General features: G+C 69.0%; 47 protein-coding genes and 2 riboswitches (2 of these 49 cut by a window edge). Of the genes, 23 read left to right on the top strand and 24 right to left on the bottom strand.

Translation table 11 applies throughout. The features are described 5' to 3' along the window. The 3 genes from nagA to ACZ50Z_RS25325 form a co-directional block, all read left to right on the top strand. Window positions 1-335, top strand: the 3' end of a protein-coding gene (gene nagA, locus ACZ50Z_RS25335; RefSeq protein ID WP_464486403.1) for an N-acetylglucosamine-6-phosphate deacetylase. The gene continues 778 nt to the left of window position 1, outside the view; only the last 335 of its 1,113 coding nucleotides appear in the window; its start codon lies off the left edge, out of view; its stop codon occupies window positions 333-335. Window positions 336-413: 78 nt separating this feature from the next. Continuing rightward, window positions 414-782, top strand: coding sequence for a DoxX family protein (locus ACZ50Z_RS25330; RefSeq protein WP_464485988.1), 369 nt, complete (start codon window positions 414-416; stop codon window positions 780-782). A 37-nt stretch (window positions 783-819) separates the two neighbouring features. Next, window positions 820-883, top strand: a riboswitch (guanidine-III (ykkC-III) riboswitch). Window positions 884-894: 11 nt separating this feature from the next. Further along, window positions 895-1,209, top strand: a complete 315-nt coding sequence (locus tag ACZ50Z_RS25325; protein ID WP_464485987.1) for a DMT family transporter — start codon at window positions 895-897, stop codon at window positions 1,207-1,209. Here the strand turns inward: ACZ50Z_RS25325 and yhjD are convergent. Together yhjD and trpS are read right to left on the bottom strand one after the other, a co-directional pair. Beyond that, on the bottom strand, window positions 1,206-2,243 hold the full coding sequence (gene yhjD / locus ACZ50Z_RS25320) for an inner membrane protein YhjD (protein WP_464485986.1): 1,038 nt from the start codon (window positions 2,241-2,243) through the stop codon (window positions 1,206-1,208). The two genes, ACZ50Z_RS25325 and yhjD, sit on opposite strands and share 4 nt — an antisense overlap. Window positions 2,244-2,254: 11 nt before the next feature. Further along, window positions 2,255-3,286, bottom strand: coding sequence for a tryptophan--tRNA ligase (gene trpS / locus ACZ50Z_RS25315; RefSeq protein ID WP_464485985.1), 1,032 nt, complete (start codon window positions 3,284-3,286; stop codon window positions 2,255-2,257). Between the two features lie 184 nt (window positions 3,287-3,470). On the opposite strand from trpS, the gene ACZ50Z_RS25310 reads away from it, so the two are divergent. Further along, window positions 3,471-4,283 (top strand): alpha/beta fold hydrolase, encoded by an 813-nt coding sequence (locus ACZ50Z_RS25310; RefSeq protein WP_464486402.1) that lies wholly within the window; start codon window positions 3,471-3,473, stop codon window positions 4,281-4,283. Here ACZ50Z_RS25310 and ACZ50Z_RS25305 read toward each other — a convergent pair. After that, window positions 4,276-5,517, bottom strand: coding sequence for an NADP-dependent isocitrate dehydrogenase (locus tag ACZ50Z_RS25305; RefSeq protein WP_464485984.1), 1,242 nt, complete (start codon window positions 5,515-5,517; stop codon window positions 4,276-4,278). The two genes, ACZ50Z_RS25310 and ACZ50Z_RS25305, sit on opposite strands and share 8 nt — an antisense overlap. 18 nt (window positions 5,518-5,535) lie before the next feature. Beyond that, window positions 5,536-7,773, bottom strand: a complete 2,238-nt coding sequence (locus ACZ50Z_RS25300) for an NADP-dependent isocitrate dehydrogenase (RefSeq protein ID WP_464485983.1) — start codon at window positions 7,771-7,773, stop codon at window positions 5,536-5,538. 149 nt (window positions 7,774-7,922) lie between these two features. Beyond that, window positions 7,923-8,039, top strand: a riboswitch (SAM riboswitch). Between the two features lie 197 nt (window positions 8,040-8,236). On the opposite strand from ACZ50Z_RS25300, the gene ACZ50Z_RS25295 reads away from it, so the two are divergent. From ACZ50Z_RS25295 to ACZ50Z_RS25285, 3 genes are read left to right on the top strand one after another with little or no spacing between them, the layout of a single operon-like run. Then, the gene (locus tag ACZ50Z_RS25295; RefSeq protein WP_464485982.1) at window positions 8,237-9,613 is read left to right on the top strand and encodes a bifunctional o-acetylhomoserine/o-acetylserine sulfhydrylase; all 1,377 of its coding nucleotides are present in this window, start codon (window positions 8,237-8,239) and stop codon (window positions 9,611-9,613) included. A 13-nt stretch (window positions 9,614-9,626) separates the two neighbouring features. Continuing rightward, window positions 9,627-10,775, top strand: coding sequence for a homoserine O-acetyltransferase MetX (gene metX, locus ACZ50Z_RS25290; RefSeq protein ID WP_464485981.1), 1,149 nt, complete (start codon window positions 9,627-9,629; stop codon window positions 10,773-10,775). Next, window positions 10,772-11,506 (top strand): class I SAM-dependent methyltransferase, encoded by a 735-nt coding sequence (locus ACZ50Z_RS25285; RefSeq protein WP_464485980.1) that lies wholly within the window; start codon window positions 10,772-10,774, stop codon window positions 11,504-11,506. The genes metX and ACZ50Z_RS25285 overlap by 4 nt, the downstream gene beginning before the upstream one ends. Before the next feature lie 8 nt (window positions 11,507-11,514). Here the strand turns inward: ACZ50Z_RS25285 and ACZ50Z_RS25280 are convergent, their stop codons facing one another. Beyond that, window positions 11,515-12,885, bottom strand: a complete 1,371-nt coding sequence (locus ACZ50Z_RS25280; protein WP_464485979.1) for an HNH endonuclease signature motif containing protein — start codon at window positions 12,883-12,885, stop codon at window positions 11,515-11,517. A gap of 437 nt (window positions 12,886-13,322) precedes the next feature. Here ACZ50Z_RS25280 and ACZ50Z_RS25275 point away from each other — a divergent pair, with 437 nt between their 5' ends. After that, window positions 13,323-13,838, top strand: coding sequence for a DUF732 domain-containing protein (locus ACZ50Z_RS25275; RefSeq protein WP_464485978.1), 516 nt, complete (start codon window positions 13,323-13,325; stop codon window positions 13,836-13,838). Here the strand turns inward: ACZ50Z_RS25275 and ACZ50Z_RS25270 are convergent. Both ACZ50Z_RS25270 and ACZ50Z_RS25265 read right to left on the bottom strand, forming a co-directional pair. Then, window positions 13,835-14,116: a DUF3017 domain-containing protein gene (locus ACZ50Z_RS25270; RefSeq protein WP_464485977.1), complete on the bottom strand. Its 282-nt coding sequence runs from the start codon at window positions 14,114-14,116 to the stop codon at window positions 13,835-13,837. The two genes, ACZ50Z_RS25275 and ACZ50Z_RS25270, sit on opposite strands and share 4 nt — an antisense overlap. After that, window positions 14,113-14,958 (bottom strand): bifunctional methylenetetrahydrofolate dehydrogenase/methenyltetrahydrofolate cyclohydrolase, encoded by an 846-nt coding sequence (locus ACZ50Z_RS25265; RefSeq protein ID WP_464485976.1) that lies wholly within the window; start codon window positions 14,956-14,958, stop codon window positions 14,113-14,115. The genes ACZ50Z_RS25270 and ACZ50Z_RS25265 overlap by 4 nt, the downstream gene beginning before the upstream one ends. 25 nt (window positions 14,959-14,983) lie before the next feature. On the opposite strand from ACZ50Z_RS25265, the gene ACZ50Z_RS25260 reads away from it, so the two are divergent. The 3 genes from ACZ50Z_RS25260 to ACZ50Z_RS25250 are packed head-to-tail and all read left to right on the top strand — an operon-like array spanning window position 14,984 to window position 21,293. Beyond that, window positions 14,984-16,198, top strand: a complete 1,215-nt coding sequence (locus ACZ50Z_RS25260) for an NADH:flavin oxidoreductase (protein ID WP_464485975.1) — start codon at window positions 14,984-14,986, stop codon at window positions 16,196-16,198. A 30-nt stretch (window positions 16,199-16,228) separates the two neighbouring features. Then, window positions 16,229-18,889, top strand: a complete 2,661-nt coding sequence (locus ACZ50Z_RS25255; RefSeq protein WP_464485974.1) for an FHA domain-containing protein — start codon at window positions 16,229-16,231, stop codon at window positions 18,887-18,889. A 37-nt stretch (window positions 18,890-18,926) separates the two neighbouring features. After that, on the top strand, window positions 18,927-21,293 hold the full coding sequence (locus ACZ50Z_RS25250) for an ATP-binding cassette domain-containing protein (RefSeq protein WP_464485973.1): 2,367 nt from the start codon (window positions 18,927-18,929) through the stop codon (window positions 21,291-21,293). A 21-nt stretch (window positions 21,294-21,314) separates the two neighbouring features. Here the strand turns inward: ACZ50Z_RS25250 and ACZ50Z_RS25245 are convergent, their stop codons facing one another. From ACZ50Z_RS25245 to ACZ50Z_RS25220, 6 genes are all read right to left on the bottom strand, one after another. Next, window positions 21,315-21,869, bottom strand: a complete 555-nt coding sequence (locus ACZ50Z_RS25245; protein WP_464485972.1) for a pentapeptide repeat-containing protein — start codon at window positions 21,867-21,869, stop codon at window positions 21,315-21,317. Beyond that, window positions 21,866-22,453, bottom strand: a complete 588-nt coding sequence (locus ACZ50Z_RS25240) for a GTP-binding protein (protein ID WP_464485971.1) — start codon at window positions 22,451-22,453, stop codon at window positions 21,866-21,868. The genes ACZ50Z_RS25245 and ACZ50Z_RS25240 overlap by 4 nt, the downstream gene beginning before the upstream one ends. Further along, the gene (locus ACZ50Z_RS25235) at window positions 22,434-22,817 is read right to left on the bottom strand and encodes a DUF742 domain-containing protein (RefSeq protein ID WP_464485970.1); all 384 of its coding nucleotides are present in this window, start codon (window positions 22,815-22,817) and stop codon (window positions 22,434-22,436) included. Before ACZ50Z_RS25235 ends, ACZ50Z_RS25240 begins: the two co-directional genes overlap by 20 nt. Window positions 22,818-22,823: 6 nt before the next feature. Beyond that, window positions 22,824-23,231 (bottom strand): serine protease inhibitor, encoded by a 408-nt coding sequence (locus ACZ50Z_RS25230; RefSeq protein WP_464485969.1) that lies wholly within the window; start codon window positions 23,229-23,231, stop codon window positions 22,824-22,826. Beyond that, on the bottom strand, window positions 23,228-26,014 hold the full coding sequence (locus ACZ50Z_RS25225; protein ID WP_464486401.1) for a sensor histidine kinase: 2,787 nt from the start codon (window positions 26,012-26,014) through the stop codon (window positions 23,228-23,230). The genes ACZ50Z_RS25230 and ACZ50Z_RS25225 overlap by 4 nt, the downstream gene beginning before the upstream one ends. Before the next feature lie 250 nt (window positions 26,015-26,264). Further along, window positions 26,265-26,870, bottom strand: coding sequence for a class I SAM-dependent methyltransferase (locus tag ACZ50Z_RS25220; RefSeq protein WP_464485968.1), 606 nt, complete (start codon window positions 26,868-26,870; stop codon window positions 26,265-26,267). A gap of 17 nt (window positions 26,871-26,887) precedes the next feature. On the opposite strand from ACZ50Z_RS25220, the gene ACZ50Z_RS25215 reads away from it, so the two are divergent. Further along, the gene (locus ACZ50Z_RS25215; RefSeq protein WP_464485967.1) at window positions 26,888-27,352 is read left to right on the top strand and encodes a tRNA (cytidine(34)-2'-O)-methyltransferase; all 465 of its coding nucleotides are present in this window, start codon (window positions 26,888-26,890) and stop codon (window positions 27,350-27,352) included. Between the two features lie 9 nt (window positions 27,353-27,361). Here the strand turns inward: ACZ50Z_RS25215 and ACZ50Z_RS25210 are convergent, their stop codons facing one another. Then, on the bottom strand, window positions 27,362-28,009 hold the full coding sequence (locus tag ACZ50Z_RS25210; protein WP_464485966.1) for a nitroreductase family protein: 648 nt from the start codon (window positions 28,007-28,009) through the stop codon (window positions 27,362-27,364). A gap of 88 nt (window positions 28,010-28,097) precedes the next feature. Further along, window positions 28,098-31,391, bottom strand: coding sequence for an error-prone DNA polymerase (locus ACZ50Z_RS25205; RefSeq protein WP_464485965.1), 3,294 nt, complete (start codon window positions 31,389-31,391; stop codon window positions 28,098-28,100). A gap of 65 nt (window positions 31,392-31,456) precedes the next feature. Here ACZ50Z_RS25205 and otsB point away from each other — a divergent pair, with 65 nt between their 5' ends. After that, on the top strand, window positions 31,457-32,608 hold the full coding sequence (otsB, locus tag ACZ50Z_RS25200; protein ID WP_464485964.1) for a trehalose-phosphatase: 1,152 nt from the start codon (window positions 31,457-31,459) through the stop codon (window positions 32,606-32,608). Here otsB and ACZ50Z_RS25195 read toward each other — a convergent pair. Beyond that, complete coding sequence (locus ACZ50Z_RS25195) at window positions 32,605-33,471, bottom strand: MaoC family dehydratase (RefSeq protein WP_464485963.1); 867 nt, start codon at window positions 33,469-33,471, stop codon at window positions 32,605-32,607. The genes otsB and ACZ50Z_RS25195 overlap by 4 nt on opposite strands. Before the next feature lie 93 nt (window positions 33,472-33,564). Here ACZ50Z_RS25195 and ACZ50Z_RS25190 point away from each other — a divergent pair, with 93 nt between their 5' ends. Continuing rightward, window positions 33,565-34,278: a histidine phosphatase family protein gene (locus tag ACZ50Z_RS25190; RefSeq protein WP_464485962.1), complete on the top strand. Its 714-nt coding sequence runs from the start codon at window positions 33,565-33,567 to the stop codon at window positions 34,276-34,278. Between the two features lie 63 nt (window positions 34,279-34,341). Then, complete coding sequence (locus ACZ50Z_RS25185) at window positions 34,342-36,360, top strand: SDR family oxidoreductase (RefSeq protein ID WP_464485961.1); 2,019 nt, start codon at window positions 34,342-34,344, stop codon at window positions 36,358-36,360. On the opposite strand, the gene cmaA1 is transcribed toward ACZ50Z_RS25185, so the two are convergent. Beyond that, window positions 36,361-37,248, bottom strand: coding sequence for a cyclopropane mycolic acid synthase CmaA1 (gene cmaA1 / locus ACZ50Z_RS25180; RefSeq protein WP_464485960.1), 888 nt, complete (start codon window positions 37,246-37,248; stop codon window positions 36,361-36,363). Between the two features lie 39 nt (window positions 37,249-37,287). Here cmaA1 and ACZ50Z_RS25175 point away from each other — a divergent pair, with 39 nt between their 5' ends. The 5 genes from ACZ50Z_RS25175 (at window position 37,288) to ACZ50Z_RS25155 (ending at window position 44,770) form a co-directional block, all read left to right on the top strand. Beyond that, window positions 37,288-38,322, top strand: a complete 1,035-nt coding sequence (locus ACZ50Z_RS25175; protein ID WP_464485959.1) for a nucleoside hydrolase — start codon at window positions 37,288-37,290, stop codon at window positions 38,320-38,322. Next, a complete protein-coding gene (locus tag ACZ50Z_RS25170) occupies window positions 38,319-38,771 on the top strand; it encodes a hypothetical protein (RefSeq protein ID WP_464485958.1) in 453 nt (150 codons plus the stop codon). Before ACZ50Z_RS25175 ends, ACZ50Z_RS25170 begins: the two co-directional genes overlap by 4 nt. Before the next feature lie 115 nt (window positions 38,772-38,886). Continuing rightward, window positions 38,887-40,146 (top strand): 3-oxoacyl-ACP synthase KasB, encoded by a 1,260-nt coding sequence (kasB, locus tag ACZ50Z_RS25165; RefSeq protein ID WP_464485957.1) that lies wholly within the window; start codon window positions 38,887-38,889, stop codon window positions 40,144-40,146. Between the two features lie 271 nt (window positions 40,147-40,417). Then, entirely contained in the window at window positions 40,418-43,573 is a 3,156-nt protein-coding gene (locus tag ACZ50Z_RS25160; protein WP_464485956.1) for an FAD-binding and (Fe-S)-binding domain-containing protein, read from the top strand. A gap of 39 nt (window positions 43,574-43,612) precedes the next feature. Then, entirely contained in the window at window positions 43,613-44,770 is a 1,158-nt protein-coding gene (locus tag ACZ50Z_RS25155; protein WP_464485955.1) for an alpha-hydroxy-acid oxidizing protein, read from the top strand. Here ACZ50Z_RS25155 and ACZ50Z_RS25150 read toward each other — a convergent pair. From ACZ50Z_RS25150 to guaA, 6 genes are all read right to left on the bottom strand, one after another. Then, a complete protein-coding gene (locus ACZ50Z_RS25150) occupies window positions 44,761-46,302 on the bottom strand; it encodes a DNA polymerase Y family protein (protein ID WP_464485954.1) in 1,542 nt (513 codons plus the stop codon). The two genes, ACZ50Z_RS25155 and ACZ50Z_RS25150, sit on opposite strands and share 10 nt — an antisense overlap. A 48-nt stretch (window positions 46,303-46,350) precedes the next feature. Next, entirely contained in the window at window positions 46,351-47,040 is a 690-nt protein-coding gene (locus ACZ50Z_RS25145) for a hypothetical protein (protein WP_464485953.1), read from the bottom strand. Between the two features lie 230 nt (window positions 47,041-47,270). Next, window positions 47,271-47,933, bottom strand: a complete 663-nt coding sequence (locus ACZ50Z_RS25140) for a TetR/AcrR family transcriptional regulator (RefSeq protein ID WP_464485952.1) — start codon at window positions 47,931-47,933, stop codon at window positions 47,271-47,273. After that, on the bottom strand, window positions 47,920-49,065 hold the full coding sequence (locus ACZ50Z_RS25135) for a sulfotransferase family protein (RefSeq protein WP_464485951.1): 1,146 nt from the start codon (window positions 49,063-49,065) through the stop codon (window positions 47,920-47,922). The genes ACZ50Z_RS25140 and ACZ50Z_RS25135 overlap by 14 nt, the downstream gene beginning before the upstream one ends. Next, window positions 49,062-50,267, bottom strand: a complete 1,206-nt coding sequence (locus tag ACZ50Z_RS25130; RefSeq protein ID WP_464486400.1) for a DUF1214 domain-containing protein — start codon at window positions 50,265-50,267, stop codon at window positions 49,062-49,064. The genes ACZ50Z_RS25135 and ACZ50Z_RS25130 overlap by 4 nt, the downstream gene beginning before the upstream one ends. A 180-nt stretch (window positions 50,268-50,447) precedes the next feature. Next, window positions 50,448-52,067 (bottom strand): glutamine-hydrolyzing GMP synthase, encoded by a 1,620-nt coding sequence (gene guaA, locus ACZ50Z_RS25125; protein ID WP_464485950.1) that lies wholly within the window; start codon window positions 52,065-52,067, stop codon window positions 50,448-50,450. Window positions 52,068-52,319: 252 nt separating this feature from the next. Between guaA and ACZ50Z_RS25120 the strand changes: the two genes are divergently transcribed. The 3 genes from ACZ50Z_RS25120 (at window position 52,320) to ACZ50Z_RS25110 (ending at window position 57,183) form a co-directional block, all read left to right on the top strand. Continuing rightward, entirely contained in the window at window positions 52,320-53,933 is a 1,614-nt protein-coding gene (locus ACZ50Z_RS25120) for a PPE domain-containing protein (protein WP_464485949.1), read from the top strand. Window positions 53,934-54,007: 74 nt separating this feature from the next. Beyond that, complete coding sequence (locus ACZ50Z_RS25115) at window positions 54,008-54,820, top strand: beta-phosphoglucomutase family hydrolase (protein WP_464485948.1); 813 nt, start codon at window positions 54,008-54,010, stop codon at window positions 54,818-54,820. Then, entirely contained in the window at window positions 54,817-57,183 is a 2,367-nt protein-coding gene (locus tag ACZ50Z_RS25110) for a glycoside hydrolase family 65 protein (protein ID WP_464485947.1), read from the top strand. The genes ACZ50Z_RS25115 and ACZ50Z_RS25110 overlap by 4 nt, the downstream gene beginning before the upstream one ends. On the opposite strand, the gene ACZ50Z_RS25105 is transcribed toward ACZ50Z_RS25110, so the two are convergent. Beyond that, on the bottom strand, window positions 57,177-57,671 hold the 3' portion of the coding sequence (locus ACZ50Z_RS25105; protein WP_464485946.1) for a TetR/AcrR family transcriptional regulator. 81 nt of this gene lie beyond the right edge of the window; the window shows 495 of its 576 coding nt (coding positions 82-576); the start codon falls outside the window, past its right edge; its stop codon occupies window positions 57,177-57,179. The genes ACZ50Z_RS25110 and ACZ50Z_RS25105 overlap by 7 nt on opposite strands.

The raw sequence follows: 57,671 nt of genomic DNA, 5'->3' as shown, positions 1-57,671 counted from the left end.
TCGCCGCGGCGGGCCGCGCCGACGGCGAGTATCGGCTCGGCGCGGTGCGCATCGAGGTGGTCTCCGGCGTCGCGCGGGTGCAGGGGACGTCGACGATCGCGGGCAGCACGGCCACCATGGATCAGCTCTTTCACACCGTGGCCGGGTTCGGTGAGGACCGCGACGCCGGGCTGCTCGCCGCGGTTCAGGTGACGTCGGCGACGCCGGCACGCACGTTGGGGCTCGATCGGGTGGGCAGCCTGCGGCCCGGCTATGACGCCGATCTCGTGGTGCTCGACCGTGAGCTGCGGGTGACCGCCGTCATGTCCCACGGCGACTGGCTGGTCGACGGGTAGCCGATCTACCTGGTGTTTGTCACACGTTGCGCCGCGACCTCGTCATAGGTGTGACACGTCATCGACTAGGAGGTCACCATGAATGCGCTGCTGTGGACGCTGCAGGGATTGCTTGCCGCCATCTTCCTTCTCTCGGGGCTGGCGAAGATCAGCATGCCACGGGAGCGGCTTCTCGCGACGGGACAAACCGGTATCGCGCCATTCCCCATGCCCGTGGTGCGCGTCACCGCCTTTTGTGAACTGCTGGCGGCCGTAGGCCTTGTCCTGCCCCCGCTGGTCGGAATCGCGGAGTTCCTCATCCCGGCCGCCGCCGGCGGGCTCGCGGTCGTCATGGTCGGCGCCATGGCCTCGCATACCTATCTGCGCGAACCCCGCAGCGTCGCGGTGAATGTGGCGATCTTCGTCGCCGCCGTCACGGTGCTCGTGGGCCGGGTGGCCGGGCTGTGAACGCTCATCCGTTCGGGCGCCGACCTTGTTAGCATCGGAGCGGTCAGCACCTGACACCGGACGAGGGGCCCCGTACCCGGCCAGCGAAAAGACGGCGCCGTGGAGGTGCGCAATGGCATGGCTCGTCTTGATCGCGTCGGGGGTGTTGGAGGCGGTGTGGGCGACCGCGCTGAACAAGTCCGACGGCTTCACCCGGCTCGGCCCTGTGCTGGTCTTCGTTGTCGCGCTTACGCTTTCGATGGCCGGACTGGCGACCGCAATGCGCAGCCTGCCGGTCGGAACCAGCTATGCGGTATGGGTCGGCGTCGGGGCCGTGCTCACGGTCGGCTACGCGGCGGTGATCGGCGACGAGCCGGCATCGCCCACCAAGCTGTTGCTGATCGCCGGGATCGTGGCCTGCATCGCCGGTTTGAAGCTGGTCAGCTAGCGGCCGCGGCGCGCGAACCCGGCGATCCGGGAAAGCGCCAGCGCCCCAACGGCTCCCAACGCCATCGCGGTCAGCGTCTGGCGGGTGCCCAGACCTTCGTCCATGTGCACCCGCGGCGCGATGATCGCCGGGGCCGGCGGCTCGACGTGCTGGTCGCGCGGATCGGTGGACGCCGTCGCCGCCCAGGCGGTGCAGAACAGCACGAGATAGGCCGTGATGTAAGCGAACACCATCAACCCCAGCACCGGCCCGAACGCGGCGCCCGCCGGGCTGCGCAACACGGTCTTCAGATAGATCGACCCCACCTGTTTGAACACTTCGAACCCGACGGCCGCGATCAGCCCGGCCCGCATCGAATCGACGAAACTGACCTTTTCCCGGGGCAGCCGCGCGATCATCCACGTGAACAGGAGCCACGACACCAGCGTCGCGATCAGGATCGAGAACAGCCAGAAGAGCCAGTCGAACACCGCAAACTGCGGTATGCCAAGCCATTTCAGCAAGGTGGCCATGGGTGCGGCGTGACCGACGGTGGTCAGCGCGACGGTGGCCACTATCACCGCGAACGTCCCCATCATCGCCAGCAGATCGGAGAACTTGCCGCGCACGAAGCTCGCTGACTCGATCTGGGAGTCCCACCACATCTCGGTCAGCGCTTGCCGCAGGTGCGAGATCCAGCCCAGGCCCGCCCACACCGCGGTGACCAGACCGATGACCCCGACCGAAGTCCGGGCGTCGATGGCCGAATTCATCAACTCCTGCAGCTGATTTCCCAGCGTGCCCGACACCTGCGAGCGAATGTGGTCGTCGATCGTGCTCAGCAGGTGCGGCCGCCGGGCCAGCACGAAACCGAACACCGCGAAACCGACCATGAGCAAGGGAAACAACGCGAAAATCGTGTAATAGGTGAGACCTGCGGCAAAGAACCCGCCATTGCGCTCGTCGAAACGCTGGTAGGCGCGGATGACATGGTCGAGCCAGCCGTACCGGGCCCGCAGCCGATCAAGAAAGCCCTCCTCGGCCGGCTCGCTCATCGTGGAACTTCTTACCTCCGTTGCGGAAGGAACCCAAGCCGATCGTAAACCCGTTGGACCGTTTTCCCGGCGACATCCTGGGCCCGTTCGGCGCCGGCCGCCAAAATGGCCTCCAATTCGGCCAAGTCGGCCGTCAGTTCGTCGACCCGGGCCTTGATCGGGGCGACGAACTCGACCACCGCCTCCGCGGTGTCCTTCTTCAAATCGCCGTAACCCCTTCCGCCATAGCTCTCGACGAGCTTGTCCACGCCGACGCCGCTGACCGCAGCCTGGATGGTCAACAGGTTGGACACGCCAGGCTTGGCGTCGGTGTCGAAGCGGATCTCGCGCTCGCTGTCGGTCACCGCCGATCGAATCTTCTTGGCCGACAACGCCGGATCGTCGAGCAGGTTGATCAACCCCGCGTCGGTGGCCGCGGATTTGCTCATCTTCGACGTCGGGTCGGACAGGTCGTAGATCTTCGCGGTCGCCTTGGGGATGAGCATGTCGGGCACCACGAACGTATCCGGGAATCGGGCGTTGAACCGCTGCGCCACGTCGCGGGCCAGCTCGAGATGCTGACGCTGGTCTTCGCCCACCGGCACCAGGTCGGTGTCGTAGGCCAGCACGTCGGCGGCCTGCAGCACCGGGTAGGTGAACAGACCCACGGTGGTGGAGTCGGCGCCCTGGCGCAGCGACTTGTCCTTGAACTGCGTCATCCGCGACGCCTGGCCGAAACCGGTGAAGCAGCCCAGCACCCAGGCCAGCTGCGTGTGGGCGGGCACGTGGCTTTGCACGAAGACCGTGCTGCGGGCCGGGTTGATGCCCAGGGCCAGGTATTGGGCGGCCGTGACCAAGGTCCGCCGCCGCAGCGCCTCGGGATCCTGGGCGATGGTGATGGCGTGCAGGTCGACCACGCAGAAGAACGCGTCCCAGTCATCCCCCCAGTCGTCCTGCAGCTCGACCCACTGGGTGACGGCGCCCAGCGCGTTACCCAGGTGAAGCGAATCGGACGTGGGCTGCACGCCGGAAAAAATGCGGCTGGATCCGGTAGCGGTGCTCATGATGCACCGATCTTTTCACGCGCGGCGCCGCCGCCGAGTGTGCGGCCGGCTTCCCCCTCGGTGCCGAGCGTGCGGCCTGCCGCGTGCTCGCGATCACCCCGCCTTGCAGTACCGGCGGTACCGCCTTTAATGTCGGGTTATGACGACTCGTTCGCCTATCCAGCTGGGTTCCGGGGAGCCGGTCCTGCTGTTGCACCCGTTCATGCTGTCCCAGATGGTGTGGGAGCCAGTCGCCCAGCGATTGGCCGACACCGGCCGCTACGAGGTGTTCGCCCCGACCATGGCAGGCCACAACGGCGGGCCCTATGCGGGCACCTGGCTGCTGAGCTCGTCGGTGCTGGCCGACCGTGTCGAGGCCGAACTCGACAAACGGGGATGGCAGACCGCGCACATCGTCGGCAACTCGTTGGGCGGCTGGGTCGCGTTCGAGCTCGAGCGGCGCGGCCGGGCCCGCAGCGTCACCGGTGTCGCCCCGGCGGGCGGATGGACGCGCTTCAACCTCGGAAAATTCCAGGTCATCTTCAAGTTCATCGCGCTCATGCCGTTCATCGGGGCGGCCCGGTTGCTGGGCCGTCGGGCGTTACAGCTGCCGTACAGCCGCCGCCTGGCGACCCTGCCGCTGAGCGCGTCGCCGGACGGGATCAGCGACCGCCAGCTGGCCGACATCGCCGACGACGCCGCGCACTGCCCGGCCTACTTCCAGTTGTTGGCCAAGTCGCTGCTGCAGCCCGGGCTGCTGGAGCTGGCGCAGACGGCCGTGCCCACCCACCTGGTGCTGTGCGAAAAGGATCGGATTTTCCCGCCGCGCAGGTACAGCCGGCATTTCACCGACTTTCTGCCCGAGGGGACGCGGGTGACCACCCTCGACGGTGTCGGGCACGTGCCGATGCTGGAGGCGCCCGACCGGGTGGCCGACGTGATCATCGATTTCCTCGACGAATGCACCAAGCCGGGCCCCGATCGGCTTCCCGGCCGCCACCGGCCGCCGGCTAGCTAGCCAGTTCCTTTTCCAGGTTCTCGGCGATCGAGTCGAGGAATTCCTCGCTCTGCTGCCACTTCTGGTCGGGCCCGATCAGGATGGCGAGGTCCTTGGTCATCTTCCCGCTCTCGACGGTGGAGACGATGACGTTTTCCAGCGTCTGCGCGAACTCGACCACCTCGGGGGTGTCGTCCAGCTTGCCGCGGTGCGCCAGCCCGCGCGTCCAGGCGAAGATCGAGGCGATCGGGTTGGTCGAGGTCGGCTTGCCGGCCTGATACTGGCGAAAATGCCGGGTGACGGTGCCGTGCGCGGCCTCCGCCTCGACCGTCTTGCCGTCGGCCGTCATCAGCACCGAGGTCATCAGCCCCAGCGAGCCGTAGCCCTGGGCGATGGCGTCGGACTGCACGTCGCCGTCATAGTTCTTGCACGCCCACACGTAGCCGCCCTCCCACTTGAGGCAGGCGGCCACCATGTCGTCGATCAGCCGGTGCTCGTAGGTCAGGCCCTCGGCCTCGAACTGCTCCTTGAACTCCTCGTCGTAGATGCGCTGGAACTCGTCTTTGAACATGCCGTCGTAGGCCTTGAGGATGGTGTTCTTGGTGGACAGGTACACCGGCCACTTGGCGTTCAGGCCGTACTTGAACGACGCGCGCGCGAAGTCGCGCACGGAGTCCTTGAAGTTGTACATCCCCATCACGACGCCGCCGTCGGAGGGGAGGGACACCATCTCGTGCACCATCGGCTGGCTGCCATCGGCGGGGGTGAAGGTGATGGCGACGGTGCCGGGCTTGTCGACCTTGAAATTGGTCGCCCGGTACTGGTCGCCGAATGCGTGGCGGCCGATGACGATCGGCTTGGTCCAGCCCGGCACCAGGCGCGGCACGTTAGAGATGACGATCGGTTCGCGGAAGATGGTGCCGCCCAAGATGTTCCGGATCGTCCCGTTGGGCGAGAGCCACATCTTCTTGAGGTTGAACTCCTGGACACGGGCCTCGTCGGGTGTGATGGTCGCGCATTTGACGCCCACGCCATGCTTCTTGATGGCGTAGGCCGCGTCGATCGTCACCTGGTCGTCGGTGCGGTCGCGGTGCTCGATGCCCAGGTCGTAGTAGTCCAGATCGATGTCGAGGTGCGGAAGGATCAGCATGTCCTTGATCAGCTTCCAGATGACGCGGGTCATCTCGTCGCCGTCGAGCTCGACGACGCGGCCTTTGACCTTGATCTTGGCTTCTTTGGAACCCGGGTTGGACATCGGCGCCTCCCTGCGGCGTCAGCTCTGCGCGGCCGCCAGCACCTCGTTGAACGTCTTGCTCGGCCGCATCACTGCCGTCGTCTTCTCGCTGTCCGGGTAGTAGTACCCGCCGATGTCGACCGCCTCACCCTGCACCTCGGCGAGTTCGGCGACGATCGTGTCCTCGTTCTCGCCCAACGACTCGGCCAGCGCGGCGAAGCGCTCGCGCAACTCCTCGTCGTCGTTCTGCGCGGCGAGTTCGGCCGCCCAGTACAGGGCCAGGTAGTACTGGCTGCCGCGGTTGTCGAGTTCACCGGTCTTGCGCGACGGACTCTTGTTGTGGTCCAACAGCTTTCCGATCGCGGAATCCAGCGTCTTACCCAGCAGCTTGGCACGCTCGTTGTCGTTCTTGATGCCGATGTCCTCGAAACACGCTCCCAGGGCGAGGAATTCACCGAGCGAATCCCAGCGCAGGTGATTCTCCTCGACGAGTTGGTGGACGTGCTTGGGCGCCGAACCGCCCGCCCCGGTCTCGTACATGCCGCCGCCGGCCATCAAGGGCACGATGGACAGCATCTTGGCGCTGGTGCCCAGCTCCAGGATCGGGAACAGGTCGGTGAGGTAGTCGCGCAGGATGTTTCCGGTGGCGGCGATGGTGTCCTGGCCGCGCATCGCGCGCTCCAGCGTGTACCTCATGGCCCACACCTGCGGCATGATGTTGATGTCCAGGCCCTCGGTGTCGTGTTCCTTGAGGTACTCCTTGACCTTCTTGCGCAGCTCGACCTCGTGCGGGCGTTCGGTGTCGAGCCAGAACACCACGGTCATGCCCGAGTTGCGCGCCCGGGTGACGGCCAGCTTGACCCAGTCGCGGATCGCTTCGTCGCGCACGATGGGCATGCGCCAGATGTCGCCGGCCTCCACGTTCTGGGTCAGCAGGACTTCCCCGGTGTCGAGGTCGACGATGTTGGCGACGCCGCCCTCGGGGATTTCGAAGGTCTTGTCGTGCGAGCCGTACTCCTCGGCCTGCTGTGCCATCAGCCCGACGTTGGGAACGGTGCCCATCGTCGTCGGATCGAACTGCCCGTGGGTCTTACAGAAGTTGATGATCTCCTGGTAGATCCGGGAAAAGGTGGACTCGGGGTTGACGGCCTTGGTGTCCTTCTGCCGCCCGTCGGCGCCCCACATCTTGCCGCCCGCGCGGATCATCGCCGGCATCGACGCGTCGACGATCACGTCGCTGGGCGAATGAAAGTTGGTGATGCCCTTGGCCGAATCGACCATCGCCAGCTCGGGCCGGTGCTCGTGGCACGCGTGCAGATCGCGGATGATCTCCTCGTGCAGCGATGCCGGGAGCGACTCGATCTTGCTGTACAGGTCGACCAGTCCGTTGTTGACGTCGACGCCCAGTTCGTCGAAGAGCTCCTGGTGCTTGGCGAAGGCCTCCTTGTAGAAGATCTTCACGGCGTGGCCGAAGACGATGGGGTGGGAGACCTTCATCATCGTCGCCTTGACGTGCAACGAGAACATCACGCCGGTCTCGTAGGCGTCCTGCATCTGTTGTTCGTAGAACTCGATGAGCGCCTTTTTGCTCATGAACATGGAGTCGATGACGTCGGCGTTGCGCAGCGACACCATCGGTTTGAGCACGACCGTCTTGCCGCTTTCGGTCTCCAGCTCCATCTTCACGTTGCGCGCGCGGTCCAGCGTCATCGACTTCTCGCCGTGGTAGAAGTCGCCGCCCTTCATCGTCGCCACGTGTGTGCGCGACGCCGGCGACCAGTCCGCCATGCTGTGCGGGTGCTTGCGGGCGTATTCCTTGACGGCCTTGGGCGCACGCCGGTCCGAGTTACCTTGCCGCAGCACGGGGTTCACCGCGCTGCCCAGGCACTTGGCGTAGCGGTCGCGAATTTCCTTGTCCTCGTCGGTCTTCGGGCTCTGCGGAAAGTCCGGAATCTTGAATCCCTTGCCCTGCAGTTCCTTGACGGCGGCGATCAGCTGGGGTACCGAGGCGCTGATGTTCGGCAACTTGATGATGTTGGTGTCGGCCAACTTCGTCAGCCGACCCAGCTCCGCCAGGTTGTCGGGGACCCGCTGCTCTTCGGTCAGGTGTTCGGGGAACTCGGCGAGGATCCGGGCCGCGACCGAGATGTCGCTGGTCTGGATCTCGATGCCCGCGGGTTCGGCGAAGGCACGCACGATCGGCAGGAACGCGTAGGTCGCCAGCAATGGCGCCTCGTCGGTCAGCGTGTAGATGACGGTCGGCTGTTCGGCGCTCACGGTCCCTCTCCCGGCGGCAATGATGGGTTCGAATTCTGGGGGCTCGGCAATCTAACTGCCACGTTATCAAGGGTGTTTGGACAGGTGTCGACCTGCGTGCGCACCGCACGGTTGGCAGCAGGTCGGCACAGTAAGATAGTCTTCGTATTGGTCATGAGCGCCAGCGTCAAGCCCCGGCTTGCTGGCCGGCAACCCTCCAACCGCGGTGGGGTGCCCCGGGTGATGACCAGGTCTAGTAGCCACAGGCTGCGCGGCAAGCGCGGGTCCGCCATAACGGACCCCTGACTAGAGGGGACACGTGATGTGCTTCTGTCCAGCTCCGTGCGATCGGCCCACCCTTGTGGATCCGCCGACGTGCGCCACCGTGCGCCGCTGCTAGCCGACCGGCCACCCCGGCCGCGCTGAGGCCCCGCTAAGGCCCCGCTGAGACCCGAGCCCATATCCCAGGAGAAAGCCAACCCACGTGAGTTCCGAGAACGGTACTACCAGCGACAACACCGATCCGACCGCGCACTGGTCGTTCGAGACCAAACAGGTGCACGCCGGCCAGCAGCCCGACGCAGCCACCAACGCCCGCGCCCTGCCGATCTACCAAACCACCTCGTACGTCTTCGACGACACCACGCACGCCGCCGCCCTGTTCGGGCTGGAGGTTCCGGGCAACATCTACACCCGGATCGGCAACCCGACCACCGACGTCGTCGAGCAGCGCATCGCCGCGCTCGAGGGCGGTGTGGCGGCGCTGTTCCTGAGCTCCGGTCAGGCGGCGGCCACGTTCGCCATCTTGAACCTCGCGTGTGCCGGAGATCACATCGTCTCGAGCCCGAGGCTCTACGGCGGAACCTACAACCTGCTCCACTACTCACTGGCCAAGCTCGGCATCGAGGTCAGCTTCGTGGAGGATCCCGACGATCTGGATTCGTGGCGGGCCGCGGCGCGGCCTAACACCAAAGCGTTCTTCGCCGAGACCATCTCCAACCCGCAGATCGACATCCTGGACATCCCCGGCGTCGCCGGGGTGGCCCACGACAACGGCGTCCCGCTGATCGTGGACAACACGATCGCCACGCCCTACCTGATCCAGCCGCTGCAGCACGGCGCGGACATCGTCGTGCACTCGGCCACCAAGTACCTCGGCGGGCACGGTTCGGCGATCGCCGGGGTCATCATCGACGGCGGCACCTTCGACTGGACGCAGGGCCGTTTCCCGGGATTCACCACCCCCGACCCGAGCTACCACGGCGTGGTGTTCGCCGAGCTCGGCCCGCCGGCCTACGCGCTCAAGGCGCGCGTGCAGCTGCTGCGCGACCTCGGTTCAGCCGCCGCGCCGTTCAACGCGTTCCTGGTCGCCCAGGGCATCGAGACGCTGAGCCTGCGCATCGAGCGTCACGTCGCCAACGCGCAGCGGGTGGCCGAGTTTTTGGCCGGCCACGAGGGCGTGCTCTCGGTGAACTACGCCGGACTGCCCAGCTCGCCCTGGCACGAGCGGGCAAAGAAGCTGGCGCCCAAGGGAACCGGCGCGGTGCTGTCGTTCGAGTTGGCCGGCGGCATCGAGGCGGGCAAGGCCTTCGTGAACGCACTGAAGCTGCACAGCCACGTCGCCAACATCGGCGACGTGCGTTCCCTGGTGATCCACCCGGCGTCCACGACGCACGCCCAGCTGTCCCCGCAGGAGCAGCTGAGCACCGGGGTCAGCCCGGGGCTGGTGCGGCTGGCCGTGGGCATCGAGGGAATCGACGACATCCTGGCCGATCTGGAGCTCGGCTTCGCCGCGGCAGCCAAATTCGGCGCGACGGCGGGGGCGTCCGGCACCGATCCGCAGGCCGTGGCGGCGTTCTAAAGGATTCCGGCCCATGACGATCTCCGACGTGCCCACCCAAACGCTGCCCGACGAAGGCGAAATCGGCTTTGTCCACATCGGCGCGCTGACCACCGAGAGCGGCGCGGTGATCGACGACGTGCACATCGCCGTCCAGCGCTGGGGCGAATTGTCGCCGACGCGCGACAACGTGGTGATGGTGCTGCACGCCCTGACCGGTGACTCGCACATCACCGGGCCGGCTGGGCCCGGGCATCCCACCGGCGGCTGGTGGGAGGGAATGGTCGGGCCGGGCGCGCCGATCGACACCGACCGCTGGTGCGCGGTGGCCACGAACGTGCTCGGCGGTTGCCGCGGCTCCACCGGCCCCAGCTCGCGGACCCGGGACGGAAAGCCCTGGGGCTCGAGGTTCCCGCGGATTTCGATCCGCGACCAGGTGCAGGCCGACATCGCCGCGCTGGCCGCGCTGGGGATCGACCAGGTCGCCGCCGTGGTCGGTGGATCCATGGGCGGCGCAAGGGCTTTGGAGTGGATCGTCGGTCACCCGGACCGGGTGCGGGCCGGGCTGCTGTTGGCCGTGGGCGCGCGCGCCACCGCCGATCAGATCGGCACCCAGTGCACGCAGGTCGCGGCCATCAAGGCGGACCCCAACTGGCGCGGCGGCGACTATCACGACACCGGGGTGGCGCCGGAAACCGGGCTGGCGATCGCGCGGCGCTTCGCCCACCTGACCTACCGCGGTGAAGTCGACCTGGACACCCGCTTCGCCAATGACGGTCAGAGCGATGAGGATCCGGCCGACGGCGGTCGCTATGCGGTGCAGAGCTACCTGGAGTACCAGGGCGACAAGCTGGTGGAGCGCTTCGACGCGGGCAGCTACGTGGTGTTGACCGAAGCGCTGAACAGTCACGACGTCGGCCGCGGCCGCGGCGGGGTGACCAAGGCGCTGGGTGGCTGCCCGGTTCCGGTGGTGGTGGGCGGCATCACCTCCGACCGCCTGTACCCGCTGCGACTGCAGGAGGAGCTGGCCGAACACCTGCCGGGCTGCACCGCCCTGCAGGTGGTCGACTCCGTCTGCGGGCACGACGGCTTCTTGGTGGAATCCGGCGCGGTCGGCGAATTGATCCGCAAGACACTGGTATTGGCCGATGCGGACAGCAGCGAAGGCACGTCGCAACGGTGACCGACTCGCCGCACGACCGCTCCTTGTCATTCGGCTCGGCGGCCGCGGCCTACGAGCGTGGCCGCCCCTCCTATCCCCCGGAAGCGATCGACTGGCTGTTGCCGGTCGGCGCGCGCCAGGTGCTCGACCTGGGTGCCGGCACCGGCAAGCTGACGACCCGGTTGGTGGAGCGCGGCCTGGACGTGGTGGCCGTCGACCCGATCCCGGACATGCTCGAAGTGCTGCGGACCTCGCTGCCCGAGACCCGGGCCCTGTTGGGCACGGCGGAAGAGATTCCGTTGGAAGACAACAGCGTTGACGTCGTGCTGGTGGCGCAGGCCTGGCATTGGGTGGACCCCGAGCGCGCGATACCCGAGGTGGCCCGCGTGCTGCGGCCGGGCGGGCGGCTGGGCCTGGTGTGGAACACCCGCGACGAGCGGCTCGGCTGGGTCCGCGAACTGGGCCGGATCATCGGCAGCGACGGCGACGGCGGCCGCACCCAGGTGAAGCTGCCCGAGCCGTTCACCGAACTCGCGCAGCATCAGGTCGAGTGGACGAGTTACCTTACGCCGCAAGCATTGATCGACCTCGTCGCGTCGCGCAGCTACTGCATCACCTCGCCGACCGAGGTCCGCTCCAGAACGCTCGACGAGGTGCGCGAGTTGCTCGCCACCCATCCGGCGCTGGCGAATGCGACCGGCCTGGCGCTGCCCTACGTCACCAGGTGCACCCGGGCGACGCTGGCCGGCTGAGCGCCCGGTCAATCCGCCTCGTCGTCGTCATCTCCGTTGCGTAGCAGTTTTTCGGGGTGGTGGTAGGTGTTGGTGTGGGGTTGGCCGCGGTCGAATTGTGGGGGTGGTTTCCATTCGGTGTTGCCTTTGGTGTTTTTGCGGGTGCTCCAGCCGCCGGGTTGCAGCAGGCGGTGGTGGGGGCCGCAGGCAAAGGTCAGGTCGTTGACGTCGGTGGTGTGGCAGGTGGCGTAGTCGGTGACGTGGTGGACTTCGGATAAGTAGCCCGAGACGGTGCAGCCGGGTGCGGTGCAGCCGCGGTCCTTGGCGTACAACACGATTCGCTGTCCGGGGGAGGCCAGCCGTTTGGTGTGATAGAGCGCCAGGGCCTTGCCTTTGTCGAAGATGGCCAGGTAGTGATGGGCGTGGCGGCTTAGGCGGATCACATCGCTCATCGGCACGATGGTGCCCCCGCCGGTCAGCCCGTGCCCGGCGGCGGCTTCGAGCTCGGCCAGGGTGGTGGTGACGATGATGGAGGCGGGCAGCCCGTTGTGTTGGCCTAACTCGCCGGAGGCCAGCAGCGCGCGCAGCGCGGCCAATAGGGCGTCGTGGGTGCGTTGGGCGGCTGAGCGCGGGTCGCGCTCGATGGCCTCTTGGCTAGGTGAACCCTGCACACACGGGGCCTCGTCGAGCGGATTGCACATGCCCGGGGCGCCCAGCTTGGCCACCACCGCTTCGAAAGTGGCCCGCAACTCGGGAGTGATCAGCCCGCGCAATGCCGACATGCCATCGGGTTGCTGGTCACCCAGGGTCACCCCCCGTTGGCGGGCACGGTCCTCGTCGGTGAAGGTGCCATCGGGGTTCAGGGCGTTGGTCATCGTGCGCGCCAACTCGCGCAGGTGCTCGGGGGGAAACTGGGTGCCCAGCCCGGCCAGCAGACCCTCGGCCTCGGCGCGCGCGGCGGCATCGATCCAGCCCGGCAGCTGGTGGTAAAAGCTGCGGATCACCGCCACCTGACCGGCACCCAGCCGGCCGGCGCGTTGGGCAGCCGCGGTCGCGGCCAGCACCGGGGGGATCGGTTCGCCGGTCAGGCCGTGGCGCGGGCCCAGGTCTTGGGCTTCTTTGAGGCGCCGGGATGCCTCGCGGTGGCGGATCAGGAGACGGTCGGAAAGCGCCTGGGGCAGCGCGGCGCCGAGTTCTTGGGTGGGGGCTTGACGCGCCAACGAATTGAGCACCGGATGCTCGATCGCCGGCAGCCGCCGGCGCACCCGTTCGCAGCGCCCCAACACCGCCAGCTGCTGCTGAATGCTCAACGCGTCCAACGACAACGCACACGCACGGTCCACGACGGCATCGAGCGCATCAAACACCGCGTCGACCTCAGCCTGACTACGTGGACTCACACCGCCAAACTATCGGCACCCACCGACAACAATCGCCGCTTTGTGACCACTGAAACCACAGTGACACAAGGGATTTCGTTATTTGTTTCCGATATCCGAAAATACATCCGCGGGAGGCGGAACCATGACGCGCCCAAAGCATAGTCGGCCTGCCCGCCCATCGAGAACTGTTGCACCGCTTGGCATGCGGTGCCCAGCCAGGAGTTCGCAGCGTGGTTGCGCCACGACAACGCGGTGTCGGCGGGGCCGCAGCGGCCACCGATCCGCCGGCCCGATGGCGCCACTTAATAAGCGACATCGCGAGCACAGCGACCTCACGAAACGCATATTGTGCGAACCTTTACCCCACCGTTTCGCAAACGTGACAGTGATGGCTCAGAGTTCGTAGGCGTGATTCGAGTGCCATCCGTGCACTCCACGGCGGACGGGGAGGCTGCGTGAAGGCACTTGCAGGAACTCATCGATGGATGGGGGTTTTGCGCCATCAGCCGCTCGCCATTCGCGTGCTCGCCGCGGCGGCAGGCCTGCTCACCGTGGCTTCGGCGTTCGCCGCGCCGGCCGAAGCGGAGGGCAACGGCGACGACTTCATCGATGCGCTCAATCACGCCGGCATCGACTTCGGCGAGCCCGGGAACGCGATGGCCGTCGGCGAGTCGATCTGCCCGATGCTGTCGCAGCCGGGCGGCAGCTTCGCCGCGGCCGCGTCCAGCATCTCCGGCCGGGGCATGTCCCCGCAGATGGCCAGCATGTTCACCACCATCGCGATCCAAACGTACTGCCCCGAGGCGATGGCGAATGTGGCCAGCGGCAACCTGTCCGGCGCCATGCCGCAGGTTCCGGGAATGCCCGGACAGATTCCGGGGATGGCGGGCCAGATCCCCGGAATGACCGGCCAGATACCGGGCATGGCCGGCCAGATGCCGGGTCAGGTCCCGGCGCTGCCGAGTTTCTAGACGGTGCCCAGCGGGTCGATCGTCCACGCGATGTAGACCATCGCCGCCCCGACCGCCGCGGTGGTGATGAAGTCGATTCCCTTGCCGCGCACCACGAGTAGTCCGGCCCGATCCTCGGACAGCAGCAAGCGCAGCAGCGCGGCCACTCCCACACCGATGCCGATCAACAGCGAACCGCGGCGCCAGAAGTTGGCCCCCACCAGGGCCAGAGCCGCGGCAAAGATCAAGCCCACCAACATAATCGGCCACTGAGCCCGCAGCACGGTCCGGGCGGTCATCCCCGTTCGGCCAGCTCGACGACGTTGGTCAGTAGGAAGGCGCGGGTCAGCGGGCCCACGCCGCCGGGGTTGGGCGACACGTGGCCGGCCACATCCCACACGTCGGGGTGCACGTCGCCGACGAGTCCGTCGTCCGTCCGGCTGACCCCCACGTCGAGCACCGCGGCGCCGGGACGCACCATGTCGGCGGTCAGCAGGTGCGGGACCCCGACGGCGGCGACGATGATGTCGGCCTGCCTGGTCAACGCCGGCAGGTCGCGAGTTGCGGTGTGGCACAACGTCACCGTGGCGTTCTCGGAACGACGGGTCAGCAGCAGCCCCAGCGGGCGACCGACCGTAACGCCCCGGCCGATGACGACCACGTGCGCCCCGGCGATCTCGACGTCGTAACGACGCAGCAGGTGCACGATGCCGCGCGGCGTGCACGGCAGCGGGGCCGGGTTGTTGAGCACCAGCCGGCCCAGGTTGGTCGGGTGCAGCCCGTCGGCGTCCTTTTTCGGGTCGACCCGCTCCAGCGCGGCGTTCTCGTCCAGGTGCTTGGGCAGCGGCAACTGCACGATGTAACCGGTGCACTCGGGGTTCGCGTTCAGCTCGTCGATGGTGTCGTTGAGCGCGGCGGCGCTGATGTCGGCGGGCAGGTCGCGCCGGATCGAGGTGATCCCGACCTTGGCGCAATCGGCGTGCTTGCCCCGCACGTACGCCTGCGAACCCGGGTCGTCGCCCACCAGGATGGTGCCCAAACCGGGGGTGCGTCCCGATGCGGTCAATTTGGCCACGCGTTCTTTGAGGTCGACGAAGATCTCGTCGCGGGTGGCCTTGCCGTCCAGCGTGATTGCTCCCACGCTGACAGTCTGGCACGCTCCCGGTATGTCTACCCCTCCGGACGTCTTCAGCCCCGCGAAGCTCGGTCCGATCACGCTGCGTAACCGCACCATCAAGTCCGCCACGTTCGAGGCGCGCACGCCCGACGCGCTGGTGACCGACGACCTCATCGAATACCACCGGCTGCCGGCCGCCGGCGGGGTCGGCATGACGACCGTCGCCTACTGCGCCGTCTCCCCCGGCGGGCGCACCGAAGGCAACGGGATCTGGATGCGGCCCGAGGCCGTGCCCGGGTTCCGTCGGCTCACCGACGCGATCCACGCCGAGGGCGCGGCGGTCAGCGCGCAGATCGGCCACGCCGGCCCGGTGGCCAACGCCAAGTCGAACAAGGCGAAAGCGCTGGCGCCGGTCCGGTTCTTCAATCCGATCGGGATGCGCTTCGCCAAGAAGGCCACCCGCGACGACATCGACGAGGTCATCGCCGGGCACGCCAACGCCGCGCGGCTGGCGATCGAAGCCGGCTTCGACGCCGTCGAGATCCACCTGGGCCACAACTACCTGGCGAGTTCGTTCCTGTCCCCGCTGATCAACCGCCGCGACGACGAATTCGGCGGCTCGCTGGAAAACCGCGCCAAGGTCGCCCGCGGCATGGTGATGGCCGTCCGGCGCGCGGTGGAAAAGGAAGGCACGCCGATCGCGGTGACCGCCAAGCTGAACATGGCCGACGGCGTGCGCGGCGGCATCAGCACGGAGGAATCGCTGAGGACCGCCAAGTGGCTGGAGGAAGACGGCGGGCTCGACGCGATCGAACTGACCGCGGGCAGCTCGCTGGTCAATCCGATGTACCTGTTCCGCGGCGACGCGCCGCTCAAGCAGTTCGCCGGCGCGTTCAAGCCACCGCTGCGCTGGGGCATGCGCATGACCGGCAAGAAGTTCCTGCGCGAATACCCCTACCGCGAGGCCTATCTCTTGCGCGACGCCAAGCTGTTCCGCGCCGAGTTGACGATGCCGTTGATCCTGCTCGGTGGCATCACCAACCGGGAGACGATGGACCTGGCGATGGCGGAGGGATTCGAGTTCGTCGCGATGGCCCGCGCGCTGCTGGCCGAGCCTGACCTGATCAACCGGATCGCCGCCGAGGACGCCCAGCACCGCGTGCACTCCGCGTGCACGCACTGCAATCAGTGCATGCCGACGATCTACAGCCGAACCCACTGCGTCGTCACGGGCGCACCCGACGCCGTCGGCGCTCCAGGCTGATCCACAGCGCCGCAAGCTACAGTTGTGGCGATGTCAGCACCAGCCCCGCCAGCGCTAACCGTCCACCACGAAGGATCCGAACGTACCTTCGCAGCGGGCCACGACGTGGTCGTCGGGCGCGATCTGCGGGCCGACATGCGCATCACGCACCCCCTGATTTCGCGCGCCCACCTGTTGCTGCGATTCGACCAGGGCAAGTGGCTGGCCATCGACAACGGTTCGCTCAACGGAACTTTCGTCAACGGTCGGCGAGTGCCGGTCGTCGAGATCCACGACGGGCAGACCCTCAACATCGGAAACCCGGACGGCCCGTTGCTGACGTTCGACGTCGGCCGTCACCAAGGCATGGCCGGGCGTCCCCCCAAGACCGAATCGATTGGCATCCCGATGGCGGCGCAGTCCCAGGCGCCGGCGTGGTCGGCGGCACCGGCTCCGCCCGTCGCCGCTCCACCCGGACCGCCGCCGCCACCGCCCGGGCGCACGCCCAACTGGGCGGCGCCGCCGCGGCGGCCGCAGCCCGCGCACCGGCCCGGCCCGGCGGGACAAACCATGTACGGCGGCGGCGGTGGGCGACCACCCGCGTACCCGCCCGCGGCGCCGCCCCCGCCGCACAACGCGCCTCTGCACAGCCCCCCGCCGGCGCAGCACATCCCCGCGCCGACCCCGCACACCCGGTCGGCGCCCGCCTCCGCCAAGCCGCCCGAGGTGGCGAACCTGGCGACCAAGATGTTCCAGGCGCTGATGCCGTCGCGGACCGGCTCGATCCAGAAGCCGGCCGGGTCGCAGACCATCGGCCGGGCCACCGACAACGACATCGTCATCCAGGACGTGCTCGCCTCACGGCATCACGCGTTCTTGATCCAGACGCCGCTGGGCACCGAGATCCGCGACGCGCACAGCGTGAACGGCACCTTCGTCAACGGCGTCCGCGTCGGCTCGGCGGTGCTGACCGACGGCGACGTGGTCACCATCGGCAACGTCGACCTGGTGTTCACCGGCGACAGCCTCGTCCGGCGCACCGAGGCTGCGACGCGGACGGGCGGCCTGGAGGTCAACTCCGTCTGCTACACCGTCGACCACGGCAAGCAGTTGCTGGACCACATCTCGGTGACCGCGCGGCCGGGGACGCTCACGGCCATCATCGGCGGTTCGGGCGCCGGGAAGACCACGCTGTCGCGGCTGATCGTCGGCTACACCAGCCCGACGTCGGGCACGGTGACCTTCGAGGGCCACAACATCCACACCGAGTACGCGTCCATGCGCAGCAGGATCGGGATGGTCCCGCAGGACGACGTGGTGCACCGCCAGCTCACGGTGAACCAGGCCCTCAACTACGCCGCTGAGTTGCGGCTGCCCCCCGACACCAGCAAAGAGGAACGGGCCCGCGTCGTCGCGCAGGTGCTCGAGGAACTCGACATGACCCAGCACGCCGAGACGCGGGTCGACAAGCTCTCGGGCGGGCAGCGCAAGCGCGCCTCGGTCGCGCTCGAGCTGCTCACCCAGCCGTCGCTGCTGCTGCTCGACGAGCCGACGTCCGGCCTGGACCCGGCGCTGGACCGGCAGGTCATGCTGATGCTGCGCCAGCTTGCCGACGCGGGGCGCGTGGTGCTGGTGGTCACCCACTCGGTGTCCTACCTGGACGTATGCGATCAGATCCTGCTGGTCGCGCCCGGCGGTAAGACCGCCTTCTGCGGGCCGCCCGACCAGGTCGAGGGGGCCCTGGGCACCCGTAACTGGGCCGACATCTTCGCCAAGGTGGGCGCCGACCCGGACGAGGCCAACCGCCGCTTCAAGGAGCGCAATCAGCGATCGGAGCAGCCACCGAGTCCGCAGAGTCCGGCGGACCTGGGCGAACCACCCCAAACCAACCTGTGGCAACAGCTGTCAACGATCGCCCGCCGCCAGGTTCGCCTGGTCGTGTCCGACCGCGGGTACACGATCTTCCTAGCGGTCCTGCCGTTCCTCATCGGCGCGTTGTCGCTGACGGTGAAAGGTCCGCACCCGGGCCTCGGGCCGGCCGACCCGATGGGCCCCGCGCCCACGCAGCCGCAGTACATCATGGTGCTGTTGAACATCGGTGCCGTCTTCATGGGCACCGCGCTGACCATCCGGGATCTGATCGGCGAGCGCGCCATCTTCAAGCGGGAGCAGGCCGTCGGCCTGTCCACCACCGCCTATCTGCTGGCCAAGATCGCGGTGTTCTGCGTCTTCGCGACCGGCCAGGCGGCCATCGCCACCATCATCGTGCGGCTGGGTAAGGGCGCGCCGACGGCAAATCCCCCGTTCTTCGGCAACTCCACGTTCTCGCTGTTCGTCACCGTGGCGGGCACCTGTGTGGCGTCGGCGATGCTCGGCCTGCTGCTCTCGGCGCTGGCGCAGTCCAACGAGCAGATCATGCCGCTGCTCGTGGTGTCGATCATGTCGCAGCTGGTGTTCTCCAGCGGGATGATTCCGGTCTACCAGCGGATCGGTCTCGAGCAGATGGCGTGGCTGACGCCCGCGCGGTGGGGGTACGCCGCGGGCGCGTCCTCGATCGACTTCCCGTCGCTGGTGAAGGTCAAGCAGATCCCGCTGAACGACCCGATTTGGCAGCACTCGAAACACATCTTCGTCTTCGACATGGCCATGCTCGCGCTGCTGTCGATCGCCTATACCGGCATCGTGCGCTGGCACATCCGCCTGAAACGCTGAGGCGGTTCTCAGGCGGCGACCCCTAATCTGGGATGCGATGACCCGACCTGCCCAGCCCCTGCTGACGGCGCGATCCGAGCGCTCCGAGGGCAGCTTCGCCGCCGGCCGCGACGTGGTCGTCGGCAGTGACCTGCGCGCCGACCTGCGAGTGGCGCACCCGCTGATCGCCCGCGCGCACCTGCTGCTGCGCTTCGATCGGGGCCGGTGGCTGGCGGTCGACAACAACACGCTGAACGGGGTCTACCTCGAGGGCAGGCGGGTGCCGGTCATCGACATCCGCGACGGCCAGACCATCAACATCGGCAAGCCCGACGGTCCGCGGATCACCTTCGAAGTGGGCCGGCCACCGACGCGCTCGTTCCGGCATCGAGATCCCGAGCGCACCGCGGCCCAGCCGCCGGCCGACGCCAGGGAATTCCCCACCGCGCGGGTCGCCGTCGCGGGACCCGAAGCCGATCGCCGGCCGATCACCGGGCGGGGCGCGTCGATCGGCCGCGCGCTGAGCAACGACATCGTCATCCACGACGTGCTGGTCTCGCGCCACCACGCCTACGTGACCCCGACGCCGGCCGGCCCGGAGATCCGCGACGCGAACAGCAGCAACGGCACCTTCGTCAACGGCGTGCGGGTCGGGTCGGCGGCGCTGTCCGAGGGCGACGTTGTCACGATCGGCAACGTCGACCTGGTGTTGCGCGGCGGCGCGCTGGTTCGCCGCCAGGAGGCGGCGACCCGCGCCGGCGGCCTCGAGGTGCGCGAGGTCGACTTCGGCATCGGCGGCAAGCCCCTGCTCGAACAGATCTCGCTGACCGCCCGCCCCGGCACGCTGACGGCGCTCATCGGCGGGTCCGGCGCGGGCAAGACCACGCTGTCGCGGCTGATCGCCGGGTACGCCACCCCGACGTCGGGCTCGGTCACCTTCGAGGGCCACGACATCCACACCGAGTACGCCTCGCTGCGCACCCGGATCGGGATGGTCCCCCAAGACGACGTCGTGCACCGGCAGCTCACGGTCAGCCAGGCGCTCGGCTACGCCGCCGAGCTGCGCCTGCCGCCGGACACCAGCAAGGCCGACCGGGCCCGGGTCGTCGCCGAGGTGCTCGACGAACTCGGCCTGACCGAGCACGCGAACACCCGGGTCGACAGGCTGTCCGGGGGGCAGCGCAAGCGCGCGTCGGTCGCGCTCGAGTTGCTCACCGGGCCGTCGCTGCTGATCCTCGACGAACCGACGTCGGGCCTGGACCCGGCGCTGGACCTGCAGGTCATGACCATGCTGCGGCAACTCGCCGACGCGGGCCGTGTGGTGCTGGTGGTGACCCACTCGCTGACCTATCTCGACGTCTGCGACCAGGTGCTGCTGATGGCGCCGGGCGGCAAGACGGCGTTCCTGGGGCCGCCCGGCCAGATCGGCCAGACCATGGGAACCACCAATTGGGCGCACATCTTCGCCAAAGTGGGCGCCGACCCGGACGAGGCCAACCGCCGCTTCAGGGCCCGGACGGAAGCGCAGAACAGACCGCCGCCGCCGCCGCCGCGCGCCCAGGCCCCCGCCGAGCTGGGCGCGCCGGCGCACACCAGCAAGCGCCACCAGTTCTCCACGATCGCCCGCCGCCAGGTCCGGCTGGTGGTGTCCGACCGCGCCTACTTCGTGTTCCTGGCCGTGCTGCCGTTCGTCATGGGCGCGCTGTCGCTGACCGTCCCCGGCAGCGCCGGCTTCGGCTACGCCGATCCGGCGAGCGAATCGGCGGGCGAGGCCGGGATGATCCTGACCCTGCTCACCATGGCCGCCGCGTTCATGGGCACCGCGCTGACCATCCGCGACCTCATCGGCGAGCGGCCGATCTTCCGGCGGGAACAGGCGGTCGGCCTGTCAACGACGGCCTACCTGCTGGCCAAGGTCGCGGTGTTCTGCGGGTTCGCCGTCCTGCAGGCGGCCATCGCTACCGCCATCGTGGTGCTGGGCAAGGGGCCGCCGACGCGGCCCGCGGTGCTGCTGGGGCCCTCTAGTTCGGCGGCCACCGTCGAGCTGTTCGTGGCCGTGGCGGCGACGTGCGTGGCCGCGGCGATGCTCGGTCTGCTGCTCTCGGCGCTGGCGCGCACGGGCGAGCAGGTCATGCCGCTGCTGGTGGTGTCGCTGATGCTGCAGATGGTGCTCTGCGGCGGAATGGTGCCGGTCACCGACCGGATTTTTCTGGACCAGGTGTCCTGGCTGGTGCCGTCGCGGTGGGGGTACGCGGCGCAGGGGTCAACCGTCGACCTGTGGGCGGTGTCGCCCGGCCCGCAGAGCCCGCGGGACGCCCATTTCCAGCACGCGCCGGCGGCCTGGCTGCTCGACATGGGCATGCTCGCGGTGCTCTCGGTCGGCTACGTGGCGCTGGTGCGCTGGCGCATCCGCCTCGCGCGCTGAGCGACATCAAGCCCCCTGCGCTCAGTCGTCGTGCAGGCGTAGCCCGTGCGCCAGCGCGAAGGCGACCGCCTGATCGACGTCGACGCGGGCGCCGGCCAGCGACGCGGTCGTCCACAGCCCGGGGTCGGCCGTGGTGCCGCGCAGGTCGGCGTCGTCGAGCCGGGCGCCGGCGGTCCGCGCCCCACGCAGGTCCGCGCCGCGCAGCACGGCCTTGCGCAGGTCGGCCTCCACCAGGCTGGCCTCCCGCAGCCGGCAGCCGCTGAAGTCGACGCCGCGAAGGTCGATGCCGGCGAGCACGGCCAGCGTGAAATCCACCTCGTCGAACGTGATCGGCCGCAGCCGACACTGCACGAACACCGACCCCAGCATCGAGCACTGGGCAAAAGAACTGTGCCACAACGACGTCCGGTGGAACGTGCAGTTGCGGAAGGCCGAACCGCGGTGCTGCGACTCGGCCAGGTTGGCGCCGCTGAAATTGCATTCGGTGAACACGACCCGCTCGGTTCGCAGGCGGCTCAGGTCTTCATCGGTGAAGTCGTGGCCGTCAAACTCGCGGTCGACCCACTCGGCGGTCAATTAGGCGTCAGGGTGGCCAGCGCGTATTCGCTGACCGCGATCAGGGCGTCGGTCGCCGACCGGCGATCGCGGGCGTCGACCGTGATCACCGGGATGTGCGCGGGCAGGGTCAGCGCCTCGCGCACCTCGGCGACCGGGTAGCGCGGCGCCCCGTCGAACTCGTTGACCGCGACCAGGAACGGCAGCTTGCGGTGCTCGAAGAAGTCGACGGCGGCGAAGCTGTCCTGCAGGCGCCGGCAGTCGACCAGCACGACCGCGCCGATCGCGCCGCGGACCAGGTCGTCCCACATGAACCAGAAGCGGCGCTGGCCCGGCGTGCCGAACAGGTAGAGCACCAGGTCTTCGGCCAGGGTGATCCGGCCGAAGTCCATCGCGACGGTGGTGGTGCGCTTGTCCGGGGTGGCCTCGAGCGCGTCGACGCCGGTCGAGGCGTCGGTGAGCATCGCCTCGGTGCGCAGCGGCATGATCTCCGACACCGCCCCGACGAACGTGGTCTTGCCGGCCCCGAATCCGCCGGCGATCACGATCTTCGTCGACGCGTGGGCGCCGGAATCGGGCTGCACCTCAGAGTGCGCGTAAGCCACGCAGGGTCCTTCCTATGAGTTCGTGGCGCTCATCGCGGGTCGAACGCTCGGACAACGTCCTGTGCACTCGAAGGTAGCCGGACAGCACCAGATCCCCGACCAGGACGCGCGCGACGCCGAGCGGCAGGTCCAGCCGGGCCGAGATTTCGGCGACCGACGGGCTCGGTGGGCCCTGGCCGCACAGGTGGATGATTCTGCCCCGCGCATCGTTGGGCGGCCACCGGTGGGGTGCGCCAGGCTGCAGCGTCTGAAGCGGGGCTTCCAGCGGCAGCTCGACATTCGTGTCGGTCCGCCCGGACGTCAGCGTGTACGGGCGGACCAGGTTGCCCTTACGGTGTGCGGGCCAGGTCTCGGGGGTGTCCATCGCAGCTCACGAGTGGTGCTGCACGGCCGACCGGCGAGTCGACTGCACCACACCCCCGACCCGTTCGACGAGGACGGCCATCTCGTAGCCGATCTGGCCGATGTCGCACGACGTCACGGCCAGCGTCGCCAGGTGCGAGCCGTCCCCGACGCGCATCAACAGCAGGTAGCCGTTGGCCATCTCGACCACCGACTGAAGCACCTGTCCGCCCTCGAACAGCTGCGCGGCGCCGGTCGCCAGGCTCGCCAGCCCGGAGGCCACGGCCGCCAGCTGGTCGGCGCGTTCGCGGGGCAGGTGCTCGCTGGCGGCGATGGGCAGCCCGTCGACGGAGACCAGCAGCGCGTGCGCGACGCCGGGCACCTCGCGGGCGAACCTGGTCACCAGCCAGTCCAGTGAGTTGTCGGGTGACGTCATTGTTGGTCGGGTCCTTGCTCCGTCTCACGGGCGTGCGAGCGTCCGGTCCGCACGCCGCCGAAATGGTTGCTGAACGAGGCGCGCACCGCCTCGGGGTCCCGGGTGACGGCCGCGTGCTGCGGCTCCCGGTGCGACGGCGACCCGCCGCCGCGGCCGTGCTCGGGCTCGTCGCGTTCGGCCAGGCCGGTTGCGTTGGCGCCGCCGGGCACCAGGCGGGCGCCGGGTGTGCGGACCGGCAGGCCGTGGTCGGTGGTGTGCGACTCGACGGGCTTGTCCTCGGCGGCAGCGGCCAGCGTCCAGCCGCGGTCCCACACCGTCTGCCAATCCAGGTCGGGGCTGTTGACCAGGTCATGCGGGTCGCCCAGCATCTCCGAGATCATCCGCCGGTAGATGACGTCGTCGTCGGTCGTCGGGTCGGCCGGCTTGTCTTCCCGGGGTTCGCGGGGCCGGGCGGCGAAGAATGCCGAGGTGTCCGATGCGGCCCGGACCGGTGGGGCCGGCGCGGGTGCCGGGGTGGGCTTGGGCTCCGCGGCCGGCGTGGGCTCGGGGGGCCTGGCCGCCGGCGCGGCCTGGCGCGCGCTTTCCCACCACGGGGTGGCGAGCTCGCGGCGCTGCGGCGGGGTCGGTTGTTCGACGGGCGGGGCCGGGACGTCGGTGATGCCGCTGGAACCGGGGTTGCGCCGCGGCAACAGGGTGACCGACGGCTCAGGCGCGGGCGGGGCGCTGCGGGCCGCCGGCTCGCGCGTGCCGTCGCGGCGGCCGGCGTCGTCGGCGGGCGGTGCGGCGATCGCGCTGGCGAGTTTGGCGCTCGGGGACGACACCGCCCGAATATGCCGGGGCGCAGGGGATTCCGCGGGTGCCAGGCCGGTGAGCACCGTGGGCGGCAGGTAGATCTCGGCGGTGGTGCCCGAGCCCGCCTCGTTAGCCGCGGGGCCGCGCAGCCCCACCCGGATGCCGTGCCGGGCCGCGATCCGGCCGACCACGAAAAGCCCCATGTGGCGCGCGTTGTCGGGGCTGACGTCGCCGCCGGCCTGCAGCCGCATGTTGGCGATGCGCCGGTCGGCGTCGTTCATCCCCAGCCCGGAGTCGGCGATCCGCACCACGACTCCCCCTTGCGGATCCGATCCGCTGCGGGACGCCGAGATCCGCGCGGACGTCGTCGGCGGCGAGTAGCGCAGGGCGTTGTCGATCAGCTCGGCGAACAGGTGGATGGCGCCGCCCGCGGCCGCGCCGACCAGCGCGCACTCGGGCAGCCCGGCGATCTCGACGCGGCGGTAGTCCTCGACCTCGGAGACCGCGGCGCTGATCACCGTCGCCAGCGGCACCGGGTCGCGCTGGTCGCGCGCGAGCTGCGCGCCGGCCAGCACCAGCAGGTTGGCGCTGTTGCGGCGCAGCCGGGCCGCCAGGTGGTCCAGCCGGAACAGGCTGTCGAGGCGTTCGGGATTCTCCTCGTTGCGCTCGAGACGGTCGATGAGCGCCAGCTGCTGGTCGACCAGCGAGCGGCTGCGCCGCGACATGGTCTCGAACATGTCGTTGACCAGCAGCCGCAGCCGCGCCTCGTCGCCGGCCAGCAGCAGGGCCTGGGTGTGCAGTTCGTCGACGGCGTGGGCGACCTGGCCGATCTCCTCGGTGGTGTACACCGGCAGTGGCGTCGGAATCGGTTCGGCCCCACCGGCTTTCACGTGGGCGATCTCCTCCACGAGATCGGTGTGAGCGACCTTGAGCGCGCCGTCGCGCAGGATCCGCAGCGGCCGCACCAGCGCGCGCGCCACCAGCAGCACCACGACCAGCGCGATGACGATCGCGGCCAGCACCGCCACGGTGTCGCCGATCGCGGCGTTGCGCCGGTCGGCGGCCTGGGCGTGCACCGACTTGGTCACCGACGCGGTGACGTTCTTGATGACCTGTTCGGCGATGTCGTCGGTGGCCTGGATGGAGCGCAGCAGGTCGGCGTTGTCGACGAGCACGCTGGCCGGATCGGACATGATCGCCATCCGGGCCACCATCTGCTGTTGCAGCGTCTTGGCCTCGGGCGACCCGGCCCCGAGCACTTCGCTCATGCCGAACAGCGTCGACGGTTCGGTGCCGGCCAGGGTGGCCATCGAGGTGCGCAGCTGCGGTTCGGGCAGTTCGGCGCCGCGGGTGATGAGGATCTTCTGCATCGTCATCTGCCCGCGCGCGCCGACCGCCCGGCTCAATCCCTGTGCCTGGGCGCGGATGTGCTCGTCGTCGACGCGCACCGAGGCGTTGATGACGTCTTCGGCCGTCAACAGGATCGGCGCGTAGAGGGTCACCCGCTCCCGCAGGCCGAGGCCGTTGTCGGAGGCCTTGTTGACCAGCATCTGGCCGCCGTCGAGCAAGGTGTTGACGCCGGATTGGACGTCGTCGGTGACGTCGGTGTCGGCCAGCCTGCCCTGTAGTTCGCCTTTGCGGGCCTCGTAGTTCTTCTTGGCGCCCTCGACGTCGCGCCCGGCGGAGCCGGCCTGCAGCGCGACGTCGAGAGCCGACATGTATTTGGTGATCACCGGCACCACGTCGGCGCGGGTGGCGGCCAGTTTCAGATCCGCCGAGCTGGCCATCGCGCCGTGGATGCGAAGCACGCCGAACACCGTCGCGAGAACCAGCGGCACCAGCACGATCGCCAGCACCTTCCAGCCGACGGGCCAGTTGCCCAGCGACCAGGCGGGCGGGCGTTTTGCCGCCGGCGCGTCCGCGCCGCGAGTCGGTGCGGGCGGGGAGGCGTCCGCCTCGGCCGCGGCGGCCGGGCGGGTGAACATGGTCACGTCATCGCGGCCGCACGACCGGCCGCTGCGCTGACCCTGAGCGCTGAACAAAACGAGAGGCTCATGAAACTTCCTGCTTTATTTCCACCCGCCCCGCGCCAGAGAGACGCGCGCGCGTAAGTGTGGCAATCCGACGAGTATGACAGCCCGCGGCCCAGCCCACCAGAATCGTTACTGAGCAGACAGGTCCCTCCAAGGTGGCGCCGCGCGCCCGCGGCCGCCCCTGGCAAACACCGGATCCGCGAAAACTCTAGGCGGGCCGAAGGATTGCGACCAGGAAGTCGGAGTCGTCGGTGAACGGCCGCAGATCCCAGGTGGACAGCAGCACATCGATCGCGAATCCCGCGTCGACCGCGTCGCCCAGAAACACCTCGAAGTCGTAGTCGCGGCCGGCGCCGAAACCGATCGCGGCGCGACCGTCGCCGGCGACGTGGGCGCGCAGCCGGGTCAGCACCTGGACCCGGGTGCTGGGGGCCAGAAACGTCATGACGTTGCCGGCGGAGACGATGACGTCGAACGGTTCGGCGATGCCGCGCGCGGGCAGGTCGAGCTCCGCGAGGTCGCCGACCAGCCACCGCGGGCCGGGATGGTCCTGTTCGGCCGCGGCGATGAGGGCGGGGTCGACGTCCACGCCGACCACCTGGTGGCCGGCCTCGGCCAGGTAGCCGCCCAACCGGCCGGGTCCGCAGCCGGCGTCGAGGATGCGGGCGCCGCGCGGCGCCATGGCGTCCACGAAGCGGGCCTCGCCGGCCAGGTCGTCACCCGCGCGGGCCATCGCACGGAAACGCTCGATGTACCAATCCGAATGCCCGGGATCGGCAGCGACCTTCTGCATCCAAATGCTCGGCTCGACCATGCGACCATTATCGCGTTGTGTTCAAGCTGATGTTCCACTCCCCGCGCATTGCCCCGAACACGGGCAACGCCATCCGGACGGCGGCGGCGACGGGCTGCGAATTGCATCTGGTCGAGCCGATGGGGTTCGACCTGTCCGAACCCAAGCTGCGGCGGGCCGGGCTGGACTACCACGACCTGGCCTCGGTCACCGTGCACGCCTCGCTGGCGGCGGCCTGGGACGCGCTCTCACCCGAGCGGGTGTTCGCGTTCACCTCGCACGCGCCGACCTCGTTCGCCGACGTGCGCTACCGCGCCGGCGACGTGCTGATGTTCGGTCCCGAGCCCACCGGGCTGGACGCGGCGACGCTGGCCGACGCGCACATCACCGCGCAGGTCCGCATCCCCATGCTGGCGGGCCGGCGCTCGCTCAACCTGTCCAACGCCGCGGCGATCGCCGTCTACGAGGCCTGGCGGCAGCACGAGTACGCCGGGGCGATCTGACTCAGCAGCTCACCAAGTGTTCCAGTGCGTGACCTGCTCGGCGGGCAGCCGCTTGGCCGGGCGGAAGTCGGTGCCCTTGGTGTAGGCGATCGGGAACAGGCCGCCCTGGCTGTAGCGGTCGTGCGGGATGCCGAGCACCTCGGCGGCCTGCCGGTCGCCGTCGTTGATCAGGTGCAGCGTGGTCCAGCAGGTGCCCAGCCCGCGGGAGCGCAGCGCCAGGCAGAAGCTCCACGCGGCCGGGAACAGCGACGCCCAGAACGACGCGCTCAGTCCCAGCGGCGCCTTGTCCGGCCGCCCCTCTAGGCACGGGATCATCAGCACCGGCGCCTCATGCATGTGCTCGGCCAGATAAAGCGCGGAGTCCTTGACCTTAGGCATCCGCTCGCCGCGGGTGTCGCCCTCGGGGTACTCGGCGGACGGCAGGCTGAGGTAGTCGCGGGCGTTGGCCAGATAGATGTCGGCGATCGCCTTCTTCTTCTCGGCGTCCTCGACGAAGATCCATTGCCAGCCTTGCGCGTTGGAGCCGGTGGGCGCCTGCAGCGCGAGCTCGAGGCATTGCATCAGCACGTCGCGGCTCACCGGCTTGTCGAAGTCGAGGCGCTTGCGGACCGAGCGTGTGGTGGCCAGTACTTCGTCGGCGGACAGGTTGAGGGTCATGGGTGGAGATTACCTTCGGCCGCGAAACTGTATTCCACGACGCGTTTCTCGAGTGAACCCGTCGCTGGTTGCAGCCTCACGGCGCACGTCACCGGAAGTCACGCGAGCGCGAGCCGACCGCCAGGGTGATGCGGCCCAACCGTTCGGCGACGACGGTGATCGCGCCGGTGGCGTTTTGGACCTGCCCGCGTACCAGCAGCGCCGGCGCCGAGTTCGCCAGCTTGCGATGCCGCGCCCACACCCCCGGCGCGCAGAGCACATTGACCATCCCGGTCTCGTCCTCCAGGTTGATAAACGTCACCCCCTGGGCCGTCCCGGGGCGCTGCCGGTGGGTCACCGCACCGGCGATCAGCACGCGGTCGCCGTCGGGCACCGATCCCAGCCGTTCGGCGGGCACCACCCCCATCGCGTCCAGGTCTTCGCGCAGGAACTGCGTCGGGTAGCTGTCCGGGGAGATGCCGGTGGCCCACACGTCGGCGGCGGCCAGCTCCAGTTCACTCATCCCGGGCAACGTCGGGACGTGCGAGGACGAACCCACCCCGGGCAAGCGGCCCGGCCGCTGGGTGGCCGCCGCCCCGGCCGCCCACAGCCCCTCGCGCCGGGACATGGAAAAGCAGGTGAAAGCCCCGGCGGTGGCCAGCGCCTCGGTCTGCGGCACGCTCAATTGCAGCCGGGTGGTCAGGTCCAGCAGAGAGCCGAACGGGCCGTGGGCTTTTCGTTCCTCGACCAGTTGCTCGGCCAGATCGTCGCCGATATGGCGGACCGCACCCAGCCCGAGGCGTACCTCGGTTCCGGCGTTTTCCAGGGTGGCGTGCGCCAGGCTGGCGTTGACGTCCGGGCCGTGCACCGCCACGCCGTGCCGGCGCGCATCGGCCACCAGCGACTGGGGCGAGTAGAAACCCATCGGCTGGGCGCGCAGCAACGCGGCGCAGAACGCCGCCGGGTGGTGCAGCTTGAACCACGACGAGTAGAACACCAGCGACGCGAAGCTCAGCGCGTGGCTTTCCGGGAAACCGAAATTCGCGAAGGCTTCCAGCTTTTCGTAGGTGCGCTCGATCACCTCGTCGGGGGCGCCGTGCAGCGCGCGCATGCCGTCGTAGAACCGACCGCGCAGCCGGCGCATGCGTTCGGTGGAGCGCTTGGATCCCATGGCGCGGCGCAGTTGATCGGCCTCGGCGGCGGAAAACCCGGCGCAGTCGACCGCGAGCTGCATCAGCTGCTCCTGAAAGAGCGGTACCCCCAACGTCTTTCGCAACGCCGGTTCCATGGACGGGTGGTCGTAGACCACCGGGTCCAGGCCGTTACGCCGCCGGATGTAGGGGTGCACCGACCCGCCCTGGATGGGACCGGGGCGGATCAGCGCGACCTCCACCACCAGGTCGTAGAACACCCGCGGCTTCAGCCGCGGCAAGGTGGCCATCTGCGCGCGTGACTCCACCTGGAACACGCCGACGGAATCGGCGCGGGCCAGCATCTCGTACACCGCCGGCTCAGAGAGGTCCAGGCGCGCCAGGTCCACCTCGATGCCCTTGTGCTCGGCCAGCAGGTCGATGGCGTAGTGCAGCGCCGAGAGCATGCCCAGCCCGAGCAGGTCGAATTTCACCAAACCGATTGCCGCGCAGTCGTCTTTGTCCCATTGCAGGACGCTGCGGTTCTCCATGCGCGCCCACTCCACCGGGCACACGTCGGCGATGGGGCGATCGCAGATCACCATGCCGCCGGAGTGAATCCCCATGTGCCGCGGCAGGTTCCGGATCTGGTTCGCCAGGTCGATCACCGGCTCGGGGATGCCCTCGACATCGGGCGAGTCCGCCAGCCCGCTCCAGTGGCTGATCTGCTTGCTCCACGCGTCCTGCTGGCCCTGCGAGAAGCCCAGGGCGCGGGCCATGTCGCGCACCGCGATCTTTCCCCGGTAGGTGATGACGTTGGCGACCTGGGCGGCGTAGTCGCGGCCGTATTTGTCGTAGACGTACTGGATGACCTTTTCGCGCTGGTCGGACTCGATGTCCATGTCGATGTCCGGCGGCCCGTCGCGGGCCGGCGACAAGAAGCGCTCGAACAGCAGCTCGTTGACCACCGGGTCGACGGCGGTGACGCCGAGGGCGTAGCAGACCGCGGAGTTGGCCGCCGACCCCCTGCCCTGACACAGGATGTTGTTGTCCCGGCAGAACCGGGCGATGTCGTGGACCACCAGGAAATAGCCCGGAAATGTCAGGTGCGCAATGACTTTCAGTTCGTGTTCGATCTGGGCGTAGGCGCGCGGCGCTGATTCCGGGAGACCGTAGCGTTCTCGCGCGCCCGCCATCGTGAGGTGCCGCAGCCAGCTGTCCTCGGTGTGCCCGTCGGGCACGTCGAACGGCGGCAGCTGGGGCGCGATGAGCGCCAGCCCGAACGCGCACTGATCGCCGAGCTCGGCGGCCGCGGTCACCGCGTCGGGGCCCCCAAAAGGCACATGCGCGAACAGCCGGGCCATCTCCTCCCCGGAACGCAGGTGCGACCCCCCCAGCGGGGCCAGCCACCCGGCGGCGCAGTCCAGGGATTCCCGGGCCCGGATGGCGCCCATCGCCATGGCCAGCCGACGCCGCGACGGTGCCGCGAAATGCGCGCCGGTGGTGGCGACGACGCCGACCCCGAAGCGCGGGGCCAGCGCGGCCAGCACCGCGTTGCGTTCGTCGTCGAGCGGCTGACCGTGATGGGTCAACTCGACGCTGACCCGGTGCGCCCCGAACCGGTCCACCAGGTCGGCCAGCGCCCGCTCCGCCGCACCCGGACCGCCGTCGGAAAGCGCCTGGCGCACATGGCCTTTGCGGCACCCGGTGAGGATGTGCCAGTGCCCGCCGGCGGCCTCGGTCAGCGCGTCGAAATCGTATCGGGGCTTACCCTTCTCGCCGCCGGCCAGGTGCGCCGCGGCCAGCTGCCGCGACAGCCGCCGGTACCCCTCGGGGCCGCGCGCGAGCACCAGCAGGTGCGGACCGGCCGGATCCGGCCGCTCGGTGCGGGCCTCGCCGCCCAGCGACAGTTCGGCGCCGAACACGGTGCGCACGTCCAACTCGGCGGCCGCCTCGGCGAACCGCACCGCCCCGTACAGGCCATCGTGGTCGGTGAGCGCCAGGGCGCGCAGGTCCAGCCGGGCCGCCTCCTCGACCAGCTCCTCGGGAGTGCTCGCCCCGTCCAGGAAGCTGAACGCCGAATGCGCATGCAGTTCGGCGTAGGCGACGGACGAGCGGGACGCCCGGCCGCCCCTCGGCGGCCGGTACGTCTCGCGCTTGCGCGACAAGGGGGCGTCCTCGGGAAGCCCCGCCGGCTCGCCGGCGCGGCGCGGCTTGCTGTCGAGCACCCGCTCCATTTCCGCCCAGCTCGGCGGCCCATTAAACCAACCCATACCAGCCCACGCACGCAGTCTATCGAAAATATGTTCGATAGGGGCTGTCGTGAGAGGGTTGGCTCATGCCGGTCATCATCGATCCGCGCCGCCACGACGCGGTGCTGTTCGACCTGCGAAGCGACCTCGGCTCAACGCTGGCCACCCAGCTGCGGGAGATCGGGCTGGGCACCGCCGTCGTCTCCGCGGACGGCCCGGCGCGCGCGGCCGCGGACCTGAGCGTGCGCCCGGGCCGCGCCGTCGTCGTCGCCGGGAAGACGGCCGGCGTGCAGGCCGCCCGCGCCGCGGGATTCGCCTTGGTGATCGGCGTCGGCCCCGCCGAGCGCGCCGACGCGCTGCGTGACGCCGGGGCCGACGCCGTGGTCGGCGACCTCGGCGAGGTGGACGTGCGCACCGGGGACCTTCGGATGTCGCAACTACCGGATGCGTTGCAGGCCTTGGCCGACGGCCTGGCGAACCGGCGACCGGCGGTGTTCTTCGACTTCGACGGCACGCTCTCGGACATCGTCGACGACCCGGACGCCGCTCGTCCCGTCGCCGGGGCCACCGAGGCGCTAAAGAAGCTGGCCGCCGGGTGTCCGGTCGCGGTGCTGTCCGGTCGCGATCTCGCCGATGTGATGAAACGCGTTGGTGTGCCGGGCATTTGGTATGCGGGCAGTCACGGTTTCGAGTTGACCGCACCCGACGGGACGCACCACCAGAACGACGCCGCGGCCGCGGCTATCCCGGTGCTCGAGCAGGCGGCGGCCGAGCTGCGCGACCGGCTCGCCGGAATCCCTGGAGTAGCGGTGGAGCACAAGCGATTCGGCGTCGCCGTGCATTACCGCAACGCCGAGCGCGAGCGCGTCGGTGAGGTGCTGGCCGCCGTGCGCGCGGCGGGGCGCCGCGACGCGCTGCGGGTGACCACCGGCCGCGAGGTCATCGAGCTGCGCCCGGATCTGGACTGGGACAAGGGAAAAACGCTGCACTGGGTGATCGATCACCTGCGCGAGGGCGGGGCGGGGGCACTGACGCCGGTCTACCTGGGTGACGACATCACCGACGAGGACGCGTTCGACGCGGTGCGCACCGGAGATGTCAAAGGGGTGCCGATCCTGGTGCGGCACAACGACGATGGCGACCGCGCCACCGCGGCGCTGTTCGCGCTGGACAGCCCCGCGCGCGCCGCCGAGTTCACCGACCGGTTGGCGGAGCTGCTCCAAAATCCCAAGCGCTAGGCGTATTCCACCGCGCCGTCGTCGAGCACCACCCGGGCGGCCCCATCCTCGCCGCCGGACGCTTCGGTACGAAACACCGCCTTGCCCTCCCCGGTGCGCCAGATCAGCGTGGTCAGCGTCTCGCCGGGGAACACCGGTGAGGTGAATCGGGAGGCGATCGAGGTGATGTTGGCCGCCACGCCCCCGCCGAGCTCGGACACCAGCGCGCGACCCGAGACCCCGTAGGTGCACAGCCCGTGCAGGATCGGCTTGGGGAATCCGGCCAGCTCGCGGGCGAACCAAGGGTCGCTGTGCAGCGGGTTGCGGTCGCCGGAGAGCCGGTAGATCAGCGCCTGGTCTTCGCGGGTGGGCAGCGCGATCCGCGCGTCGGGCTCGCGGTCGGGGAATTCCGGGGCCACCGGCCGCTGGCCCGGCATTCCGCCGAACCCGCCCTCGCCGCGGATGACCAGCGTGGTGAGCGTCTCGGCGATCAGCTGCCCGGAGTCCGGGTCGGTGCCGCGGCCGCGCAGCACGAGGATCGCGTTCTTGCCCTCGCCCTTGTCCTGGATGTCGGCGACCTCGGACACCACCGAGAGCTTTCCCGCGGGCGGCAGCGGCGCGTGCAGCCGGATGCTCTGCGATCCGTGTAACAGCATGGCCCAGTTGAACTTTCCGACCAGGCCGGCCGCGCCGAAGGCCGGGCAGCAGATCACCGCGTACGTGGGCAGCACCTGCTGGTCGATATCGTGGCTGTTCTCGGTGGTGAATGCCAGGTCGTCGATCCCGGCGCCGACACCGAGCGCGTAGAGCAGCGTGTCCCGGTCGGTCCATTCGAAGAGCATGGGTTCGGTCACCGCGCCGACGGCGCTCGGGTCAATCGCCATGGAAGTCTCCTTTTCCAAAAATCGAGAGCTTTTCTGCACGTAACCATCGCAAACCCTTCCCACCGAAGCTGTCGGCAGGGCAGGCTATCTCCCATGCCCAAGCGCAGCTTGTTCCGGAAGGCCTCAGTAGCGGTCGCCGCGCTCACCGCAACGGTAATCGTCGCCGGCTGCGGCGGCTCACCGCAGGCGCGGTCCATCACGGTGACGTTCGTGCGGCACGCTCAATCGGAGGCCAATGCCGCCGGCACCATCGACACCGACGTGCCGGGCCCGGGTCTAACCCCGGAGGGCAAGGGACAGGCCGAACAGGTCGCGCACCAACTCGGCCGCAAGGACTACGACAGCGTCTACGCATCGACCATGGCCAGGGCGCAGCAAACCGCCGCGCCCCTGGGCGCCGAGCTCGGCAAGCAGGTCGAGGTCCTGCCCGGCATCCAGGAGATCAACGCCGGCTGGTACAACGGCAAGCCCGAGTCGATGGCGAAGTCGACCTACCTGGTGGCCCCGGCGAACTGGATCAAGGGCGATGTGTCCTACAGCATCCCGGGTTCGATCAGCGGCAAAGAGTTCAACGACCAGTTCACCGCCGCCGTCAACAAGATCTACAACAGCGGCCACCACAACCCGGTGGTGTTCTCGCACGCGAACGCGATCATGGTGTGGACCCTGATGAACGCCCGCAACGGCAAGGACAGCCTGATGAACACCCACCCGTTGCCCAACACCGGCCGCGTGGTGATCACCGGTAACCCGATGACCGGTTGGACGCTGGTCGACTGGGACGGGATTCGCGACTTCCACAGCTAGCCCGCGGCTGACCCTGGCAGACCGACAGTTGACGTGCGCGGCTGCCGACGTCACGATGTCTTCATGCGGTATGTCGTTACCGGCGGTACCGGGTTTATTGGTCGCCGTGTCGTGTCTCGTCTTCTGGAATCCCGGCCCGACGCGCAGGTGTGGGTCCTGGTGCGACGGCAGTCGCTGGGTCGCTTCGAGCGGCTCGCGGCGGCATGGGGTGATCGGTGGGGCGATCGGGTGAAACCGCTGGTCGCCGAGCTGCCTGAGCTGGATCTGAGCGACGAAGCGCTCGTCGAGCTGGGCGAGATCGACCACGTGGTGCACTGCGCGGCGATCTACGACATCACCGCCGGCGAGCCTGAGCAGCGCGCCGCCAACGTCGAGGGCACCGGCGCGGTCATCAGCCTGGCGCAGCGGCTGAACGCGACGATGCACCACGTCTCGTCGATCGCCGTGGCGGGCGACTTCCGCGGCGAATACACCGAGGACGACTTCGATGTCGGCCAGCAGCTGCCGACGCCGTATCACCAGACCAAGTTCGAAGCCGAACTGCTGGTGCGTTCGGCGCCCGGGCTGCGCTATCGCATCTACCGCCCGGCGGTGGTCGTGGGCGATTCGCGCACCGGCGAGATGGACAAGGTGGACGGGCCGTACTACTTCTTCGGAATATTGTCCGTGCTGGCTCGACTACCCAAGCTGACCCCGATCCTGCTGCCCGACACCGGCCGGACCAACGTCGTCCCGGTGGACTACGTGGTCGACGCGCTGGTCGCGCTGGCGCACGCCGACGGCCGTGACGGGCAGACGTTTCACCTCACCGCGGAAAAGACCATCGGTCTGCGCGGCATCTACCGCGGTGTGGCCAAGGCGGGCGGGCTGCCGCCGCTGCGTGGGTCGCTGCCCCGCTCGGTGGCCGCGCCGGTGCTGGGCGTGCGCGGTCGCGCCCGGGTGGTCCGCAACATGGCGGCCACGCAGCTGGGCATCCCCGCCGAGGTGTTCGACCTCGTCGACCTGGCGCCGACCTTCGTCAGCGATAAGACTCGAAACGCCTTGCAGGGCACCGGGATACAGGTGCCTGAGTTCTCCGCGTACGCGCCGAGGCTGTGGCGGTACTGGGCGGAGCACCTCGATCCTGACCGCGCCCGCCGCGACGATCCGCGGGAACCGCTGCGCGGCCGCCACGTCATCATCACCGGCGCGTCCAGCGGCATCGGCCGGGCGTCGGCGATCGCGATCGCCGAGCGCGGCGCGACCGTGTTCGCCCTGGCCCGCAACGGCGCGGCGCTGGATGCGCTGGTCGCCGAGATCCGCGCCAATGGGGGTGCCGCCCATGCCTTTACCTGTGACGTCACCGATTCCGCGTCGGTGGAGCACACCGTCAAGGACATCCTGGGGCGCTTCGACCACGTCGACTACCTGGTGAACAACGCCGGCCGGTCCATCCGCCGCTCGGTGGTCAACTCCACCGACCGGCTGCACGATTACGAACGGGTGATGGCGGTCAACTACTTCGGCGCGGTGCGGATGGTGCTGGCGCTGCTGCCGCACTGGCGCGAGCGGCGATTCGGCCACGTCGTCAACGTCTCGAGCGCCGGAGTGCAGGCGCGCAACCCCAAGTACAGCTCCTACCTACCGACGAAGGCGGCACTGGACGCGTTCTCCGACGTGGTCGGGTCGGAGGTGCTGTCCGATCACATCACCTTCACCAACATCCACATGCCGCTGGTGCGCACCCCCATGATCGTGCCGTCGCACCGGCTCAACCCGGTCCCGGCGATCAGCCCCGAGCGCGCGGCGGCGATGGTGGTGCGCGGGTTGGTGGACAAGCCGGCGCGCATCGACACCCCGCTGGGCACGCTCGCCGAGGCCGGAAATTACTTCGCGCCCAGGACTTCTCGGCGCATCCTGCACCAGCTCTATCTCGGCTACCCCGACTCGGCCGCGGCACGCGGGCTGGCACCCGCCGCGCCAGCGCCGTCACCCACCGCGCGCCGCAAGCCCACCCGGCCCGTGCGCGCCGTCACCGGCGGCCTCCGCACTCCCCGGCAAGTCAAGCGGCTGGTCCGCCTGGTGCCCGGCGTGCACTGGTGATCACTTCTGCAACGTGAACTGGTTGACGTCGATGTATCCGATCCGGAATGCGTCGGCGCAACCGGTCAGGTATTTCATGTACCGCTCGTAGACTTCTTCGGACTGCAACGCGATGGCCTCGTCCTTATGGGCTTGCAGCGCGGCGGCCCAGATATCGAGGGTCTTCGCATAGTGCGGCTGCAGCGACTGCACCCGGCTCACCGTGAAGCCGTTCGCCGTGGCGCGCTCTTCGACCATCGGTATCGACGGCAGCCGCCCACCCGGAAAGATCTCGGTGACAATGAATTTGATGAATCGAGCGAATTCGAACGACAGCGGCATGCCGCGTTCGGCCATCTCCTTAGGGTGCAGCCCGGTGATGGTGTGCAGCAGCATGACCCCGTCGTCGGGCAGCAGGTCGTGCGCCAGGGTGAAGAACGCGTCGTAGCGCTCGTGGCCGAAGTGCTCGAAGGCGCCGATGCTGACGATCCGGTCGACCGGCTCGTCGAACTGCTCCCAGCCCTGCAGCAGGATCCGCGCGGAGCGGGTGCTCTGTGATTGCGCGATCAACCGCTGGACGTGCTCGGCCTGGTTGCGGCTCAGGGTGAGGCCGACGACGTTGACGTCGTATTTCTCCACGGCCCGCATCATGGTCGCGCCCCAGCCGCAACCGACGTCGAGCAACGTCATCCCCGGTTGCAGCCCGAGTTTGCCGAGAGCGAGATCGATCTTGGCGATCTGCGCTTCTTCCAGCGTCATGTCTTCGCGCTCGAAGTAGGCACAGCTGTACGTCTGGGTCGGGTCGAGGAACAGCCGGAAGAAATCGTCCGACAAGTCGTAGTGGGCCTGCACGTCGTCGAAGTGCGGCGCTAACTCGGTCCCCTCGGGGGGCTCTGACGTCGTGGGCATCATGTCAGCCTAATCGCCGATGTGGCTATGTTGTAGACAATGAACGCTCCCGTTTTCGTCGACGTCGATACCGGCGTGGACGACGCGCTGGCGCTGACGTACCTGTTCGCCAGCCCGGACGCCGACGTGATCGGCATCGCCTCGACCGGTGGAAACGTCGGTGTGGATCAGGTATGCGAAAACAATCTGGGCCTGCTGCGGCTGTGCGGGGTCACCGGCATACCGGTGTCGAGGGGCTCCGATCAGACGCTGACCGGGCCGATGTGTCTGCCGTCAAAAGTCCACGGCCCCAGGGGATTAGGATACGCAGAGCTGCCGCCGGGTGACGGCGCGCTCACCGACTACGACTCGGCGGACGCCTGGGTGCGCGCGGCGAGGGCCCACCCCGGTGAGCTCATCGGGGTGGCGACCGGTCCGCTGACCAATCTCGCGCTGGCGTTGCGCGCCGAGCCCGCCCTGCCGACGCTGCTGCAGCGGCTGGTGATCATGGGCGGTTCCTACGACCACCGGGGCAACACCACCGCAGTGGCGGAATGGAACATCAGCGTGGACCCGGAGGCCGCCGCCGAGGTGCTGGCGGCCTGGGGTCATCAAGCCGTTGGGCAGCAGCGGCTTCCGATCCTGTGCGGCCTGGACCTGACCCGCAAGGTCGCGATGACGCCCGAGCACCTGGCCCGGCTGGCGGCCGCCGCCGAGTCGACGACCGCGCCGCTGAGCGAGAACGACGAACGCGGAACCCGGTCGACGGCGTCCAATCCACTGATCCGGGTGATCGAGGACGCCACCCGGTTCTACCTGGAGGCCTATCACGAGCTCGGCCACGGGTACCAGGCGCACATGCACGATCCGTTGGCCGCGGCCGTCGCGCTGGATCCGGAGCTCGTCGCGACACGTCCGGCGACGGTGGACATCGAGCTGACCGGGACCCTGACCCGCGCCATGACGGTGACCGACTGGTCGGGCCGTCGAGAGCCCAACGCGCGCATCGGGATTGACGTGGACGCGGCCGCCTTCTTCGACCTGTTCATCGAGCGGGTGGGCCCGTTCGCGCACCGGTTAGCCTATAGGCCATGAAGATTCGCGCCATCGAGCTGATTCGCGCGGGATGGGGCGGCGTGCTGCTGACGGCCCCCGCCGGGGTGCTGAGCCACATCCACGGCGTGCGGGTCGATCGCAGGGCGATCGTCGTCACCCGGATCCTGGGCGCCCGCCATCTGGCCCAGGCGGCGTTGTCGGGGGTCAATCCCGGCCCGGAGGTGCTGGCGGCCGGGGTCTGGGTCGACACGGTGCACTCGGTGACCGCGCTCGGGCTGGCCGTCGTCGACCGGCGCCGGGCCCGCGGCGGGGTGGCCGACGCCGCCGTCGCGGCGTCGTGGGCGGCCCTGGGCTGGCGCCACCTGCGCACCCGTGCGGCCAGGACCGACGGTGTGCGCGGCCGCGACCGGCTGGCCGGCGCCGTCCTGCGGGCGTTGCCGGGTGGCCGCGCGCTGGCGGCCCAAGCGCAGGCGGTACGCGCCCAATAGCGCCACACCCTTGACGTCGGGGACAATGAGGGTTTGTGTTGGCATGATTTGGTGGGGTGAGTGGGGCTCGGCGCAAGCGTTAGCAGCCCTCATCAAATGAAAGGTTTCGGGAGTCATGGCGGAGCTGGTTACCGGGAAAACGCTGCCGAATGTGGTCGTCACTGGCATCGCCATGACGACCGCACTGGCGACCGATGCCGAGGCCACCTGGAAGCTGTTGCAGGACAGCCAGAGTGGTATCCGCAAACTCGAGGATTCGTTCGTCGAGGAGTTTGACCTGCCGGTACGCATCGGCGGTCACCTGCTGGAGGAATTCGACGGCGGACTCACCCGCGCCGAGTTGCACCGCATGGGCTATCTGCAAACGATGTCGACCGTCTTGGGCCGTCGAGTGTGGGAGAACGCCGGCTCGCCCGAGGTCGACAGCAACCGCCTGATGGTATCCATCGGCACTGGCCTGGGATCCGCCGAGCAAATCGTGTTCAGCTACGACGATCTGCGCGCGCGAGGCGCTAAAGGGGTCTCCCCGCTGGCGGTGTCGAAGTACATGCCCAACGGGGCGGCCGCGGCGGTAGGTCTGGAACGGCACGCCAAGGCCGGGGTCATCACCCCGGTGTCGGCGTGCGCGTCCGGGTCAGAAGGCGTCGCCCAGGCGTGGCGCAACATCGTGTTCGGGGAGGCCGACATCGCGATCTGCGGTGGCGTGGAGGTCAGGATCGAGGCGGTCGCGATCGCGGCGTTCGCGCAGATGCGCATCGTGATGTCGACCAAGAACGACGACCCCGCCGGCGCGTGCCGCCCGTTCGACCGCGACCGGACCGGCTTCGTGTTCGGCGAGGCCGGCGCGCTCATGGTGATCGAAACCGAGGAGCACGCCAAAGCCCGCGGCGCCAACATCTTGGCCCGCATCATGGGCGCCAGCATCACCTCCGACGGCTACCACATGGTCGCCCCGGACCCCAACGGCGAACGCGCCGGGCACGCGATGAGCCGGGCCATCCAGCTCGCCGGTCTGTCCCCCAGCGACATCCACCACGTCAACGCCCACGCCACCGGCACCTCGGTCGGTGACGTCGCCGAGGGCAAGGCCATCAACAACGCGCTGGGCCCCCACGGCGGCAACGCCGCGGTCTATGCACCCAAGGCGGCCCTGGGCCACTCGGTCGGCGCCGTCGGCGCGGTCGAATCGATCCTGACCGTGCTCGCGCTGCGCGACCAGGTCGTCCCACCGACGCTGAACCTGGAAAACCTCGACCCCGAAATCGATCTCGACGTCGTAGCGGGCAAACCACGCCCGGGCAACTACCAGTACGCGATCAACAACTCGTTCGGATTCGGCGGACACAACGTGGCGACCGTCTTCGGGCGGTACTGACCGCGATTCGAAGTCCCGACCGCGCCCGTCGCGGGCGGCGCAACGCGCACGCGTCCAGCACTTTTCGTCAGCACTGAGCGCTCGGCCTCTCCGGCGCCCACCGACTCACTGGGTCCGCGGTTAGCGCGCTGGATCGCGGGTAGACGTCAGTGCGTGGTTTTCGGCAATCGTTTTCCACGGCATTAATTGAATGGCCGGAGTGGAGGAGCGTCATGACCAGGATCCGGTGCGACGACCCCAGAAAGATCGGTCAGGCCAGGGGCGAGGGCGCATGAGCCTGCTGCGGACCGACCAGTCGCGGACCATCCCGGATACGCGCTTCGTTGCCGGGGCGGCCACCGTCGACAAGGTCAACGTCACCGGGCTTAAGAGTCAGCTGCGCCGACATGTCAGCGGCGAAGTGCGGTTCGACACGGCCACGTTGGCGATGTACGCCAACGACGCGTCGAACTTCCGGCAGGTCCCGATCGGGGTGGTGGTCCCCAAGACGATCGAGGACGTGGTGCAGACGGTGCGGGCCTGCCACGCCTACCACGCCCCGGTCCTGTGCCGAGGCGGCGGCACCAGCCTATCCGGGGAAACCGTCAATGTGGCGGTGGTGATCGACTTTTCGAAGTACCTCACCGACATCATCGACATCGACGCGCCGCGCCGGCTGGCCACCGTGCAGACCGGGGTGATCAACGAACAGCTCAACAAGGCCACCGGCGAGCACGGGTTGGTGTTCGGGCCCGACCCGTCGTCGCATTCGCGGTGCACGCTGGGCGGCAACATCGGTAACAACTCCTGCGGGGTGCACTCGGTCCAGTCGCGCTTCTACGGACCGGGGCCCCGCACGTCCGACAACACCCACGCGCTGGACATCGTCACCTACGACGGCGCCCGGTTCACCGTCGGGGTGAACGAGGAGAAGGACCTCGACGCGATCATCGCCGCGGGCGGCCGAAAGGGCGAAATCTACGCCGCGCTAAGGGATTTGCGCGACGAGTACGCCGAGGACATCCGCAAGGGGTACGCCGATGTGAGCGAGGTGCCGCGGCGGGTGTCCGGCTACAACCTCGACGAACTGCTACCCGAGCGGGGATTCAACGTCGCCCGCGCCCTGGTCGGCACCGAAAGCACCTGCGCGGTGGCCCTGACCGCGACGGTGATGCTGACCCCGGCCATGGGGCACCGCACCGTGGTCGTGGTGGAGTTCGACTCGCTCGGCGAGGCCGGTGATCTCGCACCGGAGATGATGGAGTGGAAGCCGATCGGGCTCGAGGCCGTCGACCACATGCTCGTGCACGATCAGAAGATCAGCGGCGTCAACGCCGCCGGTCTCGCCGCGCTGCCGCGCCCGGATTCCCACGGTGCCTGGTTGATGATCCAGTTCGGGTCCGACGAACCCCACGAATCACTCGAGCACGCGGAGGAATTCGTTCGCTGGCTGAAGAAGAAAAAGCACATCGAAGACGATCGCATCGTGCTGGCCCGCAGCAAGCAGGACGGTGGGAACAGCGCCGAGCTGTGGGCGATCCGCGAGGCCGGGCTGGGCTCGACCGCTTTTCCCGTCGACAGTGGCAATCATTGGCCGGGCTGGGAGGACTCCGCGGTCCCGTGGCGCCGCATCGGTGACTACGTGCGCGACTTGCAGCAGCTCTACGCCAAACACAACCTGCGCGGCGCCATGTACGGCCACCTCGGGGAGGGCTGCATCCACTCGCGGATCGGGTTCGATCTGCGCCATAAGGACGGGCTGGTCAACTACCGCAGCTTCATGGAGGAGGCCGGCGACCTGGTCGCGTCCTACGGCGGGTCGATGTCCGGGGAACACGGCGACGGCCAGCAGCGCGCCGAGCTGCTGCACAAGCAGTACGGGCCGCGGCTGATGGAGGCCATGCGCAAGTTCAAGCTGATCTGGGATCCACAGTGGAAGATGAACCCCGGGAAGGTGATTGATCCCTACCGCTTCGACGAGAACCTCAAGCTGGGCACCGACTACAACCCGCCGCGGCCCAAAGTGAAGTTCGCCTACAGCGAGGACCACGGCGACTTCTCGCACGCGGCGCTGCGTTGCGTCGGCGTCGGCAAGTGCCGGGTGCCCGAGGCGGACGAAACCATGTGTCCGAGCTACCAGGTGACCAGAGAGGAGAAGCACTCCACCCGCGGGCGGGCACGGCTGCTGTTCGAGATGCTGCGCGGCGAGGTGATCACCGATGGCTGGCAGTCCAGCGAGGTCGCCGACGCGCTGGATCTGTGCCTGTCTTGCAAGGGCTGCACCAGCGACTGCCCGGTCGAGGTCGACATCCCCACCTACAAGGCGGAGTTCCTGTACCACCACTTCCGGTCGCTGCGCCGCTGGCGGCCGCGGTATGCGTACGCGTTCGGGTTCATCGACCGGGCCGCGCGGCTGGCCAGCGCCATCCCGGAGCTGGCGAACTTCGCCACCCAGACGCCGGTGCTCTCCCGAATCGCCAAGGCGGTAGGCGGAATTGACCAAAACAGGCCGTTGCCCACCTTCGCGCCGATGACGCTGCAACAGTGGTTCTCGGCGCGTCCCGTCGTCAACCCCACGGGCCCGCGGGTGATTCTGTTCCCCGACACCTTCAACAACCGCCTGCACACCGACGTCGGCGTCGCCTGCGTGGAGGCGATCGAGGCGGCGGGCTGGCGGGTCGTCATGCCCACCGGGCACATCTGCTGTGGCCGCCCGCTGTACGACTACGGCTTTCTCGATGTCGCCGAGCACTATCTGCACGACGTGTTAAATCAGTTGCGCAGCGAAATACGCTCCGGCACACCGATTGTCGGTATGGAGCCGAGTTGCCTGGCCGTCTTCAAGGACGAGCTCAAGAAGCTGCTGCCGCATGACGACGACGCGGACCGGTTGGTGCGCAACAGCTATCATTTCGCGCAATTCTTCACCGCGTTCGACATCGACCCGCCCAAGGTGTCCTTTGACGGGCCCGGTGTCCGGGTGCTGCTGTGGGGCCACTGCCACCAGCGGGCCACCGGCGGTGTCGACGCCGATCAGCGGGTGCTGCAGAACATGGGCCTCGACGTGCAGTCGGTCTCGGGTGGGTGCTGTGGTCTGGCCGGCTCGTGGGGATTCGAGCAGGGCAAGTACCAACTGTCGCTGGACTGCGGCGAACAGGCCCTGCTGCCGGCGATCCGAAAGAATCCGGGTGCCCTGGTGGTGGCCAACGGATTCTCCTGCCAGACGCAGATCAGCGACTCCGGGACGGCGAACGCGCTGCACCTGGGCCAGATCATGGCCATGGCCAAGACCTCGGACGACATCCGCTCCACCTCTCCCCCGGGCCGGCCCGAGCCCGGCTCGCGAACGCGCGCGGCGCGGGTCGCCGCGCCGACGGTCGCGTTGGCCACGTTCATGCTCGCCGGTGCCGCCGTGGCCCGAAGGCTCTGGACGGCGCGGGAGGCTTAAGGCCGTTTGGTGCACCGGGTGCGGGGTACTGGACCGACTATGGCCTTCGCCGATTATCAAAAAGAGTTGTACGACCAGTCACTGCACGGAAATCAGCCGCAGTACCCGATCAGGTTCGAGGACCTGGAGAAAAAAGCGGCCGCGGCGATGACACCGAAAGTGCTGCAGTACGTCGCCGGCGGCGCCGGTGACGAGCACACCCAGCGCGCCAACTGCGCGGCCTTCAAGCGGTGGGGACTGTACCCGCGGATGGGGATCGCCCCCGAGGAGCGCGACATGTCCGTCGAGCTGTTCGGCATGAGGTTCCCGTCTCCGATCTTCATGGCGCCCATCGGCGTCATCGGGGTGTGCGATCCCGACGGCCACGGGGACATCCTGTGCGCGCGGGCCTCGGTCCGCACCGGCGTCCCGTTCTTCGTGGGCACGCTCACCTCCGACCCGATGGAAGATGTCGCCGCCGAACTGGGCGATACCCCGGCGTTTTTCCAGCTGTATACGCCGCCGGATCGCAAGATGGCCGCCAGCCTGGTGCACCGCGCCGAGGCGGCCGGCTTCAAATGCATCGCCGTCACCCTGGACACCTGGGTCACCGGCTGGCGGCCCCGCGACCTGAGCGGCGGGAACTACCCCCAGGTGCCCAGCGGGTGCCTGGCCAACTACACCAGCGATCCGGTTTTTCGTGCCAACCTGAGCCGGGGCGAAGACGCCACCGAGGCGGCGGTGCGCAAGCTGCCGATTTTCGGCGGCCCCTTCCGATGGGAGGACCTGGAGTGGTTGCGGGCGGAGACCGACCTGCCGCTGATGGTCAAGGGCATCTGCCACCCTGACGACGTTCGCCGCGCCAAAGAGATTGGCGTAGACGGCATTTACTGCTCCAACCATGGTGGGCGGCAAGCCAACGGCGGGCTGCCCTGCCTGGATTGTTTGCCCGAGGTGCTCGAGGCGGCCGACGGGCTGCCCGTGCTGTTCGACTCGGGCGTGCGCAGCGGGGCCGACATCATCAAGGCACTCGCGCTGGGGGCGACCGCCGTCGGGATCGGCCGCCCCTACGCCTACGGGCTGGCGCTCGGGGGCGTCGAGGGCATCGTGCACGTGCTGCGCTCGCTGCTGGCCGAGGCGGACCTGATCATGGCCGTCGACGGATATCCCTCGCTCAAAGACCTGACCCCCGACGCGCTGCGGCCCACCTACTCGTAACTGCCCTCGAGATACCAGCGCCGCTGGCGATAGCACAACAGCAACGCACGCTCGCTCTCCAGCAGGACCTGGGCGCGGGCGGTGCGGCCCTTACTCAGCTCCAGATCCCACCATCGCTCGTCGACCGGCCAGGGGCCGGCCCACCAGCACAGCCGCTCGTCTCGGCCCCCGACACCCCCGCTGATCATGCGGGCGGGGTCGGCGGAGAATAGCCCCCGGTTGGTCACGCGTATCGGGTTCCCTTGAGCGTCAAGCAATTCCACCGGGTCGTCCAGCAACACCGCCGGTGACGGCTCGGGCAGCCGGCCGGGCCACGGCAGATCGGGATCGGCCCGCGGCACCGGCTCGTCGCCCAGCGGGATCAGTGTGATGCGCTCGGCCGGCCCGCGACCGCCGGACAGCACCGGCACTCGCACCGCCTCAGGGCCCAGTAGGCCCTGCACCCGGACCAGCGCCCGGCGGGCCCGCAGCCTGTCCTCCTCCCCCAGCCCACCCCACAGCGGCAACTGCAGCGCCTCGGCGGATACCACCTCCACCGCCCGCAGCCGCAACAGCGTCACCGCGGCGGTGGGCCGGGGATCGCGCGCGGTGCGGTTGCTCAGCCAGCCGTCGAGCTGCCAGCGCACCCGGTCGGCGGTGGCGTCCTCGGTCAACGGCTCGGCGCATCGCCACACCCGGTGGCGTTCTTCGCCGTTGGCGGTGACGGCGTGAATGGCCAGCCGGGTGCACCCCACGCCGGCGGCCATCAGCGTCTGATGCAGCGCGCCGGCCAGCGAGCGCCCGGCGAACGCCGCGGCATCGACCCGGTCGATCGGCGGATCGCAGTCCAGCACGGCCTCGAGCTCGGCCGGCGGCTCCCGCCCGGAGGGCGGCCGTTCGGGCTCGCCGCGGGCCAACCGGTGTGCGGTCACCCCGTCGGTGCCGAACCGGGAGGCCACGTCGCTGCGCGACAGCGCGGCGAACTGCCCGATGGTGCGAATCCCCATCCGCCACAACAGGTCCGCCAGTTCTTCCCGGCCGGGACCGGACAGGCTCGGCTCGGTGGCGAGTTGGCGGATGGACAGCACCGACAAGAACCGCGCGTCGCCCCCCGGCTCGATGACACGGCCCGCCCGCGCCGCGAAGACCGCGGTGGACAGCTGGTCGGCGATCCCGGCCTGACACTCGGCGCCGGCTGCCGCCACCGCATCGATCAGCCGTTCGGCGGCGGTGGCCTCGGACCCGAAATAGCGGGCCGCCCCGCGCACCGGCAACACCAGGAGCCCGGGCCGCAGCACCTCGGCGCGGGGCACCAGGTCGTCCACCGCCGCGATCACCGCTTCGAAGAAGCGGGCGTCACGGTCCGCGTCGGCGGTGGTGACATGCAGTTGCGGGCACCGTGCCGCCGCCTCCCGCCGTCGCAGCCCCCGCCGCACCCCCACCGCGCGGGCGGCCGACGAGCAGGCGATCACCCGGTTGGCCAACGTGACCGCGACCGGATCCGCCGCGGACAGACCGGCGGCCGCCGCCGCCGCGACCGCGGGCCAATCCATGCACCAGATCGCTAAAACCCTTGAGCCAGAAGGGGATACCACCGGAATTCACCCGGCTCGCGCTTGGGGCGTCACCCGTCGTCCCGCGCACATCCCGCTGACCTGCAGCCGCACCCCGTTGATCCGCCCGAATCCGGGGGCGGGCGTTCCCCAGTGCGGGGTGATCTCATAACCACAGACCCGGGCCGCGAGCCGCGTCGGCGCGCCCTGCCAGTCGCCGCCGGTGACCAGCAGGGTGCATCCCTTGTTGCGGGCCCGCGCCACCACCGCCCGCGCGCGGGTCGGCGGCACCCGGCGCCCCCCGAGCCCGAGGACCACCAGATCCATGCCGTCGACGAGCACCGCGGCCACCTCCACCGGATCGGTCCCGGGGTCCGGTATCACCGCGAGCCGGCTCAGGTCCGCGCCCATCTCCGCGGCGGCCAGCAGCCCGATATCCGGCTGGCCGACGATCGCGGCGTTGCCGCCGGCCGCCGTGACCGCGGCCACCATGCTCAACAGCAGCGACCGGGCACCCGAGAGCACGGCCACCGTTCCCCGCGGCAGCGGCGCCGGCAGCAGGTCCGCCAGCCACTGCGGCAGCGCCAGCTGGGATTCCGCGCCCAGCAGGTCGGCGGCGGGCCCGTCGAAGGCCCGCCCGGTCTTTTTTGCGGAGATGCTCGCCATCCGCCGCCGAAGCGATTCGAGCTGCTCAGCACGGGTTTCTTGGCGGTGACTGGAGGCAAAAGCCGCGGTCATGACGTCGCCTCCTTGATCCGCTTTCGAAAGTATGTTCGAAGTAAACACCGGCCCTCCGACAACCGTCAAGAAACGTGAGGGGCTGCCGCATGCGGTCGGTGCTGGTGGGGTTCCTGGTGCTTGCAAACTCCCGCGAAACTGCAATGGCGACACGTCGCCCGAGAAGAGCCGTCGCTAGTTACCGCCTCGCGACAAATGATCGGCGCCTGAGCGCAGCACCCGCACCGGCACTATTCGCCCGGCACGTCGGCGAGAACCTCCGCGATCGTTTCGGGCGCGACGCCCAGCCCCCGCAGGCAGAAATGCTGCACGCGCGCGCGGATTTCGCCCGGCTCGCGATGGGCCGTCGCCCACTGCCGTTCGATGTTGGCCCATACGACACCTTGGATGGACAGCGCCTCAGCATCGGGATCGATGTCGGCGAATAATCCCGAACTCTTGCCCCACGCGAGCTGTTCGACCAGCGGGCGCAGCATTTCCCGGTAGGCGGGGGCCACGAGCTCGGGCGCGACGAACATCTGATTCTGCGCCTCGAGCGACATCTGGCGCAGCTCGGAGCGAAGCTGCGGATTGAAGGCCAGGTCCAGCCGGCCGTCGATCCAGGCCGCCACCGCACGGACCGGGTCGGCGCAGTCCGACATCCGCTGCACAAGCCGCAGCACCTCGGCGCGGGCCATCACCAAAAAGACCGCCGCCACCAGCTGGTCCTTGGAGTCGAAGTGACGGTAGAACGCCCGGGTGCTCAACTGCGTCCTGCCGAGCAGCTGGGCGATCGAGAGCGCCTGGACCCCTTGGGTCCGAACGACTTCGGCGGCAGCGGACACGATCGCGTCGTGCACCTGCGGATCGGGTTCGAGTTTTTGACGCCCGCCGGCCCGATCAGGCCGAAGCATCGTAGGTGGCCATGTAGTCGCTGAACGCGTCGTGCACGCGCTCCGGGGTCAACCCGTAGTCCGCCAAGTCGTAGGTGTGGGTGCCGCGGTGACCGGGCTTGTGTTCGTCCGCCCACTGGCGCACCTTGGCCCGTGCCGAGTCGGTGAAGGCGAGGCCGAGCCTGTCGTAGCTGTCGGCGACGGCGGCGACCGGGTCGGTTTGCAGTGCGGCAAACGACACGTCGACAAACCGGTCGTCACCGAACTTCCTGCGGAATTCCATGGCCCGTCGCATGCCCTCGGCCCACCACGCCAGCTGCTCGGCGCCGAGCTCTTCGGGATCTTTTCGGTCGCTGCTCCAGCTGCGGACGTAGGCGATCAGGCTACACACCGACCCCAGCACCTTGGCCGGATCACGGTGGCTCCACAGGAATTTCGCGTCGGGATACGCGTCGACGAACGCGTCGAGGGCGTACATGTGCACCGGGGTCCGCAGGTGCCACAGGTTCGGCTTGCAATGCCACTGCAGCAATTTGAGCACGTCCTTATGGAAGTCGTACGTCTCGCGCATGTCAGTCTGCAGCAGCCATTCCACGTAGCCGGGGACGCGGACCACGCCGTCGAAGTGAAAGGTGCGAAAACTCATCCCCATCAGGTCCTGGCATTCGGTCGCCGCCTGGGGCTCGGAACTGACCATCGCCTGAAAATCGGGAAACATCTGCGAGATCATCGCGATGCCCTCGGCGGCCTGCGCGATCCGCGGGTCGCTGTGCTGGGTCGCGGCCTCGGGCGGCGGAGTCGGTGCCTGCGATTCCCACACCCGCAGCGACCTGAATTGTGGGTCGGCAGAAACCAATTGGCTCAACGCGGTGGTGCCCGTGCGGGGCAGACCGAGGACGACGACCGGGCCCTCGACCACCTCGTCGGCGATCTCCGGATGCCGCTTGTAGGTTTCGACGATCTTCAGCCGCTGGATCAGGGCATTGCTGATGGTGGCGTGCTGCATGCCGCGGCCGAGGTCGTTGAGTTCGGCTTCGGTGTTCAAGGCGTCGACGGTGCGTTCGAGGCCCTCGCGGTAGTAGGGCGAGCCGAAGTCGTCGAGCCCGGTAGCGGCGCGTGCGCCGTCTTCGAGTTCGTCAGCGGAAAAGCTCATCGGTAGAACCTTTCGTGTACGGCGCGGCGACGGGCTTCGATGACTCGGGCGCGTTCGTCGGGGGTCGTCATCGTGGTCTCGGCCGGCAACGCCGCCGCGACGTCGTCGAGCTTCACGACGCGTGAGCTCGGGACCGGCGCGGTTTGCGTTCGGACGCAACGTAAGAGCATCGCGCCGTTGCTGTGTCCGGCGGTGTCGAGCCAGTTCGCCACCCCGGGATCCGTTGCCGAAAGGACGGCGCGGAAGACCCCGTCGGGGTCGATCATCGCCTGATGTCCGTTGAGGCTGGACTGATGGCGGCCGTAGTGGATCGTCTCCAACCACGGGTTGCCCAGCGAAATGCTCCAGTAGACCCCGTCGGGCGGCGTCACCTCGAGGATGAGGGCCTCGCCGGGTTCGAGCTCGAAACGCCCGATGACGGGCCGATTTTCGGCCGCCGCGCCCATCTCGGTCATGTCCATCGGCGGAATGAAACCGTTGGGCGGCGCCATCGCACCGAAGTCGAGGAAGAATTTCAGGTTGTCGTAGACGAAATCCCCTAGCGCGTAAAGCTGTTGGGCGACTGAGGCGTCCAGGTCGACGGCACGAGTTTCGGGCACGACTTCGTCGCCGATGCGTTCGATGCGCAGCGACGCGGGAACCTCGGTGTCCCAGTCGTAGAAGAAGTTCCGCACGGTCAGCGTCGGATGATCCCCGGCCAGCCGCAGCCAGTTGCCCTCGCGCTCGTCCGCTGACAGGATCGCCTCGAATTCCCCGTCCGCGTCGACCTCGAGATCGTCCACGAGGCAATTGGAGGTCGCCGCGATCCCGTCCATGGTCTGCAACCCGACGTAGCGGGCCGTCCCCCGGTTGCCGAAGAGCCGATAGGTCTCGCCCGCGCGCAGGCTCGCAGTCAGGTACACGCAGTCCGGACATTCCAGGCCCCAGGTGACGATGTCGTCCATGCTGGCGCGGTTGACCGCGAGCACCGGGTCGGGATCGGCCCGCAGCGCCATGTCGGTGCCGACCGCCAGTAGCACCATCAGGTGACGCATCCCCGACCCGTAGTCGAGGCGGTTCTTGTTGACCGGTGTGGACCGGACGAGTTGCTCGGCCGCGCTCAGCCGCTCCTGTAGGTGCGCCCAGGCCTGCGGCAGGTCGGGCGCCCCGCCCTCCCCGGCCGAGAGCGCCGCCTCGGCGACCGAGTGCGGCAGCCACGCCATCGGGTTCTTCCAGGCTGGTTGCGCCTGCTCATGGGCTGCATCGGCCACGTTGTCCTCCAGCCGGCATCGGCGCGACAAGCAATTGAAAATGATGTTTTCAATTGCGCCATGACTATCACCCGGACGCGGGGACTGTCAATGGCGCGGCGCCGTCGAGCGAGGCGCGTTACGGCCGAGTGGCTACTCCCACTCGATGGTGCCGGGCGGTTTGCTGGTGATGTCCAGCACCACCCGGTTGACCTCGGCCACCTCGTTGGTGATGCGGGTCGAGATACGCTCGGCCACCTCGTAGGGGACCCGGGTCCAGTCGGCGGTCATGGCGTCCTCACTGGTCACCGGCCGCAGCACGATCGGGTGGCCGTAGGTGCGGTTGTCGCCCTGCACACCGACCGAACGCACGTCGCCCAGCAGCACCACCGGGCACTGCCAGATCAGGTTGTCCAAGCCGGCGGCGGTCAGCTCCTCGCGGGCGATCGAGTCCGCCCGCCGCAGGGTGTCCAGCCGCGGTGCGGTGACCTCGCCGACGATCCGGATGCCCAGGCCGGGACCCGGAAACGGTTGGCGCGCAACGATTTCCTCCGGCAGACCGAGCTCTCGCCCGACCGCGCGCACCTCGTCCTTGAACAGCAGCCGCAGCGGCTCGACGAGCTTGAAGGTCAGGTCGCCGGGCAGGCCTCCGACGTTGTGGTGGCTCTTGATGTTCGCGGTGCCGCTGCCGCCGCCCGACTCCACCACGTCGGGATACAGCGTGCCCTGGACCAGGAAGTCGACACCAGAACCTTCGGAAGCGTTGTCCCCCACAATATCTCGCACCGCGCCCTCGAACGCCCGGATGAACTGACGGCCGATGATCTTGCGCTTGCCTTCGGGATTGGTCACGCCCGCGAGCGCGTCGAGGAAGGTATCGGCCGCGTCGACGGTCACCAGGTTGGCGCCGGTGGCGGCCACGAAGTCGCGCTGCACCTGCGCGCGCTCGCCTTCGCGCAGCAGCCCGTGGTCGACGAAGACACAGGTCAAGCGGTCACCGATGGCGCGCTGCACCAGCGCGGCGGCCACCGCGGAATCCACGCCGCCGGACAGCCCGCAAATCGCCCGGCCGTCGCCGATCTGGGCGCGCACCTGCTCGACCAACACCTCGGCGATGTTGGCAGCCGTCCAGTCGGCGCCAAGCCCGGCGAAGTCGTGCAGGAAGCGGCTGAGCACCTGTTGGCCGTGCGGGCTGTGCATCACCTCCGGGTGGTACTGCACCCCGGCCAGGCGACGAGTCCGGTTCTCGAACCCGGCCACCTCAGCCCCGGCGCTACTGGCCACCACCTCGAACCCGTCCGGCGCGGCGGTGACCGCGTCACCGTGGCTCATCCACACCGGCTGAACATTCGGCAATCCCGAATGCAGTTCGCCACCAAGCACTTTCAGTTCGGTCCGGCCGTATTCGCTGGTGCCGGTGTGGGCGACGGTCCCGCCCAGCGCCTGGGCCATGGCCTGAAATCCGTAACAGATGCCGAATACCGGCACCCCGAGATCGAACAGCGCCGGGTCGAGCTGAGGGGCGCCCTCGGCGTAGACACTCGACGGCCCCCCGGAGAGCACCAGCGCCAGCGGGTCGCGTGCCTTGATGTCCTCGGCCGTGGCGGTGTGCGGGATGACCTCGGAGAAAACCCGCGCCTCGCGGACCCGGCGCGCGATCAGCTGCGCGTACTGCGCCCCGAAGTCCACGACGAGCACCGGCCGGGCCGGCGCTGCAGGCGCACCCGACGCCTCAGTCGCCGCGGTTGCCTCGGTTTTCCTGGATTCGGCCACGCAGGCGAGTCTAGTGGCCGCCCCCGCCGGGCCCGCCCGAGAGGCCTACGGCGAAAACGCGCCGCCCCGCCCGCCGCCGTGGCGAATTCTATGCCTTTGGCATGAGGTCGGCGGGCAAGTATTGATAACGACAATCATTTTCAATTAACTGGTCGCGGATTCTGCACGCTCGCCCAGCCCAGGAGTTGCCGTGATGATGTCGCCCGCCGCAATCGCCCCGCCGAGGGCCCACCGCGACCGGGACGTCCGACGATGACCGCACCGGTGTGGATGGCTTCCCCGCCCGAGGTGCACTCGGCGTTGCTCAGCAGCGGCCCGGGGCCTGCGTCGCTGTTCGCCGCGGCGGCGGCGTGGAGCGCGATGGGTGCCGAATACGGCTCGGCCGCAGAAGAACTCAGCGCACTACTGACGTCGACCCAGGCCGGCGCGTGGCAGGGGCCCAGCGCCGAATCCTACGTCGCCGCGCACACCCCGTATCTGGCGTGGTTGACGCAGGCCAGCGGACACAGCGCGGCGGCGGCCGCGCAGCACGAGACGGCGGGCACCGCCTACACCGCGGCGCTGGCCACGATGCCGACGCTGCCGGAGCTGACCACCAACCACGTCGTCCATGGCGCCCTGGTGGCGACGAATTTCTTTGGGATCAATACCATTCCGATCGCGGTCAACGAGGCCGACTATGCGCGGATGTGGGTCCAGGCCGCCAGCACGATGGCCACCTATGAGGCCGTCTCCACGGCGACGGTGGCGGCCATACCGCCGACCGATCCGGCGCCGCCGATCCTGAAATCCGACGCCGCCGCCCACGACCACGATCACGAGGAGGACGACGACCACCACGACCACGAGCACGGGTTCGACAGCCCGCTCAACCAGTTCGTCGCCCAGATCCTGCGGCTGTTCGGCATCGACTGGGATCCGGTCGAGGGCACCCTCAACGGCCTGCCCTACGAGGCCTACACCAACCCCGGCGACGTGATGTGGTGGGTGGTCCGGGCCCTCGAACTGTTTTCCGATTTTCAGCAGTTCGGGTCCCTGTTGCAGGAAAACCCGGCGGCGGCTTTCGAGTTCATCACCAACCTGGTGCTGCTCGACTGGCCGACACACCTGGCCCAGCTCGCCAGTTGGCTCCCGACGCAGCCCCAGTTGCTGTTGCTGCCGATGCTGGTCACCATGGCCCCCTTCGGCGCACTGGCCGGTTTCGCGGGCCTGGCCGCGACGGCACCCCCGGCCGCGCCCGTCGCGGTGCCCGTGGCGCCACCGGCCGCCGCGCCACCGACCCTGCCGGCGGTGCTCGGCAGCACCGCCATCGCAGCCCCCGCCGCGGCGGCCGCACCGGCGCCCGCGCCCGCGCCTGCGCCCGCGGCGGGCGCGGCGGCCAGCCCGGCGCCACCCGCGCCTCCGGCCCCGGCCGCTGCCCCCTTTGTGCCTCCTTACGCCCTCGCGCCTCCCGGCATCGGGTTTGGTTCGGGAATGAGCGCGCACGCCGCTGCCGGCGCGAAAAGGAAAGCGCCCGAGCCTGATTCGGCCGCCGCCGTCGCCGCGGCGGCCGCGCGGGAGGCGGCGCGGGCGCGCCGGCGCAGGCGGGCGGGCCAACGCGGCCACGGCGACGAGTTCATGGATATGAATGTCGACGTCGACCCGGACTGGGACGAGCCGGCGACGACGGCGTCGCACCGCGGCGCCGCAGACCTGGGCTTTGCCGGCACGGCGCGCAGGGAACGCGTCGCCGCGGCGGGCCTGACCACCCTGGCCGGCGATGACTTCGGCGACGGACCCCGCATGCCGATGATCCCGGGCACCTGGGCCCCCGACGACGGGTCGGCGGCGCACGACAACGGGGGTGGCGATCCGTCGTTGCCGTAACCCATTACGGCACAGAGCCGCCGCGGGAAACCGGCCCCGCCGCGGCGCCGGACGCCGAAACGCTGGCGGCACACATGGCGGCATGGTGGAGTGGGTATCGGTTAACCACCCCCGAGACCAGAAAGCGAGGACCGCCGGTGAGCTCAGAGCTGGGTCTGCCAGAAAAGGTGCGCGCCTGCCTGTTCGACCTCGACGGCGTGCTCACCGACACCGCCAGTGTGCACACCAAGGCCTGGAAGGCCATGTTCGACGCCTACCTGTCCGACCGGGCGAAGCGCACCGGCGACGCATTCGTCCCCTTCGACGCGGCCGCGGATTACCGCAAATACGTGGACGGCAAGAAACGCGAGGACGGGGTCCGCTCGTTTCTGGAAAGCCGCGGCATCGAGCTGCCCGACGGCAGCCCCGACGACCCCGATGACGCCGAGACGGTCTACGGCCTGGGCAACCGCAAGAACGACATGTTCCAGAAGGTCCTCAAACAGGACGGCGTCAAGGTGTTCGAGGGATCGCGGCGCTACCTCGAGGCGGCGTCGGCGGCCGGCCTGGGCATCGCGGTGGTATCGTCGAGCGCCAACACCCGCGACGTCCTCGAGGTCACGGGCCTGGACCGGTTCGTGCAGAAGCGGGTGGACGGCATCACGCTGCGCCAGGAGCACATCGCCGGCAAGCCGGCGCCCGACTCCTACCTGCGCGGCGCGGAACTGCTCGACGTTCCCGCCCAGGCGGCGGCCGTGTTCGAGGACGCCTTGTCCGGGGTGGCCGCCGGGCGGGCCGGTAACTTCGGTTGCGTGATAGGTGTCGACAGAGTGGGCCAAGCCGAGGACTTACGCCGCAACGGCGCGGACGTGGTGGTCAGCGACCTCGCCGAGTTGCTGCAGTCATGATCACCGACGAATCGTTTCCCGTTGACCCCTGGCACGTTCGCGAAACCCAGCTCGACCTCAACTTGCTGGCCCAGTCGGAATCCCTGTTCACCCTGTCCAACGGGCACATCGGGCTGCGCGGCAATCTCGACGAGGGCGAACCCTACGGGCTGCCGGGCACCTACCTGAACTCCTTCTACGAGATCCGGCCGCTGCCCTACGCCGAAGCCGGCTACGGCTACCCGGAAGCCGGCCAGACGCTCGTCGACGTCACCAATGGCAAGATCATTCGGCTGCTGGTCGAGGACGAGCCCTTCGACGTGCGCTACGGCGAACTGATCTCCCACGAGCGCAATCTCGATCTGCGCGCCGGAACGCTCAAGAGAACCGCGCACTGGCGCTCGCCCGCGGGCAAAGAGATCAAGGTGGTCTCCACCCGGCTCGTGTCCCTGCCCCACCGCGGTCTTGCCGCCATCGAGTACGTCGTGGAGGCGGTCGGCGAATTCGTGCGGGTCACGGTGCAGTCCGAACTGGTCACCAACGAGGATCTGCCGCAGACCTCCGGCGACCCCCGCGTGTCGGCCATCTTGGAGAATCCGCTCGAAGAGGTCGACCACGAAAAGACCGATACCGGAGCGGTTCTCATGCACCGCACCCGCAGTAGCGCGCTGATGATGGCCGCCGGCATGGATCACGAGGTCGAGGTTCCCGGCCGCGTCGAGGTCAGCACCGACGCGCGCGCCGATCTGGCCCGGACCACCGTGATCTGCGGGCTGCGCGAGGGACAGAAGCTGCGCATCGTCAAATACCTGGCCTACGGCTGGTCGAGCATGCGCTCGCGTCCGGCGCTGCGCGACCAGGTCGCCGCCGCGCTGCACGGCGGCCGCTACAGCGGATGGCAGGGGCTGCTGGATGCGCAACGGAAATATCTGGACAACTTCTGGGATTGCGCGGACGTCGAGGTCGAGGGCGACCCCGAATCCCAGCAGGCCGTGCGCTTCGGGCTGTTCCACCTGTTGCAGGCCAGCGCCCGCGCCGAACGCCGCGCCATTGCCGCCAAGGGGCTCACCGGAACCGGCTATGACGGACACGCCTTCTGGGACACCGAGGGTTACGTGCTGCCGGTGCTGACCTACACCGCACCGCACACGGTGGCCGACGCGCTGCGGTGGCGGGCCTCCACCCTGGATCTGGCCAAGGAGCGGGCGGCCGAACTGGGCCTGGAGGGCGCCGCCTTCCCCTGGCGGACCATCCGGGGGCAGGAGTGCTCGGCGTACTGGCCGGCCGGCACGGCGGCCTGGCACATCAACGCCGACATCGCGATGGCCTTCGAGCGCTACCGCATCGTCACCGGCGACAACGACCTGGAAGCCGACTGCGGCCTGAAGGTACTGGTCGAGACCGCCCGGTTATGGCTCTCGCTGGGCCATCACGACCGGCACGGAGTCTGGCACCTGGACGGCGTCACCGGCCCCGACGAGTACACCGCGGTCGTGCGCGACAACGCCTTCACCAACCTGATGGCCGCGCACAACCTGCACACCGCCGCCGACGCCTGCAACCGCCATCCGGACGCGGCCAAGGCGCTGGGGGTCACCACCGAGGAGGCGGCGGCCTGGCGCGATGCCGCCGACGCCGCCCACATCCCGTATGACGCCGGCCTCGAGGTCCATCAGCAGTGCGAGGGGTTCACCACCTACGCCGAATGGGACTTCGAGAAGAACACCACCTACCCGCTGCTGCTGCACGAGGCCTACGTCCGGCTCTACCCCGCGCAGGTGATCAAGCAGGCCGACCTGGTGCTGGCGATGCACTGGCAGAGCCACGCGTTCACCCCAGAACAGAAGGCCCGCAACGTCGACTACTACGAGCCGCGCATGGTCCGTGACTCGTCGCTGTCGGCCTGCACCCAGGCGGTGATGTGCGCCGAGGTCGGGCATTTGGAGCTGGCGCACGACTACGCCTACGAGGCCGCGCTGATCGACCTGCGCGACCTGCACCACAACACCCGCGACGGTCTGCACATGGCCTCGCTCGCCGGCGCATGGACCGCGCTGGTGTCCGGGTTCGGCGGCCTGCGCGACGACGAGGGCGTGCTGTCACTGGATCCTGCGCTGCCGGACGGGATTTCGCGGTTGCGATTCCGGCTGCGGTGGCGCGACTTCCGGGTCACCATCGACGTCAACCATGTCGACGTCACGTATACGCTGCGCGACGGGCCCGGCGGCGAGCTGACCATCCGGCACGCCGGCGAGGACCTCGAGCTGAGCACCGAGTCCCCGACGACGGTCGCCGTGCGTCCCCGCAAGCCGCAACTGCCGCCGCCGCACCAACCGCCGGGCCGCGAGCCCATGCACCGGCGGATCCTGTCGCGGCCTCACTGAGCGTCGGCGGGCCCCAGAATCCGCTCGACCTCGACGCCCACCGCGGCGCGTAGTTCGGCGTCGCTCAGCTCTTCGATTCCGGTCGCCGAGCGCAGGACCGGCGCGAACAACCGCCAACCGAACTGCAGCGCAAGGGCATTGGCGACCGCGAGCCGCGCCTTGACCTCGTCATCGTAGAGCGGCCGCACCCCGTCGAGCAGGGTCGCGATGTTGGGGAAGCGCTTCTGCAGCTGCCCCGCCGGATACCCGTCGAGCACGGTGCGGGCCATCACCCGCATCTGGCGGTCCAGGGACCGCTGCACCACATCGGCGGGTGTGTCGGTCTCCAGCAGGGCGCTCAGGTTGGCCCCCAGGTGGTCGAGCACGGCGCCGACGAGTTGTTCCTTGGTGCCGAAGTGCCGGAACACCAGCCCGTGATTGACGTTGGAGCGCGCGGCGATGTCGCGGATCGAGGTCGCGGCCGGGCCGCGCTCGGCGAACAGATCGGT

This window comes from Mycobacterium sp. NTMscope_MAC_269 (assembly GCF_976985695.1).
Note: the sequence above shows the minus strand (reverse complement) of the source record. Positions and strands in the feature narration are given on the sequence as shown.

Bases quoted from the DNA above. Each gene is read 5' to 3' on its own strand.
- ACZ50Z_RS25330 (WP_464485988.1), top strand. From the start codon at position 414: ATGAATGCGCTGCTGTGGACGCTGCAGGGATTGCTTGCCGCCATCTTC.
- ACZ50Z_RS25325 (WP_464485987.1), top strand. From the start codon at position 895: ATGGCATGGCTCGTCTTGATCGCGTCGGGGGTGTTGGAGGCGGTGTGG.
- yhjD (WP_464485986.1), bottom strand. From the start codon at position 2,243: ATGAGCGAGCCGGCCGAGGAGGGCTTTCTTGATCGGCTGCGGGCCCGG.
- trpS (WP_464485985.1), bottom strand. From the start codon at position 3,286: ATGAGCACCGCTACCGGATCCAGCCGCATTTTTTCCGGCGTGCAGCCC.
- ACZ50Z_RS25305 (WP_464485984.1), bottom strand. From the start codon at position 5,517: ATGTCCAACCCGGGTTCCAAAGAAGCCAAGATCAAGGTCAAAGGCCGC.
- metX (WP_464485981.1), top strand. From the start codon at position 9,627: ATGACGATCTCCGACGTGCCCACCCAAACGCTGCCCGACGAAGGCGAA.
- ACZ50Z_RS25270 (WP_464485977.1), bottom strand. From the start codon at position 14,116: ATGACCGCCCGGACCGTGCTGCGGGCTCAGTGGCCGATTATGTTGGTG.
- ACZ50Z_RS25260 (WP_464485975.1), top strand. From the start codon at position 14,984: ATGTCTACCCCTCCGGACGTCTTCAGCCCCGCGAAGCTCGGTCCGATC.
- ACZ50Z_RS25255 (WP_464485974.1), top strand. From the start codon at position 16,229: ATGTCAGCACCAGCCCCGCCAGCGCTAACCGTCCACCACGAAGGATCC.
- ACZ50Z_RS25250 (WP_464485973.1), top strand. From the start codon at position 18,927: ATGACCCGACCTGCCCAGCCCCTGCTGACGGCGCGATCCGAGCGCTCC.
- ACZ50Z_RS25235 (WP_464485970.1), bottom strand. From the start codon at position 22,817: ATGGACACCCCCGAGACCTGGCCCGCACACCGTAAGGGCAACCTGGTC.
- ACZ50Z_RS25230 (WP_464485969.1), bottom strand. From the start codon at position 23,231: ATGACGTCACCCGACAACTCACTGGACTGGCTGGTGACCAGGTTCGCC.
- ACZ50Z_RS25220 (WP_464485968.1), bottom strand. From the start codon at position 26,870: ATGGTCGAGCCGAGCATTTGGATGCAGAAGGTCGCTGCCGATCCCGGG.
- ACZ50Z_RS25210 (WP_464485966.1), bottom strand. From the start codon at position 28,009: ATGACCCTCAACCTGTCCGCCGACGAAGTACTGGCCACCACACGCTCG.
- ACZ50Z_RS25205 (WP_464485965.1), bottom strand. From the start codon at position 31,391: ATGGGTTGGTTTAATGGGCCGCCGAGCTGGGCGGAAATGGAGCGGGTG.
- otsB (WP_464485964.1), top strand. From the start codon at position 31,457: ATGCCGGTCATCATCGATCCGCGCCGCCACGACGCGGTGCTGTTCGAC.
- ACZ50Z_RS25195 (WP_464485963.1), bottom strand. From the start codon at position 33,471: ATGGCGATTGACCCGAGCGCCGTCGGCGCGGTGACCGAACCCATGCTC.
- ACZ50Z_RS25190 (WP_464485962.1), top strand. From the start codon at position 33,565: ATGCCCAAGCGCAGCTTGTTCCGGAAGGCCTCAGTAGCGGTCGCCGCG.
- ACZ50Z_RS25185 (WP_464485961.1), top strand. From the start codon at position 34,342: ATGCGGTATGTCGTTACCGGCGGTACCGGGTTTATTGGTCGCCGTGTC.
- cmaA1 (WP_464485960.1), bottom strand. From the start codon at position 37,248: ATGCCCACGACGTCAGAGCCCCCCGAGGGGACCGAGTTAGCGCCGCAC.
- ACZ50Z_RS25175 (WP_464485959.1), top strand. From the start codon at position 37,288: ATGAACGCTCCCGTTTTCGTCGACGTCGATACCGGCGTGGACGACGCG.
- ACZ50Z_RS25170 (WP_464485958.1), top strand. From the start codon at position 38,319: ATGAAGATTCGCGCCATCGAGCTGATTCGCGCGGGATGGGGCGGCGTG.
- kasB (WP_464485957.1), top strand. From the start codon at position 38,887: ATGGCGGAGCTGGTTACCGGGAAAACGCTGCCGAATGTGGTCGTCACT.
- ACZ50Z_RS25160 (WP_464485956.1), top strand. From the start codon at position 40,418: ATGAGCCTGCTGCGGACCGACCAGTCGCGGACCATCCCGGATACGCGC.
- ACZ50Z_RS25155 (WP_464485955.1), top strand. From the start codon at position 43,613: ATGGCCTTCGCCGATTATCAAAAAGAGTTGTACGACCAGTCACTGCAC.
- ACZ50Z_RS25150 (WP_464485954.1), bottom strand. From the start codon at position 46,302: ATGGATTGGCCCGCGGTCGCGGCGGCGGCGGCCGCCGGTCTGTCCGCG.
- ACZ50Z_RS25145 (WP_464485953.1), bottom strand. From the start codon at position 47,040: ATGACCGCGGCTTTTGCCTCCAGTCACCGCCAAGAAACCCGTGCTGAG.
- ACZ50Z_RS25140 (WP_464485952.1), bottom strand. From the start codon at position 47,933: ATGCTTCGGCCTGATCGGGCCGGCGGGCGTCAAAAACTCGAACCCGAT.
- ACZ50Z_RS25135 (WP_464485951.1), bottom strand. From the start codon at position 49,065: ATGAGCTTTTCCGCTGACGAACTCGAAGACGGCGCACGCGCCGCTACC.
- ACZ50Z_RS25130 (WP_464486400.1), bottom strand. From the start codon at position 50,267: ATGGCGTGGCTGCCGCACTCGGTCGCCGAGGCGGCGCTCTCGGCCGGG.
- ACZ50Z_RS25120 (WP_464485949.1), top strand. From the start codon at position 52,320: ATGACCGCACCGGTGTGGATGGCTTCCCCGCCCGAGGTGCACTCGGCG.
- ACZ50Z_RS25115 (WP_464485948.1), top strand. From the start codon at position 54,008: ATGGCGGCATGGTGGAGTGGGTATCGGTTAACCACCCCCGAGACCAGA.
- ACZ50Z_RS25110 (WP_464485947.1), top strand. From the start codon at position 54,817: ATGATCACCGACGAATCGTTTCCCGTTGACCCCTGGCACGTTCGCGAA.